Annotated in this window: 46 protein-coding genes, 8 pseudogenes and 2 riboswitches (1 of these 56 running past the window's edge); of the genes and pseudogenes, 39 read left to right on the top strand and 15 right to left on the bottom strand. The window is 42.4% G+C overall.

All coding sequences use genetic code 11. From position 1 onward, the window contains the following. Nucleotides 1–92: 92 nt before the first annotated feature. The 17 genes and pseudogenes from DWX91_RS04760 (at nt 93) to DWX91_RS04685 (ending at nt 15,557) form a co-directional block, all read left to right on the top strand. The gene (locus tag DWX91_RS04760; RefSeq protein WP_412693827.1) at nt 93–1,046 is read left to right on the top strand and encodes a DNA methyltransferase; all 954 of its coding nucleotides are present in this window, start codon (nt 93–95) and stop codon (nt 1,044–1,046) included. Next, nucleotides 1,046–3,847: a DEAD/DEAH box helicase gene (locus DWX91_RS04755; RefSeq protein ID WP_118538413.1), complete on the top strand. Its 2,802-nt coding sequence runs from the start codon at nt 1,046–1,048 to the stop codon at nt 3,845–3,847. Before DWX91_RS04760 ends, DWX91_RS04755 begins: the two co-directional genes overlap by 1 nt. 251 nt (nt 3,848–4,098) lie before the next feature. Further along, the gene (locus DWX91_RS04750; RefSeq protein WP_118538411.1) at nt 4,099–4,509 is read left to right on the top strand and encodes a hypothetical protein; all 411 of its coding nucleotides are present in this window, start codon (nt 4,099–4,101) and stop codon (nt 4,507–4,509) included. 389 nt (nt 4,510–4,898) lie between these two features. Beyond that, on the top strand, nt 4,899–5,486 hold the full coding sequence (locus DWX91_RS04745) for a hypothetical protein (protein ID WP_118538409.1): 588 nt from the start codon (nt 4,899–4,901) through the stop codon (nt 5,484–5,486). Between the two features lie 161 nt (nt 5,487–5,647). Then, nucleotides 5,648–5,842, top strand: coding sequence for a hypothetical protein (locus DWX91_RS16395; protein WP_147354385.1), 195 nt, complete (start codon nt 5,648–5,650; stop codon nt 5,840–5,842). A 12-nt stretch (nt 5,843–5,854) separates the two neighbouring features. After that, entirely contained in the window at nt 5,855–7,042 is a 1,188-nt protein-coding gene (locus DWX91_RS04740) for a relaxase/mobilization nuclease domain-containing protein (RefSeq protein WP_182435053.1), read from the top strand. A gap of 22 nt (nt 7,043–7,064) precedes the next feature. Beyond that, a complete protein-coding gene (locus tag DWX91_RS04735; RefSeq protein WP_118538405.1) occupies nt 7,065–7,571 on the top strand; it encodes a hypothetical protein in 507 nt (168 codons plus the stop codon). A 181-nt stretch (nt 7,572–7,752) separates the two neighbouring features. Beyond that, the gene (locus DWX91_RS04725) at nt 7,753–8,325 is read left to right on the top strand and encodes a recombinase family protein (RefSeq protein WP_118538401.1); all 573 of its coding nucleotides are present in this window, start codon (nt 7,753–7,755) and stop codon (nt 8,323–8,325) included. Between the two features lie 134 nt (nt 8,326–8,459). Continuing rightward, complete coding sequence (locus DWX91_RS04720; protein ID WP_118538399.1) at nt 8,460–10,166, top strand: recombinase family protein; 1,707 nt, start codon at nt 8,460–8,462, stop codon at nt 10,164–10,166. Nucleotides 10,167–10,318: 152 nt separating this feature from the next. Next, nucleotides 10,319–10,828 (top strand): hypothetical protein, encoded by a 510-nt coding sequence (locus tag DWX91_RS04715; RefSeq protein WP_118538397.1) that lies wholly within the window; start codon nt 10,319–10,321, stop codon nt 10,826–10,828. A 523-nt stretch (nt 10,829–11,351) separates the two neighbouring features. Continuing rightward, nucleotides 11,352–11,615, top strand: a pseudogene (locus DWX91_RS04710) (penicillin-binding transpeptidase domain-containing protein); the annotation flags it as partial. Then, nucleotides 11,563–11,700 (top strand): hypothetical protein, encoded by a 138-nt coding sequence (locus tag DWX91_RS17170; RefSeq protein ID WP_243098967.1) that lies wholly within the window; start codon nt 11,563–11,565, stop codon nt 11,698–11,700. The pseudogene DWX91_RS04710 and the gene DWX91_RS17170, both read left to right, overlap by 53 nt. Nucleotides 11,701–11,703: 3 nt before the next feature. Then, on the top strand, nt 11,704–12,051 hold the full coding sequence (locus DWX91_RS17165) for a DUF6070 family protein (protein WP_412693828.1): 348 nt from the start codon (nt 11,704–11,706) through the stop codon (nt 12,049–12,051). Continuing rightward, a complete protein-coding gene (locus DWX91_RS04700) occupies nt 12,035–13,321 on the top strand; it encodes a DUF6070 family protein (RefSeq protein ID WP_412693826.1) in 1,287 nt (428 codons plus the stop codon). The genes DWX91_RS17165 and DWX91_RS04700 overlap by 17 nt, the downstream gene beginning before the upstream one ends. A 59-nt stretch (nt 13,322–13,380) precedes the next feature. Continuing rightward, a complete protein-coding gene (locus DWX91_RS04695) occupies nt 13,381–13,821 on the top strand; it encodes a hypothetical protein (RefSeq protein ID WP_118538395.1) in 441 nt (146 codons plus the stop codon). A gap of 16 nt (nt 13,822–13,837) precedes the next feature. After that, nucleotides 13,838–15,064, top strand: coding sequence for a hypothetical protein (locus tag DWX91_RS04690; RefSeq protein ID WP_118297735.1), 1,227 nt, complete (start codon nt 13,838–13,840; stop codon nt 15,062–15,064). Nucleotides 15,065–15,116: 52 nt separating this feature from the next. Beyond that, nucleotides 15,117–15,557, top strand: a complete 441-nt coding sequence (locus tag DWX91_RS04685; RefSeq protein WP_107001154.1) for a hypothetical protein — start codon at nt 15,117–15,119, stop codon at nt 15,555–15,557. Between the two features lie 96 nt (nt 15,558–15,653). Here the strand turns inward: DWX91_RS04685 and DWX91_RS04680 are convergent, their stop codons facing one another. From DWX91_RS04680 to DWX91_RS04670, 3 genes are all read right to left on the bottom strand, one after another. Beyond that, nucleotides 15,654–17,450 carry a BlaR1 family beta-lactam sensor/signal transducer gene (locus DWX91_RS04680; RefSeq protein ID WP_118492190.1) on the bottom strand — a complete coding sequence of 599 codons (1,797 nt, stop codon included), beginning with the start codon at nt 17,448–17,450 and terminating at the stop codon, nt 15,654–15,656. Between the two features lies 1 nt (nt 17,451). Then, nucleotides 17,452–17,838, bottom strand: coding sequence for a BlaI/MecI/CopY family transcriptional regulator (locus DWX91_RS04675; RefSeq protein ID WP_107001152.1), 387 nt, complete (start codon nt 17,836–17,838; stop codon nt 17,452–17,454). Nucleotides 17,839–18,029: 191 nt separating this feature from the next. Beyond that, nucleotides 18,030–18,260: a hypothetical protein gene (locus tag DWX91_RS04670; protein ID WP_333549109.1), complete on the bottom strand. Its 231-nt coding sequence runs from the start codon at nt 18,258–18,260 to the stop codon at nt 18,030–18,032. A 58-nt stretch (nt 18,261–18,318) separates the two neighbouring features. Between DWX91_RS04670 and DWX91_RS04665 the strand changes: the two are divergent. After that, nucleotides 18,319–18,663 (top strand): annotated as a pseudogene (locus DWX91_RS04665) (terminase TerL endonuclease subunit); the annotation flags it as partial. Between the two features lie 7 nt (nt 18,664–18,670). Here DWX91_RS04665 and DWX91_RS04660 read toward each other — a convergent pair. Beyond that, on the bottom strand, nt 18,671–19,123 hold the full coding sequence (locus tag DWX91_RS04660) for a type III toxin-antitoxin system ToxN/AbiQ family toxin (protein WP_243033971.1): 453 nt from the start codon (nt 19,121–19,123) through the stop codon (nt 18,671–18,673). 450 nt (nt 19,124–19,573) lie between these two features. On the opposite strand from DWX91_RS04660, the pseudogene DWX91_RS04655 reads away from it, so the two are divergent. The 8 genes and pseudogenes from DWX91_RS04655 to DWX91_RS04620 form a co-directional block, all read left to right on the top strand. Next, a pseudogene (locus tag DWX91_RS04655) lies at nt 19,574–19,942 on the top strand (PcfB family protein); the annotation flags it as partial. Nucleotides 19,943–20,503: 561 nt separating this feature from the next. Then, a riboswitch (cyclic di-GMP riboswitch) is annotated at nt 20,504–20,594 on the top strand. Nucleotides 20,595–20,826: 232 nt separating this feature from the next. Further along, the gene (locus tag DWX91_RS04650) at nt 20,827–24,033 is read left to right on the top strand and encodes a response regulator (RefSeq protein ID WP_118538393.1); all 3,207 of its coding nucleotides are present in this window, start codon (nt 20,827–20,829) and stop codon (nt 24,031–24,033) included. Between the two features lie 153 nt (nt 24,034–24,186). Then, complete coding sequence (locus tag DWX91_RS04645; RefSeq protein ID WP_118538391.1) at nt 24,187–25,221, top strand: hybrid sensor histidine kinase/response regulator; 1,035 nt, start codon at nt 24,187–24,189, stop codon at nt 25,219–25,221. A 16-nt stretch (nt 25,222–25,237) separates the two neighbouring features. Beyond that, nucleotides 25,238–25,393, top strand: a pseudogene (locus DWX91_RS17155) (23S rRNA (uracil(1939)-C(5))-methyltransferase RlmD); the annotation flags it as partial. 20 nt (nt 25,394–25,413) lie between these two features. Next, nucleotides 25,414–26,102: pseudogene (locus tag DWX91_RS04635) on the top strand (response regulator transcription factor). Further along, nucleotides 26,078–27,343, top strand: a complete 1,266-nt coding sequence (locus tag DWX91_RS04630) for a sensor histidine kinase (protein ID WP_118538387.1) — start codon at nt 26,078–26,080, stop codon at nt 27,341–27,343. Before DWX91_RS04635 ends, DWX91_RS04630 begins: the two are co-directional and overlap by 25 nt. Nucleotides 27,344–27,456: 113 nt before the next feature. After that, nucleotides 27,457–28,131, top strand: a complete 675-nt coding sequence (locus DWX91_RS04625) for an ABC transporter ATP-binding protein (protein WP_006426335.1) — start codon at nt 27,457–27,459, stop codon at nt 28,129–28,131. Continuing rightward, a pseudogene (locus DWX91_RS04620) lies at nt 28,128–30,571 on the top strand (ABC transporter permease). The gene DWX91_RS04625 and the pseudogene DWX91_RS04620 overlap by 4 nt, the downstream one beginning before the upstream one ends. A gap of 301 nt (nt 30,572–30,872) precedes the next feature. Here DWX91_RS04620 and DWX91_RS04615 read toward each other — a convergent pair. The 4 genes from DWX91_RS04615 to DWX91_RS04600 form a co-directional block, all read right to left on the bottom strand. Next, the gene (locus tag DWX91_RS04615) at nt 30,873–31,316 is read right to left on the bottom strand and encodes a GNAT family N-acetyltransferase (RefSeq protein WP_118492283.1); all 444 of its coding nucleotides are present in this window, start codon (nt 31,314–31,316) and stop codon (nt 30,873–30,875) included. Nucleotides 31,317–31,395: 79 nt separating this feature from the next. Next, nucleotides 31,396–31,932 carry a TIGR00730 family Rossman fold protein gene (locus DWX91_RS04610; RefSeq protein ID WP_107001131.1) on the bottom strand — a complete coding sequence of 179 codons (537 nt, stop codon included), beginning with the start codon at nt 31,930–31,932 and terminating at the stop codon, nt 31,396–31,398. Nucleotides 31,933–31,966: 34 nt separating this feature from the next. After that, nucleotides 31,967–32,248, bottom strand: a complete 282-nt coding sequence (locus DWX91_RS04605; RefSeq protein WP_118492284.1) for a type II toxin-antitoxin system YafQ family toxin — start codon at nt 32,246–32,248, stop codon at nt 31,967–31,969. Further along, complete coding sequence (locus DWX91_RS04600) at nt 32,245–32,517, bottom strand: type II toxin-antitoxin system RelB/DinJ family antitoxin (RefSeq protein WP_118492286.1); 273 nt, start codon at nt 32,515–32,517, stop codon at nt 32,245–32,247. Before DWX91_RS04600 ends, DWX91_RS04605 begins: the two co-directional genes overlap by 4 nt. Before the next feature lie 135 nt (nt 32,518–32,652). On the opposite strand from DWX91_RS04600, the pseudogene DWX91_RS17150 reads away from it, so the two are divergent. Further along, nucleotides 32,653–32,785: pseudogene (locus tag DWX91_RS17150) on the top strand (cell filamentation protein Fic); the annotation flags it as partial. Nucleotides 32,786–33,001: 216 nt separating this feature from the next. Here DWX91_RS17150 and DWX91_RS04585 read toward each other — a convergent pair. Then, nucleotides 33,002–34,924, bottom strand: a complete 1,923-nt coding sequence (locus DWX91_RS04585) for an ATP-binding protein (RefSeq protein ID WP_118492287.1) — start codon at nt 34,922–34,924, stop codon at nt 33,002–33,004. Between the two features lie 585 nt (nt 34,925–35,509). Between DWX91_RS04585 and DWX91_RS04580 the strand changes: the two genes are divergently transcribed. The 6 genes from DWX91_RS04580 (at nt 35,510) to DWX91_RS04560 (ending at nt 43,591) form a co-directional block, all read left to right on the top strand. Further along, nucleotides 35,510–35,842 carry a helix-turn-helix domain-containing protein gene (locus tag DWX91_RS04580; protein WP_181986209.1) on the top strand — a complete coding sequence of 111 codons (333 nt, stop codon included), beginning with the start codon at nt 35,510–35,512 and terminating at the stop codon, nt 35,840–35,842. Between the two features lie 134 nt (nt 35,843–35,976). Next, nucleotides 35,977–36,052, top strand: a riboswitch (cyclic di-GMP riboswitch). Between the two features lie 100 nt (nt 36,053–36,152). Next, entirely contained in the window at nt 36,153–37,997 is a 1,845-nt protein-coding gene (locus tag DWX91_RS04575) for an ABC transporter substrate-binding protein (protein WP_118471916.1), read from the top strand. Nucleotides 37,998–38,143: 146 nt separating this feature from the next. Continuing rightward, nucleotides 38,144–40,309 carry an ATP-binding protein gene (locus tag DWX91_RS04570; RefSeq protein ID WP_243033982.1) on the top strand — a complete coding sequence of 722 codons (2,166 nt, stop codon included), beginning with the start codon at nt 38,144–38,146 and terminating at the stop codon, nt 40,307–40,309. 49 nt (nt 40,310–40,358) lie between these two features. After that, the gene (locus tag DWX91_RS17145; protein WP_243098966.1) at nt 40,359–41,675 is read left to right on the top strand and encodes a transporter substrate-binding domain-containing protein; all 1,317 of its coding nucleotides are present in this window, start codon (nt 40,359–40,361) and stop codon (nt 41,673–41,675) included. A gap of 20 nt (nt 41,676–41,695) precedes the next feature. Beyond that, nucleotides 41,696–43,186 (top strand): ATP-binding protein, encoded by a 1,491-nt coding sequence (locus DWX91_RS17140; RefSeq protein ID WP_243098965.1) that lies wholly within the window; start codon nt 41,696–41,698, stop codon nt 43,184–43,186. Between the two features lie 51 nt (nt 43,187–43,237). After that, nucleotides 43,238–43,591 (top strand): Hpt domain-containing protein, encoded by a 354-nt coding sequence (locus DWX91_RS04560; RefSeq protein ID WP_107001123.1) that lies wholly within the window; start codon nt 43,238–43,240, stop codon nt 43,589–43,591. A 50-nt stretch (nt 43,592–43,641) separates the two neighbouring features. Here the strand turns inward: DWX91_RS04560 and DWX91_RS04555 are convergent, their stop codons facing one another. From DWX91_RS04555 to DWX91_RS04525, 6 genes are all read right to left on the bottom strand, one after another. Beyond that, nucleotides 43,642–43,932 (bottom strand): ABC transporter ATP-binding protein, encoded by a 291-nt coding sequence (locus tag DWX91_RS04555; RefSeq protein ID WP_107001122.1) that lies wholly within the window; start codon nt 43,930–43,932, stop codon nt 43,642–43,644. Nucleotides 43,933–44,108: 176 nt separating this feature from the next. Beyond that, entirely contained in the window at nt 44,109–44,483 is a 375-nt protein-coding gene (locus DWX91_RS04550; RefSeq protein WP_107001121.1) for a desulfoferrodoxin family protein, read from the bottom strand. Between the two features lie 21 nt (nt 44,484–44,504). Further along, nucleotides 44,505–45,047 (bottom strand): rubrerythrin, encoded by a 543-nt coding sequence (gene rbr / locus DWX91_RS04545; RefSeq protein WP_107001120.1) that lies wholly within the window; start codon nt 45,045–45,047, stop codon nt 44,505–44,507. A 72-nt stretch (nt 45,048–45,119) separates the two neighbouring features. Then, entirely contained in the window at nt 45,120–45,359 is a 240-nt protein-coding gene (locus DWX91_RS04540) for a Crp/Fnr family transcriptional regulator (protein WP_242995740.1), read from the bottom strand. Nucleotides 45,360–45,445: 86 nt separating this feature from the next. Continuing rightward, nucleotides 45,446–46,225, bottom strand: coding sequence for a DUF134 domain-containing protein (locus DWX91_RS04535; RefSeq protein ID WP_107001119.1), 780 nt, complete (start codon nt 46,223–46,225; stop codon nt 45,446–45,448). Between the two features lie 241 nt (nt 46,226–46,466). Continuing rightward, a complete protein-coding gene (locus DWX91_RS04525; RefSeq protein WP_107001117.1) occupies nt 46,467–47,366 on the bottom strand; it encodes a helix-turn-helix domain-containing protein in 900 nt (299 codons plus the stop codon). Between the two features lie 117 nt (nt 47,367–47,483). Between DWX91_RS04525 and DWX91_RS04520 the strand changes: the two are divergent. The 6 genes and pseudogenes from DWX91_RS04520 to DWX91_RS04500 all read left to right on the top strand — a co-directional run. Then, a pseudogene (locus DWX91_RS04520) lies at nt 47,484–48,661 on the top strand (MFS transporter). A 248-nt stretch (nt 48,662–48,909) separates the two neighbouring features. Next, a complete protein-coding gene (locus DWX91_RS04515) occupies nt 48,910–50,862 on the top strand; it encodes an oleate hydratase (RefSeq protein ID WP_107001294.1) in 1,953 nt (650 codons plus the stop codon). A gap of 301 nt (nt 50,863–51,163) precedes the next feature. After that, nucleotides 51,164–52,126, top strand: coding sequence for a hypothetical protein (locus DWX91_RS17135; protein ID WP_233430245.1), 963 nt, complete (start codon nt 51,164–51,166; stop codon nt 52,124–52,126). A gap of 217 nt (nt 52,127–52,343) precedes the next feature. Beyond that, nucleotides 52,344–54,281 carry a cation-translocating P-type ATPase gene (locus tag DWX91_RS04505; RefSeq protein WP_243033983.1) on the top strand — a complete coding sequence of 646 codons (1,938 nt, stop codon included), beginning with the start codon at nt 52,344–52,346 and terminating at the stop codon, nt 54,279–54,281. Then, complete coding sequence (locus DWX91_RS17130; protein WP_243033984.1) at nt 54,236–54,958, top strand: cation transporting ATPase C-terminal domain-containing protein; 723 nt, start codon at nt 54,236–54,238, stop codon at nt 54,956–54,958. The genes DWX91_RS04505 and DWX91_RS17130 overlap by 46 nt, the downstream gene beginning before the upstream one ends. A 283-nt stretch (nt 54,959–55,241) precedes the next feature. Then, on the top strand, nt 55,242–57,671 hold the 5' portion of the coding sequence (locus DWX91_RS04500; protein WP_233430244.1) for a transglycosylase domain-containing protein. 147 nt of this gene lie beyond the right edge of the window; the window shows 2,430 of its 2,577 coding nt (coding positions 1–2,430); it begins with the start codon at nt 55,242–55,244; its stop codon lies off the right edge, out of view.

Here is a 57,671-nt window from a genome sequence, read left to right as displayed (position 1 = left end):
TTTGTGTAAGATTGGCAGTCCATTATTAAGTTTTTTATTATGTTCCCTTTGTACACCGTTGCAATGCTCAGCAAAAGTATATTTTTAAATATTTGAGCACAACTTACAGAAAAAAAGTAGAAGACGGAAGATGGGCTATTAGAGGAGTGCGTGATGATGGAAGTAAGATAGTTGTCGAGACATCTGGAAAGATTAATAGAGTCACTACTGTATGGGAAGATAAGACATATGATGCAGGAGCATATGGGACAAGTTTGCTAAAAGATACTATTGGCGATGAACGATTTTCTTTTCCTAAGTCATTGTATTCTGTTAATGATTCTTTAAAATATTTTGTTCAAGAAAAGAAAAATGCTTTGATTGTAGATTTCTTTGCTGGTTCAGGAACAACTCTTCATGCAGTGAATTTGCTCAATGCAGAAGATGGCGGTCATCGTCGTTGTATTTGTGTTACAAATAATGAGGTTTCAGAAGCAGAGGAAAAGAAATTTGTTGCAGATGGTCTTCGTCCTTCTGACCCTGATTGGGAAAAATATGGAATTGCCAATTATGTTACATGGCCTCGAACTGTGTGCAGTATTGAAGGTCATGATGTAAATGGCAAACCGTTAGAAGGTGACTACGGTAAGCCGTCAAAGGATATTGATTTAGGTTATTCATTGCCTAAAGCTGATGGATTCAAAGCGAATGCCGTGTTCTGCGAGTTGACATACGAGTCAGCATGGCCTATTCGTTTGGATAATGCATTCAATGCTATTGCACCGATTTTATGGATGCAGGCAGGCTGTCAGGGTCCGATTATTCGTAAGATTGGTAAGAGTTATTTGACAACAGATTATTATGGTGTGCTTTTTGATTATGGACAGGCATCTAAATTCTGTGAAAAGGTAAAGAATACACCGACTATTAAGACTGTGTTTGTAGTAACTGATGACCAGAGACGTTACTCTAATATGTGCAAACGTCTTCCGGGAATTGAAGTACATAGATTGTACGAAACTTTCCTCAGAACATTTGAAATTTGTGGCGAAGGAGGACTGGACTAATGAAGTATGGTTTAATTGATTTTCAGAAAGATGCAGTAACTGAGCTTTTAAAAAAGATAGAATCTATGCGTCGTAGTTACGACGCAGATGGTTCTTTATCTGCCGTATCGTTGACTGCACCAACTGGTGCAGGTAAGACTGTTATCTCAGCTGCTGTTGCAGAAGGCTTGTTTTATGGTAATGATACATATGCTGGCGATGATAGAGCAGCAATTTTGTGGTTGTCAGATAGTCCTAGCTTGAATGAACAGACAATGAAAAGATTTGATGCAGCAACAGATTTATTGAATGGGGCTGTGTCGATGGAAGCAATCAGTGCAGATTTTGCAAAAAATCATGCAAAACTGTCACCGGGGCATATTTATTTTTTGAATAGGCAGTTACTTGGCAAGGGAAAGAAGCTGACAAATGAAGCTGAAGGTGGACGTTCGTTCTATGATGTACTGAATGCGACTATTGAAGATGATGACATTCATTTGTTCCTGTTTATTGATGAAGCTCACAGAGGTCTTGGTACAGGAAATGATAAAGGTACAAGTGATAATGCCAATAAAACTATTTATAGAATTATTATTGATGGACAGGATGGAATCAATAAGCCAATGCCTTGCGTAGTAGGAATCTCTGCTACACCTGAACGATTTAATAATGCAATGGCTGGTCGTAAGAACAGGGATATGAAGGCATCTGTTGATGTACCTGTATCTGCCGTAAAAGATTCGGGTCTTATTAAAGATATGATTGAGCTTCGTACACCTAAGAAAGCAGCTGATACAAAGCATCAGGATTTAACGCAGGCATGTGTGAAACTGGCTTCTGCATCAAAATTATGGAAGGATTATTGTGAAGAAAATAAAATCCCTACTGTAATTCCACTGATGGTAGTACAAGTTGAAGATAAAGTGAGTGTTGATACATTAACTTCTCTCTGTTCTCAGATTCATAAAACATTACCTTGGCTGGATATTTCAGATTGCTTTGCAAATGTATTTGGTGAACATGATGACATTGTTACTCCGGCTGGAAAGATTCCGTATGTAAAACCAGAGGAAGTTGCTGAACGCACAGAAATTAGAGTGCTTTTTGCAAAGGATGCAGTATCTACTGGTTGGGATTGTCCTCGTGCAGAGGTTATTTATTCCAGAAGAAAACGAACTGACCCAACATACATTGCTCAGTTGATTGGTCGTATGGTTCGTACACCATTAGCAAGACGTGTTACAAATGTAGAAGAATTGAACACAGTAGCATGTTATCTTCCAGAATATGATGCTGTGACTGTTGAGAGTGTTGTTGAACACTTGAAAGAAGACAATGTAGCGGTTGATGCAAATAAGATTATTAAAAATCCGGCAGATGTAGGATTTTTTGGAGAAACCAAGAAGAAAATTGAAAAGAAATTAGCTCAAAAGCAGAGTGAAAATGAAGTGAAGCAACCTGATGATGTCAAGCATGAAAATGTAACTGCTGCTAGTGCAGATAGAGTAGGCGAATCAGGCGGTTATACATATGGAGAATCGACAGAAGATTCATTGTCAGGAACAGAATTTGCTGTTAATACAGACGATGAATTTGCGGTTAACATTGATGATATTGTTGAAACTGAGGAAGAATTGACGGAAGCTCTTGAAAGAATTCCGAAGGTTGACAGTGATGCAATTAAAGCAAGTTTTGAAGAAATTATCACCAGACAGGTGCGTCATGATAAAACAAACCATTTCTTAGACTTATGGGACTGTATTGACGTAGTTATGTCTGATATTGATGTGGAGTCTGATTTGGATTCAAAAATTCAGGAAGAATTTTATAACAATATCGAAGGTGAAATTCATAAACATCCGGCAGAATTTAAGCGTTCGTTGAGTGAAATTAAAAGTACAACCGTGAGCGTAAAAAGGGTTGACCCACTTACAGGAGAAGCGTTTGAGGATAGGGAAGAACTGGTTGAGAATGATGCAGATAGATTGGTAACATATTATAAACATACAGTAAGTGTGTTTTCTGGTGCATCTGATTTGATTAAATATTGTATCAACAAGCGTAAAAATGAAGAATTTGATTCTGATGCAAATGCGATTAGTCGTATTGCTGCTGTTGGATATTGTATGGAAATTATTCAGGCAATGGAAGAGTGGGCAGAGAAAAAGACAGATGAATTGTTGAGTATTTATGCTCCGCAGAGATATGCTGTATCAGAAGAAAATAAAGCAAAATGGGATAGAATTGAGGGTAATACAAAACCGTATATTGAACGTAATTTAAATGTTCAGGCAAGTATTACACGTCAGAACAAAGATTATAAGGCATATCCAAAACATATTATTAGTGACGATGAAGGTTGGGCATATTTGAAGCTGAATGACCTTGAAGAAAAAGTGGTACAAACAGAATTATCACGTACATTAAATGTAGCATGGTATAGGAATCAGTCAAGAAATCTTAATGCATCTCTTGCAATTCCTTACAAGTTAAATGATGTATGGGAAAATATGTATCCTGATTTTATTTTCTTTCAGAAGACTGGCGATGGAAAAATTATTCGTTCGATTGTAGACCCTCATGGTGATTGGTTAGGAGATAGCGTTGCAAAGCTGAAAGGCTATGTAATGTATTTGAAAGACCATCCTGATATGTTTGGTTCTGTACTCGCTGTTGCAGATGAAAAAGGCGGTGTTTATCGTTATCTTGATTTGATGACAAAACAGGTGCAGGATGAGATTGAAAACTTTACTGGAAGCTCTGCAAAGGAATTATTTATGGGTGCACTGGGCAGAAATTATACGGTTGTATCTGATAAATAAATCTGTTATATTTACATTGAACAATTAAATAAAAAAGTTCACGAGAGAATGTCCGATATGAAAAAATATCTACGCAGTACGGTGTAGAAAACCGAATTGTTTACGGACGCACAGCTTCTGGCAGAAGCGTATTCTGAAATAAAAATACGTGAGAGACGTAGCGGTGAACAGATGATGGAACTTATTGTTTCTTGATTCTGTTCACCGTTTTTTATTACAAATTTTTTGATAGAAAGTAGAGGTTACAGTATATGAGTAATTTAAAAAATGTTCGTGCAGAACTTGAAAAAATGAAGAAGGAAATGGCTGCGAAAGAAGCCGAACTCAAGCGTGAAGAAGTACGCCCGGTCATTGAACTCATCAACAACGAGTTGTTGAACAGCGAAGATGTACAGGAAAAAATGTCAGCGTACAGCAAGGACGAAGCACGTGTGATTGCGAAGCACATTGTGAAGAACATTGATGCCATCATCAGTGAATCACAGGGTGAAATCAATGAGCTGAGAGCAAAGAAAAAGGAACGTGCTGAAAAGAGAAAAGCTGCGAAGCTTGATAGAGAACTGGAAAAGATGGCTGCGGAAGATGACTATGAAGATGGCGGCATGTACGGAGTGAACCAGTTCGAGGAAGAAGACCCATACGAAACAGGACAGCTGCAGTAATGCATGTGAACAGCTGTGAAAGCTGTCTGCTGTTTTGTTCGTTCTGGGGCTGAAAATAAGAGTGAGCAGGATGCGAACGAAGCATGAAGGGGTCAAGGGGAAACGAAGTTTCCCTTGCAAGTAAGTGAGCGTAAGCGAACGGTAGGGTTTTTCGGCTCCGCCGACAAACCCTATACTTGCCATAGTTAACAACTATGGTTAGAAAACCATGGACACAGACCATAGGGGACAAACCCTATGTGGATGTGAACATGGGCGAAAATACAGTGATGGGGACAAACCCTATATAGTAAAATAGCAGGTATTTGAGCAAGTAGGTGAACATTGGTGCAGAAAAGCCGGATTCGGCTTTGCAAACCGATGTGAACGAAGAAAGGAGATGACTGTGAATGTCAAATGCAAATGATATGAATGGTGCAGTTGATTTTTGGGCGGAGTTCAAGAAAAAGAAAGAGGAAGAAGCACGACAAAGAGAACAGGCAGCTCGTGAATTAGAAATGCCATTTGATGTACAGCAGGATGAAATTGATAATTTACCGGAGCCTGAACCAGACGATGACTTTATGGAATCCGAAGTGGTACAGGAACCGACAGGAGATGATGAAAAAGAAATCATCTCGGATGGCAGTACAGAAGAAAGCGAAGATGACATCGACGAAGAGGAGCTAATCAGGCTTGTAAAGATTTCAGCACGAATCAATGAGAAAGTTGATGAAGTGATGAAGGACATGGCAAAGGAATTTGATGTACCATTCTCTCAGGTAGTGAGACTTGCGATTGATGGACATCTTGAAAAATATCTGGGAACCGTGAGATACATCGACGGTGACCAGGGCGAGTACATGAAGCGTGCAACAGCACTGATTGCAAACGAGCTGCAGGGTATCAAGACAGCATTGAACAGGCTGAGAGTGAATGTGAACCAGATTGCAAAATGGAATAACATTGACAGGCGTATCAGTCTGCTGGAGAAGTAGCTGCAGACTGCGAATCCATCAGAACAGAGATACATCAATATGCGACTGCAGGAGATGCACAGAGCACAGGCGGCGTGTAACTGGAGCTATTTCACATTGTTCAGTGTTGAGAAATACATGGAACAGTTAGACAGTGCATCGGAAAGGATTGGCAAGGAATTATGGCGTACACAAGAGTAACAAGGACTGTGAACGGTGCTGGTGCTCTTGCGTATGCATACGGAAAAGGCAAGGGGCACAATGACAATCAGCATCGTAATGATATGATTGCAAACGTGAACATCCTGCCGGGCGTACCGACGGAAATCCAGATGCAGAAGTATTGGAACCGAGCGAGAGCGAATTATAAGACATAGGTGATTCGTGTTGTGCAGTCATTCAGTATCAATGAACTGAATCCAGACGAACCAGCAGACATTCTGACTGCGAACATGATTGGTCAGGAGTTTGCACAGAGATATTATCCAGACCGACAGGCTGTCGTGTTTACACAGACCGATGGCAAATCTCATCTGGTACACAATCATATTATTATCAGTGATACGGACATGACATCGAGCAGGGGCTGTGATAAACAGCAGTATTATCAGCCGACACTTGCACAGTGGACAAACGAGATTGCAGGTCAGTATTTCGAGCTGGACTCTGGCAACGCAAAGACGATGGACAAGACGACACAGACCGAACGTGCGAAGCGTGCACTTGGTGAATATGTATGGAAAGATGATTTGAAATCACGTATCACAGAAGCTATGAACGAGAGCGAAAGCGAAGAGGACTGGATTAGGAATCTGCCAGCACATGGCGTGAACATTGAAGTACACGACAGCAGGAAGCGTGGAAAATATTACACGTATGAACTGATGGATACAGATGGATTCGGTGATAAGAAGATTCCTCAGAATCTGAAATCACGTTCTTACAAGCTTGGAACATTGTACGATGCAGAGCATGTACAGGAATATTTTTCTGAGAAGGAACTGGAACACAGGCATCATGGAAATCGCAGTGAAGACGATGAACATACGACGGTACAGGAAGATAAAACGAATGTGACTTTACCGGTACATGAAGATGTGACACCAGGACAGCGTGCAGCGATGCTGCCGGATGCAGATGAAGAAGACGAAGATGAATATGATAGTAAATCGGATGTAAAAAGACCTGGAGGTGTTCGGAAGCATTCGGAAGATGTCGGAAGTGTTCGGAAGAGACCGGGAAGCGGACGTGTGGAGATTGCTGTTCCTGATGATATTGAACATGTGACACATTTTAAACCTGATAGGGATGTGATACCGCCACGCGGGTCATATAATGATGTAGATGAACGTGATAATATTGATGATGTTGTTCTGGACAAGTCTGAAGATAAGAGCAGTGATATTCTGGCAATGCGATTACAGCAGAAAGCAGAACGAGACAGAAAACGCAATAAAGCAAAGTCTGGTGTAGTAGAGATTCGTAAGGATATGAAATCTGTGAAGGGATTGTCAACAGAATCTGTCATGGAGCGTATCAGAGGCGTTCAGAATGAAAAAGAGGATAGAAGTTTGTAGGAAAGGATAAGTGTGAAATACTATGACTGATGAAGAAAGAGCTGCATTGAAGAAGCGGATACAGGAAAGAGCAGTACAAAAAGATGAACTTGTTGAGAATAATACAGTGCCTGTTGTTAAGCAGGAACCTGATGAACATAAATTAAATGTTATGGGGTTGTTAGGTTTTGCATGTGCTGCGTGTGGTGTTGTTACGGGATTTGTATTTTCGTTGATTGGTGGCATCGTTATTAACATTGTAGCATTGATTTTGAGCATCGTGGGATATTATCAGGAGAAGAATGATAAACATGTAAAGTATGATGGAATGATGTTAGTTTATTTGGCGATTATCATTTCATCAGTAAGTATTTGGTGTGGTAGTATGTATGCAGTACATGTACACTATGAACAGCGTAAGGCTGCTGTTGAGTATCAAAATCAAGTAGACCAGTATTATGATGATTTGAAAAATTTACCACGAGATGAATTCATGAAAAAATACTGGGATTTTGATTATGATGAATATATAAAGAATAAGCATAAATAAAAATGTTGGCATCTGATTTTTCAGGTGCCTTTTTTTGTGTAAAAATAGGGCTTACCTTAAATTTATTTGTGAGAAATATTGACTTTTTTGGTGTCATATGTAAAATTAAAGTTATAAACGATAATTATTTTACAAAGAGTAATATAAATACTCTTTATTTTTACATAAAAGGGATGATTTTATGAGAATTGCATATGTTTGTGTGAGTTCTGCTGACCAGAACGAGGCGAGACAGATTGAAGCTCTGAAAAGATACGATATAGAGAAATGGTTTACAGAAAAAGTGTCCGGGAAAGATATGAACAGACCTGAGTTGCAGAATATGCTGGAGTTTGCACGTGAAGGCGATACAGTGTATGTAGAGGATTTCAGCCGTCTGGCACGCAGTACAAAGGATTTGCTTGAGCTTGCGGAACAGTTCAAAGCGAAGAAGATTGAGCTTGTGTCCATGAAAGAGAATCTTGATACAGCTACACCTACAGGGAAGCTGATGCTGACCATGATTGCTGCAATCAACGAATTCGAGCGTGCGAATATCCTGGAACGACAGAGAGAAGGTATTGAGCTTGCGAAGCAGCGTGGTGTGTACAAGGGACGCAGAGCAATTGAGGTTGAAGATTTTGGTAAGTATTACGAAAAGTATTTGAGAAGAGTCTATACGAAAAGGGAGCTTGCCGAAGAGCTTGGTATCTCAAGACCGACGCTGGATAGATTGATTGCTGAATATTTAGATAAATACGGTGATACAAAATAAAGTGAAGTCACTCCTGTAAAGGGAGTGATTTTTATATATTCCGCAATCATGTAGATAAATGTTGAAAGAAATGTATCATTGATATATAGTAGAAGCACGATATTGAAAAAGATTTTGAGAAAGTGGGTAGGGAAATGGCAAAGAAACAAAGATGTTATATCTACACACGTGTTTCAACGGAATTACAGATTGACGGATATAGCCTTGAAGCTCAGAAAGAGCGATTACGAAGCGAAGCAAAGCATAGAAAGATGCAAGTCTGCGGTGAGTATAGTGATGAAGGTAAGAGCGGTAAGAACATTGCCGGAAGACCTGAGTTCAAGAAGATGTTGAGTGACATTAAATCTGGCAAGGATGATGTTGATTATGTGCTTGTCTTCAAGCTATCGAGATTTGGTCGTAATGCTGCTGACACACTTAATTCATTACAGTTCATGGAAGACTATGGAGTGAATCTGTTGTGTGTCGAAGACGGTATTGACAGTGCAGGTGCAGCTGGTAAGTTGATTATTTCTGTGCTTGCATCTGTAGCAGAAATCGAGAGAAGTAATATCAGCGAGCAGACAATGGCTGGAAGACAGCAGAAAGCTCGTGATGGTTTATGGAACGGTGGTTTTGCACCATACGGCTATAAACTTGTGGCAGTTGAAGGTCAGAAATCAAAGATGCTTGTAATAAATGAAGACGAAGCTAAATTGATAAAGCTGATTTATGAAAAGTATCTGTCTGGTATGGGTGTCAATGCTGTTGCAAAATGGCTCAATGATAACGGATATAGAAAGACTGTTCGTCAGAATGGAACAGTGCCATTGATTTCAGACCATTTTGTGAAAGGAGTGCTGGATAATCCCGTATATGCTGGAAAAATTGCGTATGGACGTAGAAGAAATGAAAAAGTGGCTGGTACACGTAATGAGTTTCATGTAGTTAAGCAGGATAAGGACAGCTACAAGCTGTATCCGGGTAAACATGAACCTATCATAGACGAAGAAACATGGTACAAAGTACAGGTTAAGCGAATGAAGAATGCTTTCAAGCGTGAGAAGACACACAGCTTACTGCATGAACATATTCTGTCAGGAATTATCAAATGTCCGGTCTGCAGTGCTCCGATGTATGGCGTTGTAAATCGTAAGAAAAAGAAAGGCTCTGACGAATTCTATACAGATATGTGGTACTATATCTGTAAAAATCGAAAGATGGTGTCTGGTCATCCTTGTGATTATAAAAAGCATATTCGACAGGATGAAATCAATGCAGAGGTCATACAGATGATAAAATATGTCTTTGGCGGTGAAAACAGCATGAAAGACAATGTATTAAACAAAGTTGGTACAGATGATTCATTGCAAGAATTGGAAGCAGAGAAGACACGATTAGCTGATGAGCGTGCAAAGCTGAATACAAAGAAAGCAAAGCAGTTGCGCAGAATCAATGAGCTGGATATTGATGATGATTTGTATGACGATTTGATGAAATCTTATAGAGCATATCTTGGCGAAATCAATGACCAGCTTGCAACAATCGAAAATCTCCTGTATCAGAACGAGTTGGCAATAGAGAATGCTCAGGGAGAGAATCTTTCGACGGAAGTCTATAAGAGACTGATAGATGCAACAATCGAAAATATTGACAATGTATCAGATGCAGACAAGAAGATACTTATGAATGCATTGCTTGAGAAAGTAGAAATTTTCAAGGAGAAGCAGGCGGATGGTCGTTGGGTGAAATCAGTACAGTTCAAAATACCATTGAACATTGACGGAAAGCTCGTAGATATAATGTTTTTCGATGATGATGAAGATACAGAAAATTCCCTACCCAATGAGAAACGCGTTTAGACAGTCTGCCTTCTGTCGAAAAAAGCCAAATAAATCAAAGGATTTCGCCATTTTGGGAATAAAATAGATGTGTGTTTCTGTTTCCGTAGAGTGATGATATAACTGGAGGTTTACCCCAGGGGATAGGCTTTGGAGAACGGGAAGTATACATTTTGGCGAAAGGATACATTTGGGCAAAAGTGATTTTGTTAAAGGAGCGTATGATGAAGGAAGTTAAACAGTTCGCAACCCAATTTCGAAGAGCGATTGATTTGGCTTTGGAAGCAGGGGAGTTTGATAATGACAGCATATATCGCAGATTTCCACGTGCTTGCTGCGGAGATACGAGTGATTTGTTAGCTCAGTATTTATTGGATAAAGGTATCAAAACAGATTATGTCTGTGGAACATATTGGGGTAAACCGGATGGAAACGGACAATCTCATGCGTGGCTGATGGTAGACAAACATATTATTATAGATATCACAGGTGACCAATTTAGTGGAAAGTCTACTTTTCTTAATTATGACAAATCAGTTTATGTAGGTGAGGGAGATGATTTCCATAGGCTCTTTGAGGTTGAAGATAGAGATGTTCATGAGCATCGTGGGTTGAGTGCTTTGGGTGGGTTTTGTGAACCGAGGCTGTGGGATTTATATAGAAAAATCTTAAAATACATTTAGTCAACCACTTTTTATGGGGATAAAACCATTACCCCACTTTGAACACCTATTGCATACTTTCGCTATGCAGTATAAAATCAAAGTTCAGGGGAATATTGAAACCGTTCGTCTGCTTTCAAAGAAACCTTGATTTTCTGCGGTTTGTAGGATATTAAGGGGAGAAAATGAATGTGTTTTTTCAGACTCTGCTGAATAATAGGCTTTTGCTAAAAGGTATCACTTTTGCGAAAATGTATGATACCTTCCGGCAGAAGCCTTTTTATATAAAGATAACTTGACTTCTAAATCTTACTGATGTAATATTTACACAAGTGCAGCAGGAGTTCGAACGATATTTTTTTGTTGTGAAATCTTACATATGTAATAAAAAAGGGAGGAGGAATGTATAGTACGATATATTCATAAAAGAGGAATTTTTTCACTCCAAAATCTTACAAATGTAATATTTTGGAGATATAGTGTACATTGAAAATAGAATATGACCATATCAGCAAAGCAAAATGAATGGAGGTCAATATGAAGAAATGATTCTAATGGAACTGGATATGCAGCCCATCGGGATGACATTCTTTTAGCAGGAAAAACAGGTACGGCAGAAATCAAGGCATCGAAGGATGATGCTTCGGGTACGGAATTAGGATGGTTTGCAATTTTTACAGCAGAAGATACGGTAGAACGTCCTATATTGATTATCAGCATGGTAGAAGATGTAAAAGGAAGAGGAGGAAGTGGATATGTTGTTAAGAAAGACCGCCTGGTTCTGGAAGAGTGGTTTAGTAGTAATTAGTTTTTTACTGATGCATAGTGTTTCGGGGTGCAGCGATGCACCCCCGGAAGAAGATACAGTTTCGGAAACAGTAATTGATATTTAGGCTATTCCAGAAGAACCTCAGGAGAATGCAGAAGAAATTATAAACATCTGTATAGATCTTTATAAGAAGGCAGCAGAAGAAAACCAGATAGCTGATTTGGAAACGATTCGCAGTATTGTAAATTGCCTTGGAGAAAATGGATATCCGGCTGTTGACAGCAGAAATCAAGTTAACATGACTGAGGCAGAGCAGGTACTGGAATTTTGCGAAAAGGTGGATGCACAGGAAGAAGCAGAAATAACGATTCTTGAAGTCAGTTATTTTGGCGGATTTGTAAAATACGATTTGCACTCAAAAGACGGAAGGGTGGATGTGGTCAGAAGCTATTACAAGTATGAAAAGAAAGGATGATATTATGGCATTAAAAAGAAAAAGCATTCTACTGATCATGGTATTTCTGATTGGGTGTTTCGTGTGTGCCTGTGGAAAAGAAGATAGCGTTGTGGGTGAATCTCTTGTGGAAGATACGGAAGAAGTATCTTCCACGGAGGAAACAAAAAGTGCCGAGGAAGAGGCTGCAGAACAATGGGAAAAGGGCTACGACCTTCCAGTAGATGAACAGGAAAGGGAAGAAGCTGAGACTGACTGTAAAAAGCTGATGGAACATTATCTTGATATTTATGAAACTGCAGATAAAGGGATAGCATCCAATGTTGTTTTGGATGATCAAACGGTTCTTGAAATGCAGAAGAAGGTAAAGGACGCAGGATATCCAATTGCTACGATGGTAACGTATTCTAACATGGGGAATTATGAAAGTGTCGATAGTTTTCTTAAAGAATGTATGGAAGGGCAAAGCGGTTCTGTAGTAATTTATGAAATCCACAACGATGGTGGACTGGGCAGAATGAAATTCATTTTTGATGGAACGGATATGTATGTTGTAAGTACAAGAGGAATCTGGAATGCTGACAACGAGCCGGGAATTTCGTACATTTCATATACGAGACTCAAGGAATGGAAATACACGGAAAAAGGATGGTTCTGTTATGAGTTGTGTGTTCCGGAGCCACCGGAAGTCAGTGAAATTGTGGATGGAAGCTGCCTGATTAGAATAAAACCTATGACAGAGGAACAGCGTGAAATGTCTGAACATTGTGTTCGAGGTCTTGGATATCAGGGAAATAACCTTTTGTGTTCAAACTGGAATATAGAAAATCTGAATGAGTTGGATTATAACGGGATGTTTGAATATCTGTATGGAATGAAATATGGAGAAAAATTTAATTCCGAAGATTATCCAAATGGTATCCCAAAAGAAGAATTCGAAAGTCTGATTATGGAATATCTTCCGATAACAGCAGAGCAGATACGGGATTACGCAGTATTTGATGAGGAAAACCAGACCTATTATTGGGTGCGACTTGGATGCTTTAATTATGCGCCTACTTTCTTTGGGACATCTCTGCCAGAGGTTGTCGACATCAAAGAAAATGAGGATGGGACGGTTACGTTAACGGTGGAGGCAGTTTGCGACATGGTCATTTGCGATGATGCAGTCATTACCCATGAACTTACGGTAAGATTTGCAGAGGATGGCAGTTTTCAGTATTTGGGGAATGAAATCCTAAATGACGGAATTATGCAGATACCCGATTACCAATACCGGATTAAAGAATGATTTGATGATAATGGTGTTCTATGATAATCTTACACGTGTAAGAAAAGAAAGGAGGACACATGAAAAAATTAAAATTAGTTGGAATATTGGTAGCAGTTGTATTGATAGGCGGAGTAATATCCATTTCATTCATAAATAATAACATTGCCTATAAAGTGGAAAAGGAATTATGTGAAACACCACTGCCAGAGAAAACGGAACTGATAGAGTCAATATCACGGACAGGGAAGCTGACAGGTAACGGAAACGGGATGCAATATTTTGGTGCGATTCTAATTCAGAGCGAGTTGTCCTTGAAAGAACTGGATGATTACTATTCGGATCACAGAAGCAATGAATGGGAGTATCTTGTGGAAATTCAGGAAGGACAGTCTATTGATGTGATTGACAACGAAACTCTGAATTTTGGGAAAGAAATAAATGACGCCGGATATTACATTGTATATTCATGGGAAAGCGAAAATTCTCTATTGAAAGAACTGGATATACGAGGACATTAAAAAGGGGGCTATATCAATGAAAAAATTTATGCTATGTATTATGGGCTCGCTCATTGCACTGTTTGTAGTATTTTGGTGTTGCATTTCGTATACGGTAAATTACAAGAAGATAACTTGCGATACATCCGTTTCACCAGATAAAAAATATGAAGTGATACTTCAAGCTGTTGGAGAACCGGAATGGCCTTTTGGTTCAGCAAGTGGACGGTTAGTCCTTAAAGAAGGCGAAGATAAGATATCGCAAACAGATTTTGAATTGCACAATGACGGTGCAAGCATCAGTAGCAGCTGTTGGAAGGTTACCTGGCATGAGGATTATGTAGAAATAATTCTATCAGGTGAAGAGCAATTTGATGAACAAGTCATTTTATATTTCGATGGTACGAAAGAAATACAGCAATTGACAGATGTAGCAGATATTGAAGTAGAATATCCATCAGGAGAGAGATTAGATGAAAGCCGGGTTATAACTGAACAATCCTTTGATGTAGAATTGAATGATTGGGGTGAAGTACAGTTTGTATCTTATCTGCCGACTTATGAAACGCTCTGGGAAGATGTTTCATTTGTGCTGGCAAAAGACAATCAAATTATATATTATTTTCCGGAGTGTTATGAAAATAATAGTACAGAGAATGATAGTGTAGGAATGTTTGATAGTGTTGAAGCGGTTGGATTTCAGGATATAGATGGAGATGGTGCAAAGGATGTGATTGTCATCATAAACTATGTTACAGGAGCAGGACCGCAGGGAATGATGCCACGAAAGACCATTAGAATATTCAGTTCACAGGATAATGGTTTTGTCATTCAACATGATTTAATGGATGAATTAATGGAAAATATGAAAGAGGATGATATTTCTATTCCTGCGATCTGTGATTATGTGACATTAATGGAAACAAATGAAATATATGATGGATATCGTACTATATATCAACAATACTTCGCAGACGAAGGATGTGATTTTATGATATCATACGGTGCGAATGGAAATTCTAGAGTTATCTTAAATGAGAATGAGGAAATAATAGAATATCTTGTATATGACAGACTTTCGGAGAATGAAAAATGCGAATTATATGTTTTATACAGAAGTAAGAAAAACACAGATGGTTCATGGTATATCTCAGAGGCGGAGATCCTTGATATATTTGCATATAGTATGTCTACAAAAGATGTGGTCAGTAGTGGTAAAACATCATGGTCAGCGACTGGAAGTGAAGAGCATGAAATAAATTAAGATAAGCTTTTGATTTTAATTCGATTATCTACATGTGGAGTGAGGTGTTTTTATGAGAAAGTTTGTTAGAACGTATTCTCCATTTTTAGTGTATTTTGTATGTGTGGCTTTGGCTTATTTTCTTTGCTTTTATTTATTTCCCAAATATAATGCTGCCTTAGCCTATTTGGGCTTTTTAATTATATATACATATATTGATATTGGGGTTTTTATTTTAGGTTTTTTTATGGGAAAAATCATTGTCAAACGCAGCATTGACATTAGCTTTTTGCTGTGTCTAATATATGCATTAATTTCTTTCGGGTTGATGCTCTTGATAGGTTCTCTGAAATACGTTTTTTATGATTATATGTATAGTAACTTTACGTTTACATTTTCAATCTTCATTGAATCATTAGGTGATAGAGATAGTTTGTTTGTTTCAATTGGGACATTTATATCTTTTTTTATTGGAGAAATTATAGAATACATCAATGATAAATCTAATTCTTGACGTATAGAACTGGATAATTGAAACGCTTTTATGCATAAAGTGAAAATAAAAAAATCGGGCAAAGGATTATACGACTATGACCTTTACCCGATTTCTTTATTTCCAGATATTCATGTCGGACAAGATAGACATGGTTATTTCAGTTGCGTTGCCTCCGGTAGCATCGCTGTCTGCACCAATGTTGGTAGCAAAAAAGTATGTATTATCTGCAGTTTCTACAAAACCAACAAACCATCCATTCACATCCTGACCATCCACACGGCCGGTTCCGGTCTTTCCGTAGAATGTTCCGGCATCGGAAGCGGAAAGGCAGATGGCATCTTTTACCGCATTGATGTTTTCAGGGGCAAAGCCGAAGCTGTTATTCTGCAGCCTGGTTAAAAGTTCGACCTGTTCTACTGGCGAAATCTCCAAGGATGATTCCATCCAATAGGTGGAGAAATCTCCACTCATATTTTCATTTCCATACCCAATTTCTTGAATATAGCTGTAAATGTTAGAGGCTCCAAGCTGTTCATCCACGGATTGGAAATACCAGTTAACAGAGGAGTTCATTGCAGACTGTAAGGTCTGATTTGCATTCCATGCTTCAAATGGATAGGTTTCTCCACTCCATGCTATCAAGGAGTCATCTGGTGTAATGATGCCCTCTTCCAATCCGAACAAGGCATCATATATTTTGTAGGTGGAGTTTGGTGCAACTCGCAGGGTAGCATGCTCCATGTCGTGTATACTCCATGCATCATTTTCCAAATCATATAAAACAAAACTGCCTTCATATTTGCCAAAGTATGTAGAAAGGTCTACATAGGATATATTTTCTGATGAAGAATCCCATTGATAGTGGCTTCCATCTGCTGCGTATGTAGAAATAAAAGGTGCGAATCCAAGTAGAAGGACAGCAGTCAACATGAATGCAGTTGTACCTTTTATTCTCTTCATAAATGTCGGCTTCTCATAAGAGGCAATGTTAATAATTCTCCGTTTCATCTGCTCCATGTTTCCACCAAGGCCGGCAGAAAACGGAAAAGGAGTAAGCGAAACCTTCTCTGCAAAGTTAATCAATGTATTGCCATAATCTTCGTAAGCATCCTCTTCAAGCATTTTCAAAACGGAAGTGTCACAGGCAACCTCTCTGTCATTACGCATTTCTTTCAATGCATACCAGACAAGAGGATTGAACCAATATACCACTCCGGCAAGGTTCATCAGATAACTGGCAATAGCATCTTTGTGCTTATAGTGCTGCAGTTCGTGTAACAGCATGTACCGCATATCGGATTCGTTGTAATCAGAGATCAGATGAATCGGCAGATAAATACACGGTTTCAAAAGTCCCACAATAATCGGGGATTTCAAAAATGCGGTGCTGTAGACAGGAATATCTCTGTGAATCCCCATCTCTTCTAAGCAGTGATGATACAGTCTGCGGACTTCCTTGTTCTGAAGGGGAAGTGCAGATTTCTCCAAGTTGCGTAAACGGAGAGAGGATTTGATTACCAATATAATCATTGCAAAAATGCCTACAATCCATATCCCTAACAATATGTATCCGGAAATGGATGGTGTCTCGCTATTTACAGAAAGGGTAAAGTCATTCATCCAATTTACATTTCCGGTTGGATCGGCCCCAATGGTTTCTCCCATAGCAGTTCCAGTATTGGAAGATGGAGAGCTTCTCAGGCTGCCGAGCCACGAGAAAATTTGAGGAAATCCGATTAAACGGAACGGTATAAAGGGAAATGTCAGCAACCCAAGAAGCAGGAACCACAGATTATACTGCATACGGCTGGAAAGGTTGTCTTTGAATATCCGCTTGGCTATCAAAAGAATTCCGATGATACCGCTGATAAATACATTGCATATTAAAAAGCGTATCATAAAATCAGCCACGTTAATTGCCTCCTTTTTTTGACCTCTTTGAAAGAAGGGAGCGGAGGGTATCTATTTCTGTTTCAGACAGTCTGTCATTTTCTATATAGGCAGACAGCATGGCAGTGATATCTCCGTCATAGTATCGTTCCAGAAAAGAATTGCTTTCCTGGCCGATGTATTCGCTTTCCTTCACGACTGGGGTGTAAACAAACACTCGGCTCTGTTTTTCATAAGTCAGAGCGCCTTTGGTCACAAGGCGTTTGATTAAAGTCTGTATCGTTTTCGGACTCCAGCTTGTGGTCTGTAATAATTTATCTGTTATTTCATTTGTACTGATCGGCGCATGTTTCCATACGATTTTCATAACTTCAAATTCAGCTTCAGAAATCTGTGGTAAATCGCTCATTTCAAATCCCTCCTTAAATCTTACGGATGTAATAAATATATTATAGACGCTATTTATGTGGTTGTCAATTTCAGAAAAAACAGATTGACTTGAAATCTTACTCTTGTAATAATTAAAACATTACAAGAGTAAGATTTAGAGATGACTACAAAAAGAAAAGAACCAGAATCACAACGGATTAGCTGGTTCCTTTACTCGTTTGAATTACCTCTTTTATGTATAAGTGCTAAGAGGTATTCAATTGCTGGAAGAATCTCGGCTGCCTCTTGCTCATCACATTCCTGTAGCATCAATAACAGTTTTTGTTTTTTCAACCCGTCCGTAGCAGTGTCAGGGTGAAAAATATGGTCTGCAGGAATGTGTAAATAAGCGATGATCTGGCACAATACTTCGAACTTGGGATTACCACGGTCGTTTTCAATATTTAGTATTGTACGCTCATCACAACCTATTTGTTCAGCTAATGCTGCTTGAGATAGATTCTATCCCGTGATTTATGGGGCATCCGATGAGGATGACTGGACGAGCGAAGCCACATGGTATAAAGCCAATCCTTCCCTTGGAGAAACTATCGATATTGAAAAGGTTCGAAATGCCTATATCAGTGCAAGGGAAAATGTTGCAGAAGAGAATATCTTCCGGCAGCTTCGATTAAACCAATGGGTAAAACAGTCCACACGTTGGATGCAGATGGATAAATGGGATGCCTGTGCGTTTCCCGTAAATGAGGAGGAACTTATCGGAAGAACTTGCTATGGCGGTTTAGACCTTTCAAGTACATCAGATATCACGGCATTTGTACTTGTGTTTCCACCGAGAAATGATGAAGAGTTTATGTATCGGAATAAGAACTGCATTTTTCTTCCAACATTTTGAAGTCACAGCATCTTGCAGCAAGGGAAGAATCGGGCTTGGCAATGCATTTCTGATATAATTTCATGGCTTTATTTTGCAGAGTGTCCTGAACATTGTCGATTAAAGCTTTTTCTTTCTGGAGAAGGTAGACATAGTCTGTTTTTTCTTTTTCGTTGCTGAAAGAACGGAAGCTTTCTACCTGATTATATTTTAACTGTGTAAGACAGTTATCAGGAACCGGAATCATATTATTGATATTTAATACCGCATAAAGATATCCGGTGGATTCATCCTGGAGTTTGTGGAAATCCAGACTGTTGGACATCTTCTGATGTTTTGGTTTTGCAGAGGAAATAGGGACATAGTAGTGGAAATCTCCGATAGTAAGAAGAATTCCCACATGGAGTTTCAAACGTTCCCCATATTCCACATATCCGACACGGGAATCAAACTGTGTCAGGTAATGGATGTATTTTTTATCGACAACGTACTAATCCATAAAGCCTCCTGAAAAGTAAAAAAGTGGGTGGATTACTCCACCCACTGCTGTTAACCGATTGTTTTATTGGACAATCTAACCGCTTTTAAACGAGCATTTTAACTGGACGCTCTAACCGCTACACAGATATTTCTATCTGTGTTTTTATTATATGCAATTTACAGCAAAAAATCAATGCCTGTAATTGCTAAATTTTTATGAACTTTTTTCGATTTCTACAGGATTGATTTTATCACAGACAGGTACAAAAAGAAAGAGAGGGATCACTGATAAATCCACAGAAGTTCAGAATTTGAACTTCAAGAAGTCTAAGAATTTGATTAATTTCTGTTTGTAAATTTGAAATAGAACATAGACATAACAGCGTAAGGGCAGTTATAGACCGCAAGTGTTTTACAGAAGGCAATGAAGATGTATCTGGAGCATCAGAAGCATAAGAAGCCTTCCCATGGGAAAATCCCGGTAAAGAAGCTGGTCGGTCAGGGAGAGGGTGCAAAGTCCATTGAGGTTACGGATAGCAATATAAAATCCTTTGAGCGTGTCGCAAGGAAATACAATGTCGATTTCGCAGTAAAGAGGGATAAGACCACGGAACAACCCAAGTATCTTGTATTTTTCAAGGGCAGGGATGCCGATGTGATTGCACAGGCGTTCAAGGAATTTGTAAAAGTTAATGAGAAAAAGCAACAGCGTCCGTCATTACGGCAGAAACTGAAAGGACTTCAGAAGATGATCGCACAGAACAAGAACAGTCTTTGGAACTGTATATGCAGTGCAATGCCAGACTGTGGAGACAGGGACAGAGGGAAACAGTAATGATTTATCATATCATCAACAAAGGAACATAAGAAGCCGGAAGAAGCTGGGAACGGATCAGGAGAAGACTGGAAAATATACGGGTGCTGGCTGTTTTACTATTGTTGCTGAGGCTGATGGTGTTGGAGCATCAAAGAGGGGGCTGCTGAAAGCATATGAGAAAGAGCGGAATGGGTGGAGCTCGCTGGATTTTGTGACAAGAATATAATGGGTGAGTGATGAGGCTTTGCATTGCGAGTTGGTTCGTGGTGTGAAGCCTCTTTTGGGATCTAACATTTATTATCGAACAATAGGTTATGTTTAGTTAATGGAGAGAATAGCACTATAAATGATGAATGAGTTTCATATGAAAAAAATGTTAGGTTTTTAGGATTCATCGATTTAGATTTTTTATAAAGAGAAGTTCAAAAACAGAAGTAAAATATGTGTAGATTTTTCAAAAAAAAATTATTGACGTGCGGAAAACCGCGTGGTATGTTTTTTTGAAGAAAGAGATTATTTTAAAGGCAAACCTATTGAAAGGCAGGGTCGCAAAGCCAGAAGGGACTAAAGTCAGAAAGCTTGACCATGTCAGCCGGTTGTCACTGTTTCCATATCATCATAATATATGGAAAAGATGTTTGAACAGAAGAGATTCCGATACCTTTTATACTATATAGATGTGTGATTTAAAAAAATATAGTAGGGACACTGGCAGATCTTGGCAAGTGTCCTTTTTGTATGCAAAAATGGGTAACAAAACTAGCAGGGACAGGTTTTCTGTATACAGATAAAAGCAGGATGAAGAAGGCATAAGACGGAGAGAGGACTTTTATAAAATGAAAAATTATGAAGACAAAATATATTCCTTAGGTGAGACTGTAACGGGACAGACACAGGCTATGTTACAGGTCATACAGAAAACACTGGAAAATAATGGCGGGGTAGGTATAATGACAGGATCTTATGACCAAAACCTGTCTATTTTGTCTGTGGATAATCTGCTGTTGCATAGTACAGGATATACATTCGATACTTTCATGGAACAGACGAAAGGTTCATTGAGAAACTTCTTTTATGACGCGGAAGATATACTGGAGCGAGACCGCTTTTTGCAGCTTCACGGAACAGGGGAAGCACAAATCATTGCAGCAAACGGTACAGTGAATAATGTACGGCTTTGTAAAGAGGACGCGACAGATGAGGCGGGCAGACAGATCTGGGTAATGTCCGTACAGGTCAACTGGGATCATGTAAATTTGGCACTGCTCAATGAGGCTATCTATTCCGGCTTCTGGTATTTTGACTGTGACGAAAACAGTGAGATTGTGAATGCAAACTGGAGTCATGAATTCCGAAAAATGCTTGGCTATCATGATACTCTGGACTTTCCGAATAAACTGGAATCCTGGTCAGATCTTCTGCACCCACAGGATAAAGAAAGAGTAATGGTGCAGCTTCAGGCGGTAATTAAGGATAAGACGAACCAGATAAAATACCAGGTAGAGTATCGTATGAGAATGAAGGATAATCAATACCAGTGGTTTCGGGCATCGGCGGAAGTAATACGCCGTCTGGATGGTTCTGCCAGCAGGATTGCCGGGATTTTTATTAACATTGATGGGGAGAAAAAAGAAATCATGCAGGCACAAAAATCTGCTGCTTTCCACCGGGCTTTTACGAAAGCAGATTTGTGCGAGTATTATGTGAATCTGGAAGCGAATACTTTTGATACCTTTAAGGTTGAACCGTCCCTGATGACCGTCTTTGAACAGAGTTATACATGGGATGAATTGATTCGGCATTTTGTGGATTCCTATGTTGTGGAGACAGATAAGAAGGCGGTATCCTCTTTTTACGACCGTGGTTATATTGCAGAAAGGCTGAAGGGTCTGGAAACCGAATTGGCTTTAGAGTGCCGTATCAATCTGAATGGAGAAGAACGATGGGTCCGCAATGTGGTCATACGTGGCGAAATAGAGGATTCAGAATATGCCATGATTTTTCTGCGTGATATCACAGAGGCAAAGGTAGAGAGCGCACGGCATCTGCAGATGGCAACGGATAATGCTTCCATGGAGCAGTTGATTCAGAGTATTGTGCGTCTGGTTGACCGCTTTGTTGTCTGTGATCTGGAAAATGACAGATATGAATTCTACAATCTGAATGGACAGATGATATATAAACCTCTGGGATTTTATCATGATTTTCAGATGCAGGTTCTTGAAAAATATAAGACACTGGAACCATTAGAAGCTATAGATATCCTGATAGACCCGGATAATATTCGGAAGAAACTGAAAAGTGAAAATGATATTTATAAGTTTGAGTATTGTAGCCTGGATGAAAAGACTTATAAAATCGCTTCTTATATTCCCTTGGAATGGAAGAATGGAAAGCTGGAAAAAGTATTGCTGACATCCATGGATGTGACACAGGAGAAGAAAGCAGAGATTGAATCCCGTCAGGCACTGAAAGAGGCTTACCGGTCCGCAGAAAATGCAAATCGTGCGAAAACAGAATTCCTTTCCAATATGTCCCATGATATCCGGACACCAATGAATGCGATTGTGGGTCTGACGGCAATCGCAGGAGCAAATGTTGAGAGCAAGGACAGAGTCATTGAATGCCTCGGCAAGATCACAGAATCAAGCCGCCATCTGCTGGGGCTGATCAATGAAGTATTGGATATGGCACGTATTGAAAGTGGAAAAATGACACTAGCACAGGAAGATTTCAATCTGTCAGAGCTGGTAGATAATCTTATTACACTTACGAAACCGGTGCTTGATGAACATAAACATAATTTTGATATACACATCAATCATATTGAACATGAGGCTGTCTGTGGTGACAGCTTGAGGATTCAGCAGGTATTTGTGAATCTGATGAGTAATGCGATCAAGTATACACCGGATGGTGGAAATATTACTTTTTCGATAGAGGAAAAACCCAATGGATTTTCAGAACTTGGATGCTATGAATTTACGATTGAGGATAATGGAATCGGTATGTCACCGGAATTCCAGAAAATCATGTTTGATCCGTTCAGCCGTGCAGATGACCACCGGACAACCAGAGTTCAGGGAACCGGTCTTGGAATGGCAATCAGCAGAAATATTGTGAACCTGATGAATGGCACTATTAAAGTGGACAGTACCTTGCACAAGGGAACTAAAATCACAGTAACAATTTATCTGGAGCTTCAGGAAAAAGAAAAAGAACAGGACAAAAATCTGATGAATCTGCCGGTTCTGGTAGTGGATGATGATAAGACATGCTGTGAAAGTACAGTTGCCACACTGAAAGAAATCGGTATTACAGGTGAATGGGTTCTTTCTGGCAAGGAAGCTGTTGAACGTTGTTATGCACGTCATGAGCTAAAAAATGATTATTTTGCTGTTATCCTGGACTGGAAGATGCCGGAGATGGATGGTATAGAAACTGCCAGACAGATCCGGAAACGGATAGGAAAAGAGATCACCATCATTGTATTGACATCCTATGAATTCAGCGAAATTGAAGAAAAAGCAAAGGCTGTAGGTGTAGATGCTTTTATTGCAAAACCGCTGTTCCGTTCCCGACTGACGGCTACACTGCGGCAGTTTACTTCAGGCAGAAAAGAAAATACAGCGAGAAATTATCTGGAGAAACTGTCCGAAGCAGATTATACAGGAAAAAGGATTCTGCTGGTTGAGGATAATGAGTTGAACAGAGAAATTGGTGTTGAAATTTTGCAGATGACAGGGGCAGAAGTGGAAACAGCAGAAAATGGGAAAATCGCAGTTGAAAAAGTGGAAGCTTCTCCGGAAGGATTGTATGATCTTGTTTTTATGGATATCCAAATGCCTGTCATGAATGGTTATGAGGCAACTGCAGCAATCAGGAGTCTTCCGGGTGAAAAGGGAAAACTGCCTATTGTTGCCATGACTGCCAATGCTTTTGCAGAAGATGTACAGCTGGCCAAAAATACAGGCATGAATGGGCATATCGCGAAACCGCTGGATATGAATAAGCTGAATGATGTTCTGGAAAACTGGCTGTAATTGTCTTCCTGGATGTATGGGAAAAGCAGCTAGGAAACATAGAGAGGGTTTTGTTATGACAGAAACTAAATATATATTTTCGAAGCAACCGCAGTCCATGGCAGTTTTGGTTTTTATAACCGTGCTGCGGAAGCAGCAAAGCGGGAAGCCGAAATGAAAACAAGGTTTCTGGCAACGATGAGTCATGATATACGTACACCACTGAACGGTATTATCGGTATGGTAAATATGGAAAATCAGTACGCAGATGATTCACAGATACAGCAGAAGATCAGAGAAAAGGTAATGGAATCCCTGAAATATCTGGTGTCTCTGGTAAATGATGTGCTGGATATGAATAAACTACAGAGCGGAGATTTGAAGGACCAGCAGCTTTTGTTTGATCTGACAATGGTACTACGGGAATTGAACCAGATTTATGATGAGCGGGCTGCCAAGAAAGGCATCCGGTATGAGATTGACTGGAAAAATGGTACATACAGTCACAGCGCTCTGGTTGGAAATCCGGTATATCTTGGCAGGATCCTGTCGAATATTATGGATAATGCTATAAAATTCAGTCAGGCGGGTAGTGTGATTACGGTCTGGGTTGAGGAAGAAACTCTGGATGATGGCAGAGCAATTTTCACTTTCTACTGTAAAGACCAGGGTGTGGGTATGAGTGAAGATTTTATTGCACATGCTTTTGATATGTTCTCCCAGGAAAGCAAGACAAGCAGATCCAGGTATGAAGGCACCGGACTGGGGCTTGCAATTACGAAGCAGCTCGTGGACAGAATGGATGGAAGTATTGAACTGAAGAGCAAAGCAGGTGTCGGGACAACAGTTATTGTAAAAATTTCGTTCAAAATTGGCACACAGGATAAAAACAGTAATTTATCAGATAAGCAAGTAAGCCTTGATGATTATTCGGTAGAAGGCATGCGGGCATTGGTTGTGGAAGACAATGAGTTGAACATGGAAATTTCCAGATGTATACTGGAAGACAGCGGTATGGAAGTTACATGTGCAGTAGACGGGCAGGAAGCAGTCGAAATCTTCGAGAAATCTGCACCGGATTATTTTGGGGTAATTTATATGGATGTTATGATGCCGAGGATGAATGGTCTGGATGCGGAAAAAATGATTGTTGCCTTAAAACAATGCATGGCAGATAATAGCGATGTAAAACTGCACGAAGATTTGTAGGAATAAAAAGACAGAGCATCTGTATATTTCACAGGTAAAGAGAAAATGCGGAATTGAGGTTGGAAAGAATTATAATTTATCTAAAAATGAAGATAGTAGGCAGCCACAGTGTCCAGAAGATAAAGAGAGTGCAATTGTGGAGGCATTGAAGCATTTTAAGATGAATAGTTAATAAAGAGAGGTGCATATGCTATGCCAGGTATACTCGTGTTGAAGATGATGAAAATTTAAATCGTGGAATTACATTTTCACTGAAAAAATCCGGATATGAGGTTTTTTCAGCAGAATCAGTGAAAAAAGCGAAAAGAATTGCAAGTGATAATAATGTGGATGTTACCATTTGTGATGTGAATCTTCCGGATGGGAATGGACTGGAATTTGTAAGGTGGATGAGATGCAATTATAAATCATACATTATTTGTCTTACAGCGCTAGATCAGGAGATGGATCAGGTCATGGGATATGAAGCAGGGGCAGATGATTATATTACAAAACCGTTTAGTCTTTCGGTACTTCTTTTGAAAATAGAAGCACATTTCCGCCGCAGACAGGAGAAAACGGAAGCCGGAAAGATGATTTCGGGAGATATCGTATTTATCGCAGGAGAAATGAAAGTCCTGATAAAGAGTCGTGAAATCAGTCTGACAAAAACGGAGTTGAAAATGCTGACTTTTTTTCTTCAGAATCCGAAACAGATTCTTTCAAAAACACAAATATTGGAAAATGTGTTTGATCTGGAAGGGGATTTTGTGGATGAAAATACAATCGCTGTCAATATCAGAAGACTCCGTGAGAAAATCGAAGACAATCCGGCTGCACCGGTCTATATAAAGAATATCAGAGGTCTTGGGTATATATGGAATCAGGAGGTAAGGCTGTGACAAAGAGATATCGCAAGAAGATTACAGTAGTGCTCTCCTTGGTATTACCTGTCATATTATTGTTTGCAATATTAAATTGCTTTACCACGTATGTGTTTTATGAAGATTATAAATATAAAATGAATCTTATGACAGAGATTGCTGCAAAGGAAGAATTTTCCGGGCTGGATGCTGTTTCAAAATTGCTTAAGGATAAGGATATTGAAACTAACGAACAGGGAAGGCGATTATTGGAGCAATATGGATACTGGGGGAATAAAGGAAATGCATTTTATTCGCAATTGCGGCATCAGGTTATGGTGACCGGTGCTGTAAGCACTGTGATATGCGTGCTTCTTTTGACTTTTTTACTTTATTGGAAGAAAAAAGAAGATGCGTGTCATCAGAAAATTTTAGACCAGTTGGAAGAAATTCTGATCAGATTCCGTGAAAATAAATTTGATGATTTACTGAAAACGGAAAATCATGCAGAACTGGAAAAATTGAATGACCAGCTTGAAGCAATCGGACATCATATTCAGTTGATAAAGGAAGAAGCAAGGGCAGAAAAGGAGAACACGAAAGAAATGGTTTCTGATATTTCTCACCAGTTAAAGACACCGGTTGCAGCTTTGGATACATGTTTTAGTGTGCTGATGCAGAATGATTTAAGTGCCACAGAACAGGAGGAGTTTTGTATCCGTTGTCGGAGTGCTCTGGATGGACTGGAGACATTATTGCAGTCGCTTCTTGAAATATCCAAGATGGAAACTGGACTGATTCAGATTAATAAGAAAAAACTTCCGCTTATGGATACTGTCATATCTGCTGTGAACCGCACTTATCCTAAAGCGGATGAGAAAGAAATTGAATTCGTTTTTGACTATGAAAAAGAGCTGGAAACATGCACGATTATGCAGGATAAAAGGTGGCTTGGTGAAGCTGTGATCAACGTTCTGGATAATGCGGTCAAGTACAGTCCGTGTGGTTCAAAAATATTTATCCGGTTACAAAAAAGAAACGATCTTGTAAGAATGGAAATTGAGGATCAGGGAATTGGTATTCCGCAGAATGAGTATCACAAAATTTTTCAACGATTTTACAGAGGAAGTTCCAAGGAGGTCATGGAAAAGAGTGGTACAGGAATCGGACTTTTTCTATCGAGAGAAATTATCGAAAAACACGCAGGTACGATTACGGTAACCTCCGGAAAAAAGAAAAAAGGAAGCACGTTTGTGATTCAATTACCACATGTTGGTTAAATTTTAAGTGAGCAGAAATCTTACAATTCTGTAAGACGTCTGCTCGTTTTTTGAAAGTGAAATGAAAGATTGCCCTGATACAATTTGGATGTAGGATGAAAAGGAGGCAACACATGAGTGTGATATTAGAAACCAAACAGCTTTGTAAGTTTTATGGCGCAGGTGAGAATCAGGTCAAAGCGGTCAATCAGGTGGACATTCAGATTGAGCAGGGAGAATTTGTCGCAATTGTTGGAAAGTCAGGTTCTGGTAAAAGTACATTACTTCATATGCTTGGAGGGCTAGACACCCCGACAAAAGGCAGTGTTACTTTAGCAGGGAAAGATTTATACAGGATGAAGGAAGATGCCCTTGCTGTTTTCCGCAGAAGAAAAATCGGATTTGTTTTTCAGGCATTTAATCTGGTTTCATCTGTTAATGTCTGGGAAAATATCGTACTGCCACTGGGGCTGGATGGAAGAAAAGTGGATGAAGCGTATGTAAATGATATTATTGCAACTCTGGGGATTGAAAACCGGATTTATAATCTGCCAAATCAGTTATCCGGAGGACAGCAGCAGAGAGTAGCAATTGCAAGGGCACTGGTGAATCGTCCGGAAATTATATTTGCAGATGAGCCGACAGGAAATCTTGATTCTAAGACCAGTGATGAGGTAATCGCTCTGCTTAAGATGACAGCAAAAAAATATGGACAGACAATTGTAATGATTACCCATGATGACGAAATTGCACAGGTCGCTGACCGTATTCTGGTGATTGAGGACGGACAGGTGGTGGATTTCAGATGAAGACAATAAGCAGGATTGCATATAGCAATGACAAAAGGAACAGGACAAGAAGTATACTGATCATGATGGCAATCTGTCTGACCACGATGCTGCTTGTTATCATCAGTACTGTGGGAAATGGGGTAATTCATTTACAGAAAAGTCAGGCGGCAGGCTCATATGGAAGCAATTATGGTCTGTTTGTTTCCGCAGACGGATCGCAGTTAAAAGAAGTAAACCGCCGTGCGGAAATAGATGCTACAGGCACTATGTGCACCGAAGGTATCATAAAAGGCAATGAAAAAGGCGGGTTTGTCTGCATGGATGAGACTGTAAAAAAAATGCTTCCCTATAATAAAGAATATGAGTTAAAGGAAGGAAAGTATCCGGAAAAAATGCAGGAAATTGCCGCAGGAAGAGCATTTTTCCGTGCAATGGGGTATGGTGATGTAAAAGTCGGGGATACGGTGACATTGGATTACCGCGCAGGGATGCAGTCAGAATATAAGCCGGAAGAATTTGTTGTCAGTGGAATCCTATATGATCGGGATGAGTATACCATCGAGGCATCTTATGTTGCTTTCGGGTCACAGGAGTTTTATGATGAGCACGTCGCAGAGAATGACAGACAGTATAATATTTATTTTACTTTAAATGATTCTGCAAATGTATCTATGAATAATATTGATTCGGTTATAAAGCAGATTGCAGCAGCCTGTGGGATCGAAGAAAAAAACGTTATAGTCAATGATCTCTATTTGCAATGGGTCTTGCAGCCGAGTTATGAAATGATTGTGGTTTGTGGAACCCTGATCCTCGGAATCGTGCTGTTTTCCGTTGTGGTCATTTATAATATCTTCCAGGTCGGGATCGTCCACAAGGTTCAGGAGTACGGAAAAATCAAGGCACTGGGTGCAACCAGAAAGCAGATGAAGCAGTTGATCTTTCGTGAGGGCATTCTTCTGGCGGTTCCTTCGATACCGCTGGGGCTGTTGTTTGGCTTTCTGATTGCAAAATGCGGTTTTAACTGGCTGGTAGAACAGGGGAACCTTGTATCAACCGGAACTGGCTCTATGGGAGTTCAAAATCAGCAGGTGCCTCTGTTTTCCCTGCCTGTTATGTTTCTCTGTATTTTCGTATCATTTCTTACCGTTGCTTTGGCACTGCGTAAACCAATGAAAATTGTTTCACGGATTTCACCTATCGAAGCAACACGGTATTTAGAAAATACAGAAACACAAAAAAAAGGAAAACGAAATGGCAGAAAAAATGTCACCGTGTTTTCTATGGCAATGGCAAATGTAACGGGTAATCCCAAAAGAACTATTGGTACTATCCTCACAATGGGTTTTTCTTGCGTATTGTTTGTGATTATCTCTAATTATGTGGGAAATATTGACACGGAGCATGAAGCACGTCTTTCCGTTAATCATGGACAATTTGAACTGCAGCTTGACTATTCTGCTGAGTATGATGAAAGATATCCGGAGAATAATCTGGATACGATTCTGACGGATAATCCATTGAATGATTCGCTGATTGAAGAAATCAAAAGCATTCCGGGAGTGACAGATGTCATGACGAGAGAGATAGTCTCTGTAAATCTGAACGGAACAAGATTTCCGGCTGATATTGTGAGTAAAAATGATTTTGATTTTATGCGCCAGGACGGGGATATTGGCTCTATGGACTATGATCAGGCGGTAAAGAATGGTGAAATTTTCTTTGGTTGGTCGATGTGGATGGAACAAGATGGATATGCTCCGGGTGAATCCATTGCATTTGACTTTGAGAATGGAAGTGGAACCTATACCTATCAGGGAAAGATTGCAGGATCTTTTGTAAGCGCGGACACTTATCTTGTCATTCCGGAAGGTGTATATCGTTCCATGAATCCGAGAGGAACAGCCTATGGCTATCTGTGGGTGGACTGTGATAAAAAAGATGTGGCATCTGTAGAACAAAGTCTGAATACTTTGATTTCTAATACTTCGCATATAAAAATAGATACCTATCATGCACAGTTACAATCTGCCGAATTTGCAAGCAGCATGATGAAGCTTGGCTGTTATCTGTTTATGGCTATTGTAGGACTCATCGGGTTTATGAATATGGCGAATACCATGATCATGAATATTACGACAAAAAAGCAGGAATATGGTATATTACAGGCTGTGGGTATGACAAATAAACAATTAAATTTATGTCTGCAGTTACAGGGACTGATTTTTACGGTTGGCACCATATGTGTAGCACTTGTCGTTGGTCTGCCACTTGGTACGTGCTCTTTGCCTATGCAAAGCATAATGTGATATTTGGAATGAATGTCTATCATGTTCCAATTACACCAATTCTTGCTATGATTTTGCTGGTCAGCCTTTTGCAGATTGTGCTTTCCTGCGTTTTAAGCAGTAATCTGAAAAAGGAAACGTTGGTTGAAAGAATAAGGTATCAGGGATAGCAAGTAACCAGGCTGTCACTCGGACAATGAGTGACAGCTTGGTTTGCGAGTATACGTCAAAAGATTCTGTGCCCTTGTATTTTCCCTTATCAGAGTTCGTAAACTTATATGGGAATATATAACACAAGGGAAAAAATAAGGGAAAGCTCACCTGTGACAAATCCAGTGTTTTCAAGGGTTTGCGGAGAATTTAATAAGAAAATATAACAGTTATTAAATCTCTTAAAACAGGTGAAATCTCAATCGGAATTTGATGAGGTGATAATATGAGCAAAAGTAAGAAGTTGACAAATACTGGAAGTTATAAACATCTTTGCAAATATATCATATCTATCAACTGTACACCGCCCTCATAAATTGGGTGGTCATAATTGTCAGTAAAGAAATGGGGAATCTTGTGAGAACGAACAAACCCACATTTTTCATAAAATGGTATCGTCAATGGACTGTCACCTGTTCCAACTTGCAAAACAGAATATTCATCTGCATATTTACTGGCAAGAAAATCAATTAGTGCTTTGCCATAGCCCTTTCTCTGATTTTCCGGATCGACTGCGATATTCTTGATTTCAAGTATTCCATTACCTTCATCGGTAACAACACATTCTGCTTTTTCATCATTGTCTTCAAGCACATACATAGTACCTTTTTCAAGATAGCGCTCAACCATGCTCTCCTGTTCATCAGCTAATAACAATAATGATATAAATTGCTTTTTATTTTCGTTCACTTCTCGGATTTTCATATCCATTACTCCGTCAAATTGGAATTGATCGTGCTCTGTCTTTCGCTAATGCAACTCCATTTTACTGTGCAAACATAAGTTATGCCCGTCTCAAGATTCGCTTTATATCATCCAGATTTTCAACAAAAAAGATTCCCTCCTGTCGCTCGTTAGAAGATAATCCTTTTTCAATCATATGATTTAGAAGTGCTTTCAAATCATCGTAGTAACCGTTCAGGTTGTAGAGAATGCAGGGTGCCTCCAGATGTTTCAAAGACACCTTCGACATTACCTCTGCAATTTCCTCCAATGTTCCCGTGCCGCCCGGGAAGGCAATAAAGGCTTCTCCTAACTCAATCATTTTGTTTTTTCTCTCAGACATATCCTTAGTCACAATCAGTTTTGTCAGTCCATCATGTTGAAACTCATTTTCAATAAAAAAATTCGGCTCAACACCCGTAACATCACCGCCTGCCTTCAATACACTGTCTGCCAATGCTCCCATTAAACCACCTTTAGAACCACCGTAAACAAGTGCATTTCCACTGTTTCCAATCCATGCCCCCAATTCCTCAACTGCTTTTCGTAAGCATGGGTCATTTCCTTCATTTGCCCCAAGATAAACTGTTATATTCATTAAAAATTTCCTCCTACAACTTCCGATTTTGGGATTATTTCTTAAACAGCTCAGAATGTGAACCAAGGCGATAAAGCATCAAAAGAAGAACTTCTCCACGAATCTCATAAATAAGCAGCCGGTCTGGTTCGATGTGACATTCACGCGTGCCTTTATAATTGCCTGTAAGATCATGATCTCTGTATTTTGCTTCCAGCATACCGCCATTCGCCAGAATATCGATTACCTCAAACAGCTTATCAAGATTTTTATTTTGCTTTTTGGCAAGCTTCAAATCCTTTTTAAATTGATTTGTAAACTGAATGTCGTATTTCATACATCGAGAGCTGCCTTAAGCGCATCCATACTGGAATAACGCGGAGTAGAAGGATCCTTCATCATTTTTCTGCCTTCCTCAATGGCAGCGGCTGTGGTAGCATTCGGTACTTCCAGTTTTAATTCAAAAGGAATACCATGCTCACGGATAGCGGTTCTCAGGAATATATTTACAGCAGTTGTCATATTCAGACCAAGCTCATTGAAGATTTCCTCCGCCTGATCCTTGATTGCCTTGTCTGTACGAATATTTAAATTAGTTGTTGCCATACAGAACACCTCCATTCAAGTATAGTATATGCAGAAATTCGTGTGATGTCAACACAATGTCATTATACAAGCTGTGAATTTTCTGTTAAAATGCATCGAAGTCCTTCTGCGTAGCAATCTGCGAATAGACTTTGTATCAAGAAGATTTATGCTGATTCAGAGCTTGAAGAAGATTCAACTATTCGGAATTTCCGAATAGTTCAAACGAGGTTCTCGTCAGGTCACACGCGATACCAAACACTATAACCTTCAAATGATCATTGCCGTAGTATGATATCGGATAAGTTGCCGGAGGATATTCAAAAGATGTACGATCACGCACATAAAGAATAAAGAAATGCCGCATATTTGCCCTTTAGAGACAAATATACGGCATTATTAGTATTCAAATGGAATGAAGGTTTAGTTTGTGGGTATAGAAAAAGCACCGTCCAAATAAACCTTGAACGATGCTCTGATAGTTAGCGGATTGTTGCTCAATCTTCTATCTCTTTATATTTTGTTTTATTGCAGTGGTCACTGCATCTATATTGAATGGCTTTGAAATGTGTCCGTTCATTCCAGAATCCAAGGATGCCTGTACATCTTCCTTGAAAGCATTTGCAGATTGTGCGATGATTGGAATTTTCGCAGCGTCTGGGCGCTCCTTGCTCATTGCACGAATTGCCCTTGCCGCCTGATGCCCATTCATTTTAGGCATCAGGACATCCATTAGAATCACATCATATGTGTCTGCTGGATTGTTGGCAAAACAAGCAACTGCGTCCTGTCCGTCTACTGCACGAGTTACATGCATACCTGCTTCTTCGAGCAGCGTGATTGCCAATTCCGCATTCAGCTCATTATCTTCTGCGAGAAGAACCTTTACTCCATTAAGGCTGACATCCTGTATCAGATTCAGCTCAGGTATCTGTTTTGGGTCTGCAAGTTCCATAGGAATTTCTACTGTAAAAGACGAACCACACCCTTTCTTGCTGTGAACCGTAATTGTACCGCCCATCAGTTCTACATATTGCTTGGAAATTGCCATTCCAAGCCCCGTTCCGGCATAATGTGTTCGTGCGCCGTTATCCTCCTGTGAAAAGGGTTCAAACAGCCTTTTCTGAAATTCTTCACTCATACCAATGCCATTGTCTTTTACCGCATAACTGCTTACAATATGCCGTTCGTCTATGCCCGGTTTGATACTAATTTCAAAAGTAATCGTTCCGCCATCTTTTGTAAACTTGACCGAATTGCTCAGAAGATTCGTCAATATCTCACGAATTTTTGTTGCATCCGTCAGAACATAAAGTTCTTTGGGGATGTTGCGATGTATCTCAAATGTTAAATCACGATTCAGTAGGAGTCCATCCACGATAGCAATCACATTATCTATTAGGACAGGCAAATTCTCCGGCTCAGGTGAGAAGCTTACCTTTCCGTTCTCGATACGGCTAAGATCCAGTACATTATTCAATAAAAACAGCAGATGCTCTGAACTTATTTTTACCTTTTGCAGACTATCGTGAATTTCAGATACATTTGTCTGGTTCAGTGCAATGTCCGTAAATCCGATAATAGCATTCATAGGTGATCGAATATCATGTGACATGTTAAGTAAGAAGGATGATTTTGCTCTGTTTGCGGTCTCTGCTTTTTCCGCAGCCTCGCGCAACAAAATCGTCTGTTCAATTTCATCTTCTCTTTTTCTTTTGTAGCCGATAAAGCAGACAGCACAAAGCAAAAACAGCACACATCCTGCCATAGCTCCAACATAAACGGATGCTCTTCTTGTTCGCTCTACAAGCCCATTCACAGACTGCATATCCATTTCAATGCATAAAGCACCAACTATTTCATCCGAATCGCCTGTTATAGGATAACAGGCTGTGAAAATAGGACCCCATGTCGTATCAACAATGTTCTGCGAATACACCGTTTCTCCTGAAAGAGCCTTGTTAATATACGGAATCATTTCATCCTCAATATAGTCTCCCGGATGTCTGACATCTCCTGCGTTGGGATCCAGACCGTCCACCACATAGATCAGCCTGTTTTCTTCATTTCGGGTGGCGGTGTATAAATATCTGGTTGAATTCAGCGTTCGAATTTCATTTAGAAACGAGGAAACCTTGTGATACATTTCTGTATTTTCATCAGATTGATGGCGGAGCGTGGCAAATTCTTCTCTTCCGATTTTTTTATTTGCCAATTTATGGATTGCATCTGCATTTTCTATATCACGTTTGAGTTCCGTTTCAAGGGCGATATCTGTATACGATTTTTGCAGAATATATGTATATGCTGATGCCAACAATGTGATTGAAAGCGTCAAAATTGCAAATAAACCTATGGAAAACTTGGTAAATCTCTGCTTTAACTCTTGGATGTCTTTGACTGACTTCTTGTCTGCTTGTGTTTTCATTCAATTTGACTCCACTTTTTATTTCATAGAAATATGTGGAAGGGGCTGATGTAAATACCGCATCTGCAGAGCGTGCATTTTTCCATCAGCTGATTCGCTTTTCAGATTTATCCTTTAATTGTTTCCTTATCCGTTCGGATGTTCAGATTTGTTGCTGACATACGCACAACCTCCACATGGCTTACAGTATACTCACATACTCGTGCCACGTCAATATAGTGTCATTATATGAGCTGTGAACTTTCTGTGAAAAGGCATCCATGTCAGATTGCGTAGCCATCTGCGAATAGCCTTTATATTCATCAGAAGGGTGATCCCTCTGGGATGGGGATTTATCCGTGGATATGCGGCTTTGCGGTATGAGAAGGCTTATTTTTTTGTTTGGGGTTTCAAACTTTTATGTGACAAACATAACTGTCTGTGTTATTATAAAAATGATATAAGCGAAAATGACTTTTGCGGAAACGAAAGTATCTTTATATTTTTTTATCCGTATACTTCCCATGATGGGGATAAATACTTGCAAAGTTGATTACTAATATTTTTTCATTATTACAGGTACAATAAGAACATGTAATAGCGGAAATGAGGTATAGTTACTTGCAGGTAGAGAAGTATATTGCGGATAAAATAACATCTTTATGTGAAAAGCGTGATATCAGTAAATACAGATTATCGCAGCTGTCGGGAATTTCCCAGTCGTCACTGGGAAGGATCATGGCGCAGGAAAACCTGCCGTCGCTGATCACACTTGAAAAAATATGTGCAGCTTTGGGCGTGACATTATCGCAGTTTTTTCAGGAAGGTAATTCAGAGAATCTGACAGAAAAACAGAAAGAAGTTCTAGGGATATGGAACGATCTGAATGCAAATGAGCAGGAAACAGTAATGTCAATGCTTCGTGGACTTCGGAAGTAGAAGAACAGTTCGAGTATATATATCGACTGTTCTTTTTTTGTTTTCAGGCGTTAAAACGGTAATGTTTTTCTTGTGTACAGTAGAGCGCTATAGTATAATAAAACCAGTTTTTTGCATAAGTTTAAAAGCTATAATAAGGAAATCGGCAAACCAGATGAAAGTCTGGGACGCAAAACTACAGGGCCTGTAAAATGGCAGCCAGTTGCATAAAATGAGGTGCACTGTCTGTCTGACAGTGCTTTTTTGTGGTGTTATTTCATAGACGTAACAATAATGACTTTATATAGGAAAGAATGAGGAAAATGAAAGTATGAAAAAGGCAAAACGTTGTCTGATAGCGGTGGTGTCAGGTGTACTTGCAGCAGCTGCTGTCTTGTCTGGATGTGGACAGTCAAAGAAAGAAGTATCTAAAAATGATGATCATCTTACCGTTTATCTGTGGGAAAATCGTTTGATGAAAAATATTGCACCCTATATCCATGAACAGTTTCCTGATCAGGATATCGAATTTATTATTGGTAACAATGATACCGATTTATACAGTTATTTTAAAGAACATGATGAATTACCGGATATCATAACAGTACGTCGATTTTCTGGAACAGATGCACAGGACTTACAGCCTTATCTTATGGATTTTGCTTCTTATGATGTTGTTTCTAAGTATTATTCCTATGCGGTGCAATATTATAAGAATGAGGAGGATGAAATCCAGTGGCTGCCAATCTGTGGTATTCCGCAGACGATCATTGCCAACAAAACACTGTTTGATCAGTATGGCATAAAGATTCCAGAAAATTATGAGGAATATGTACAGGCCTGTCAGCAGTTTTATGATAATGGCATAAAACCGTATTCCATGGATCTTGGTGAAGACTGGTCTAATAATGAAATCATCCAGGCAGCGGCAATCGGTGAGTTTACAAGCCTGGATGGTATTGAATGGCGAAACGGTGCAGAGACTGCAGCGGATGAAGTAAAGTTTGATGATACATTATGGAAACGTATTTTTTCAGAAACCAGTCAGTTTCTTAAGGACTCGCATTTTGGCAAAGAAGATATCAATATTGACATCAATACAGGAACCCAGATGTTTGTCGAGGGAAAATCAGCAATGTTTCATGGACATCCGACGGTTATGCAGCAGCTGCAGAAACAGATGGATGCGGAGCTGATCCGTATTCCTTACTTTTCACAGACATCGGATGAATCCTATGTGTATATGACTCCGTCATTAAACATTGCATTTAACAAAAACCTGGAAAAAGACCGGGAGAAACTGGATACTGCACTGGATGTGCTGGATTGTATGATTTCAGAAGAGGGGCAAAAGCTGATTGCGGATGGAAGCGGTGTTATTTCATTGAATACAGATGTTCCAACCATGATGCAGGATGTACCTGGACTGGAAGAGGAAATTAAAAATAATGCTGTTTATATCCGATATTCCGCTCAAAAATCATTTGATGCAAGTCTTGAGGCTGTTCACGGATTACTGTCAGGGGAAATGGATGAAACACAGGCTTATGATACTTTGCGCAGTGTAATGAATCGTAAAGTTCCGGAAGAAAAAGCAACGGTGAATTTTGAAAATGAATATTCCATTTCACTGAACGATAGAAATGGCCGTGATTCAGCATCTTCCATTTTAACTACGATCAGAGAAGAAAATGATGCACAGCTGGCTCTGGCACCATATTATTATTTCACTTCTTCTATGTATAAAGGAGAATGCACCAATAGCCGGGTTGGCATGATGACAGCAAAGAGTTCAGATACAGCATTATATTTTACAAAAATTAGTGGTAAACAGGTTTGTGAACTCGTGGAAAATTATTTCGCCGATGCGGATGAGAATTTTTATGTAACCAATAAATACGAATTACCAATTGCATCCGGTATGAAAATTATCGTCAATCAAGCGGAAAGTGGATTTTCATTAAAGGACTTGACAGTTAATGATAAGAAAATAGACAAAGAAAAGGAATACTCGATTCTTCTTACAGACACCACAATGTCTGTTTTGAAAAAAATAAATCCGAAATGTGAGATTGAGCAGCTTAAAGATACAACATTATCAAGTGCATGGATCGAAGCAATGTCAAAAGGACAGCAGCCGTCAGCACCGGAAGATTATATAGAGGTTGAACAGTAAAAGTGGAGATAGAACAAACGGTAAATAAAAGAAAAAAAATAACAAGGCTGTTGCTTATACTACTTATTATTCTTTTAAGCGTAGTTTGTATAAAGTATCTTATAAGTAAGTCTAGCAAGTATATCAGTGAAAATGGAAAAAGCAGTATGGGAGCTGTTGTTGAGCAGATGCAGCAGACCTATGATCTTCAAGTGAGTGGGTACTACAGCCAGCTGCAGTTGGTTAAGGAATTTTTACTTCATGAGAGGGAGCTGTCTCTTGAAACGGATATGAACAAAAGTTTCTTTGAAGCATGGGAAAAAGAATCGGAAAGTACACTTATATTCCTTCGGGAAAATGGTCAGGCAATATCAGCAGGTGGAACAAAAATGCGGATTGATATGCCAAGTAAATTTCTGCTGGACTTAAAGAATGGATACAATATTGGAAAACTGGTGCGTGTTGATTATGATCAGAAGAAAAAAGACGGTTATCTGGTTGCGATTCCATGTCAGGAATATACTATCAATGGGGAAACTTATACGGCAATTGGAAGCGTGTATGATCATTCGAAACTGGATTCCATGTTAAAACTGAAAGGTTATGACGGGAAAGCATATTTGTTCATTCTGGATAATGACGGAAATATTACGTATACGAACCAGAGTGGTGATAAATACCTGCGTAATTATTCCCTGTTAAAACATTTAAAAGGAGAACAGGCTATTACAGAAGAAGAGGCTGATTTGTTCAAAAAGAAGTTTAATAACAGAGAATCCGGAGTTGCACTTTTGGGAAAACAGAACCCCTATTATCTGGGGTATTGCCCGATAGAAAGCAACAACACCATTTTGGTATGTATTGTGGAAAGGGGAGTTGTTGACAATGTGCTGAGGGATTACCAGAAAACGGTGTTGTTTACAACAATACTCATGGCAGGTTATATATTTTTACTTTTTGCCGGATTATTCTACAGTATTTCCAGACTTAGTCTTGCAGATCAAAAAGCAGAATATGAAAAAAGAAATAATGAACTTCATTTACAAACAATGAAGGAAATGGAAGTAGTCAATCAAAAACTGAAAAAGGCAAAGAACGTTGCAACAGAGGCTTTGCAGACAGCTGAAAATGCAAATAAGGCGAAAACGGATTTCCTGTCTAATATGTCACATGATATTCGTACACCTATGAATGCAATCATTGGTATCACATCTTTGATCAGACATGATGCAGGTAATAAAGCAAAAGTTATAGAGTATGCAGAAAAAATAGACATTTCATCACAGCACCTGTTAGGAATTATCAATGATGTTCTGGATATGAGCAAGATTGAGGCAGGAAAAACAGTCTTCAAGTATTCTGACTTTTCTATTCTGGATCTTGTACAGGAACTTGACACTATATTTCATACTCAAATATATGAAAAGCAGCAGACCCTTACAATCATAAAAGAAAATATTCAGCATGAGTGGGTGAATGCGGATCAGGTTCACCTGATGCAGATTTTCAGCAACCTGCTTTCCAATGCAGTGAAGTATACCCAGGAAGGTGGGGAAATTCAGTTCTTTGTAGAAGAATGTGAGACAAAGTCATCTGTCTATGCAAAGTACCGTTTCTTAGTTAGCGATAATGGTATGGGAATGTCGGCAGATTTCAAGGATACAATTTTTGATGCGTTTACCCGTGCGGAAAGTTCCCTTACAAATAAAATACAGGGAACCGGACTTGGAATGGCGATTACTAAGAATCTGGTTGAGGCAATGGGAGGTACCATTGATGTGGAGAGTGAACCAGGACAGGGAAGCTGTTTTGAGGTTCTCTTGGATCTGAAAATTGCAGAGGATAGAACGGTTGCTCTGGCGGCACAAGAAGAAACAGATGAGCAGGATGGAAATATTCTGCAGGGAATGAAATTCCTGTGTGCAGAGGATAATGAGTTGAACGCGGAGATCCTGATAGAACTGTTAAAAATTGAAGGTGCGGAATGTACCATTTGTGAAAATGGCGAAGAGATTTTGGAAGCATTTGAACAGTCTGCTCCAGGTGATTATGACATGATTCTGATGGATGTGCAGATGCCTGTTATGAATGGTTATGATGCAACGAAGGCAATCCGCAGAAGCTCCCATGAAGCGGCAAAGAAGATTCCAATTATTGCAATGTCTGCCAATGCGTTCTCGGAGGACGTTCAGCATTCTCTGGCAGCCGGTATGAATGCACATATTTCAAAACCGGTTGAGATGAAGGTGCTGGAAAAGACGATCAGAAGCATAAAATCTGGTGGGGGGGGGGTACCGAACCGCAGGTCACTGAACAGTGACAAATGGATTTGATGCGACAGTGCAATTTTATTAAACCAGAAGGTTGACAAGGAGATTTAATATGATTTCGAGAGCAAAGAAATATGTGGCAGTGTTACTGTTTTTTGTATGCGTGTGTATGCTGTTTTCTCCCCAGACTGCATATGCAGCCGAGGGCAGTTCACAGCATGAAACTGTCAAAGTCGGTTTCTTTGCCATGGATGGTTATCATGTGATGGATGAAGAAGGCAACCGCAGTGGGTATGGCTATGATTTTCTTCGGCTGATGGCCCGTTATTGGGATGTGGATTACGAATATGTCGGATATGATAAGAGCTGGGATGATATGCAGCAGATGCTTGAAGATGGCGAGATTGATATGGTAACATCTGCCCGCAAAACACCGGACAGAGAAGAAAAGTTTGATTTTTCACGTCCAATCGGAACCAATTATGGGATGCTGACCGTCCGCAGTGACAACAGCACGATTGTGGACGGCAATTACAGCACTTACAACGGTATGCGTGTGGCGCTTTTGAACGGAAACACCCGGAATGAAGAGTTTGCGGATTTTGCAGACAACAAAGGATTTACATATGTTCCATCTTATTTTGATACGACCACAGAAATGGATGAAGCCCTTCAGAGCGAAAAAGTTGATGCGATTGTTACCAGTTCTCTGAGAAAAACAAACAATGAGCGAATCGTGGAGAAATTTGGCAGCAGCGATTTCTATGTCATTGTTAAAAAGGGCAATACAGAATTGCTGAATGAGATCAATTATGCGATCGATCAGATGAATGCGGTTGAGGGTGACTGGAAAACGACGCTTTACAATAAAAATTATGAAAGCATCGAAACTAAGAATCTGGAATATACGGAGAAAGAAAAAAGTATTATTTCACAGTATTCCAAGGACAACCCGCTTCATGTTCTGTGTGATCCGACCCGTTATCCATATTCTTATAATGAAAATGGTGAGATGAAGGGTATTATCCCGGATTACTTCCGGAAAATTGCAGACTATGCCGGGATTTCCTATGAGTTTCTTACACCTGTCACCAGAGATGAGTATATTGCTTATCAGAAAAATAAGGAAACCACAGATATGAGCATCGATGCACGCCTGGAAACAGATAACTATGCTGAGACGAAAAAATGGGGGATTACTGCACCTTTCATTACGATGCAGCTGGCAAGGGTGACACGGCGTGACTTTGATGGGAAAATTAATGTTGTTACTACTGTTGACCAGACAGTATCAAATTCAATTGAAGATGCAATGGCACCCGGTGCAGAAAAACTGATGTGCAGTACCCGACAGGAAATGATGGAAGCTGTCCGTAAGGGTAAAGCAGATGCTGCCTCGTCTACTATTACATGGCACAGGCGTTTGTGAACAGTGACACTACAGGCACCATGACATATACTCTGCTGGAACAGCCTACATTCACCTACCGCATGGTAATTTCATCAACTGAGAACCATGCGCTGGCTGGTATTCTGACGAAAGCAATGTATGCCATGCCCCAAAATCTTGTTGAAGATCTTGCAGCACAGTATACCACATACAAAGCAACAGAGCTGACATTTGTTGACTGGATCCGTCTGCATCCTGTTGTTACTGTTTTGGCTCTTCTTATTTTTGGAGGGCTGCTGACTACTATGGCTGTGATAATGGTGCGTCTCAGTGCAAGAAAAAAAGCTCAGAAGACGGCTCAGGAGAAAGCTGAGGAAATGGCGGAATTGGCAGAGCATGCACAGGCTGCAACCAAGGCAAAAACAGCATTTCTGTCACATATGTCCCATGATATGAGGACACCGATGAATGCAATCATAGGATTTACCGGTATTGCAATGAAAAACAATCCGTCAGACGAGGTGAAAAATTGTCTGGAAAAGATTGACGAAAGCTCAGAGCATTTACTGTCGCTGCTCAATGATGTATTAGATCTGACCCGCATCGAAAGTGGAAAAGTGAAATACAATCCGGTACCGGCGGATGTGAAAAACATTACAGATTCTGCATTGGATATTACAAAAGGCTTTCTTACGAACAGGGATATCAACTTTAAGATTCAGCGTGAAGGAGCAAAGATTCCAAATGTACTTGCGGATCCTGCACGCCTGCGTGATGTGCTGGTCAATATTCTGAGCAATGCCGTAAAATACACTCCGGATGGAGGGACGATTACATTTGAAGCCCGGTGTCTGGAAAAGGGCGGGGATGGATATATAAATATGCGTTACCGTATTTCGGATACTGGTATTGGCATGAGTGAGGAATTTACAAAAGAAGTTTTTGAGGAATTTGCACAGGAAGATTCCGATGTGAGAACGCAGTACCATGGAGTTGGACTGGGGATGGCTATCGTAAAGAAGTATGTAGATATGATGGGTGGAACCATTTCCGTGCAGAGTAAAAAGCATGAGGGAACCACATTTACTGTGGATATTCCTTTGGAAATTACAGATAAGGAATGTAGTAAGTCAGACACAGGTATTTCTGAAAAGGTGAATCTTACAGGTGTGAATGTCCTTCTTGCAGAGGATAATGAACTGAATGCAGAGATTGCTGCCGTGCAGTTGGAAGAGTTCGGGATGAATGTAGAAAGAGTTGTGGATGGAAAGAATGCTGTTGAGATTTTCAGAAATCATCCGGAAGGCACATTTGATGTAATCCTGATGGATATCATGATGCCTGAAATGAATGGTTATGAAGCAGCAAAAGCAATCAGGGCAATGAATGACAGACCGGATGGAAAAAACATTCCTATTATAGCAATGACAGCTAATTCATTTGCAGAAGATGTTCAGGCATCACTGGATGCAGGAATGAACGCACATTTGTCAAAGCCGATTGTGATTGATGAAGTTATAAAAACGATTTTAAGGTATGTATATAATTGATTCGCAGAGGTTCATGAATTAGTGGAATACAATTGACAGGAGGACTAAAATATGACAATGCAAGAGTGTTACGAAGCTATTGGAGGAAACTATGAAGCTGTCTTGGGACGCCTTCACAGCGAAGCACTGATTCGGAGATTTGCATTAAAGTTCCTTGAAGATCAGAGTTATATACAGTTAAAACAGGCATTGGAAAATAAAAATTATGAAGATGCTTTTCGCGGTGCACACACACTGAAAGGGGTGTGTCAGAATCTTTCTTTTGACCGTCTGTATGAGGTTAGTCATGAGTTGACAGAACTTTTGAGAGATAGAACCGGAGAGCAGCCGGGGATACCGGAAGCAATGGAAAAAGTAACAGAAGTATATGAGATGACAATTGAAGAAATAAAGAAGGGGCTGTAGTATTAAGTAATGCGACATGACTTTCTGCCTTGAATCAAGTGCTTGGAACATCATAAAAATGAGTGGATAAAGGAAACAAAATGTCGATTCACCAATAATTGGCCAAAGCGAACGTGGGAAAACTCCACCGCTCCCAGCGCATGACCGATTCGCTTCGGTGCTTCCGGCTCTGCTTCCATCTCCGGCTCATCCAGCAGCTCATATACCCGCTCCATGGAGGCCAGCGCCGATTGCAGAGAGTTTGTCATATAGGAAAGCTCTGTGATCGGTTCGCTGGACATGTTCATGTACTGGAAAAAGGCCTGGAACGTGCCGGGGGTCAGGCTGCCTTTTATAAGCATCCCACCGCCGAGGATCGCAATCCATGTGTCTGCCCTCCACGGCAATGTTGATCTTGTCGGCGGTGATGGTAGGGATCAGCAAAGCGCCTGCCGCATTCGCCAGCGTGACAAGTAGGATGAATACACACTTGCCGCGATAGGGGTTGAGAAATAGCAACAGATTTTTGAAAGATGAATCACGCTTTCCACAGACTATGGAGGTTGCAATAAGCGTAGACCGCTTCGACTTCATCGCCCTCGCAGAGAGCGAAGCAGACCTCCGGCTTTTCGCCGGGATGCAGTTCCTTGCGCTGATTGCCTTGCTTGGTCTGGAGAGATACCCATTCGATGTAGTGCTCCGGCAGCATAGGATGCTCCAAGGAGCCGACCTTGACATGGACGATGCCGTTTTCTACCGTCCAGACGGGAACATGCTTCTCCACGGCGGCGTCGGTGGTGCCGGGAACGATCTCGCTCATCGGCTCGCCGCAGCAGATGACGGGAACGCCCGTGTCCTTGACCTTGGCAATGATGTTACCGCAATGCTTGCAAATGTAAAACTTCTGCTCCATGATGATTCTCCTTTTCTTTCTTTAATAATTTTCCGCGTGGATCTCAAAATAGCTCTGGGGATGATTGCAGGCAGGGCAGACTTCCGGCGCTTTCTCACCGATCACAATGTGGCCGCAGTTGCGGCACTCCCATACCTTGACCTCACTCTTTGCAAAGACCTCCGCCATCTCCACATTGTGCAGCAGGGCACGGTAGCGCTCCTCATGGTGCTTTTCAATAGCGGCAACCAGACGGAAGCGCTGCGCCAGTTCATGAAAGCCTTCTTCATCGGCGGTTTTGGCAAAGCCGTCGTACATATCCGTCCACTCGTAGTTCTCGCCCTCAGCGGCAGAGAGAAGATTTTCAGAGGTATCGCCAATGCCGTTCAGTTCTTTGAACCACAGCTTAGCATGTTCCTTTTCGTTGTCAGCGGTTTTAAGGAACAACGCCGCGATCTGCTCATAGCCTTCCTTCTTGGCCTTGGATGCAAAATAGGTGTACTTGTTGCGTGCCTCGGACTCACCGGCAAAGGCAGCCATCAGATTTTTTTCGGTTTGAGTACCTGCGTATTTCGTTTCTTTCATGATCGATTCTCCTTTCGGTTTTCTGCTTTCATTATATTAGAATTATGATTTCACTCTGTGACAAAGTCACATCTATTTCAAACGATTTAGTCTGTTCTTATCCCGCAACGTGATCGCGCCTCGTCTTAGTTCTACGAGCCCGTCCTCCGAGAAGCTTTTGAGCATCCGCGCCACCGCCTCCCGCGCCGAGCTGATGTGCTGGGCGATCTGCTCATGGGTCATGCGTATCGTGTCGGAGTCAGTACGTTCCGCTTCGGCAAGGAGAAACTCTGCCAGCCGCCGATCCAATCCCTTGAACATGATCTGCTGCATCGCCCACATCACATCAGAAAAGCGTTTCCATTTCGTGTTCGGTCAAGGATGACCAGAACGGAAGCTGTGTCAGTGTTCGTTCCATATCAATGGCAGCTATGCTTGCCGCAGCCGTGGTTACCGCAGGTGTGACCTTTCTCGCCGTGCTCATGGTCATGGTGATCACAATGAACATTGGGGTCATAGCCCAGATTTCCGCTGAGCAATGCGCTCACCGCTGCATCAGCGTCCCCGCTGACACCGCCGTAGAGCTTGATGCCCGCTTCGGCCAGAGCTGCCTGGGCACCGCCGCCGATGCCCCCGCAAATCAAAGTGTCCACGCCGTTCTGCATCAGGAAGCCTGCCAGTGCGCCGTGACCGCTGCCGTTGGTATCAACAACTTCCGCATGAGTGATTTTGCCGTCTGTAGCTTCATAAAGCTTGAACTGTTCGGTATGGCCGAAATGCTGAAAAATTTGACCGTTTTCATAGGTAACTGCAATTTTCATAATGGAATCTCCTTTGCATTTTTTGTTGGATTTTTCTGTGTTGGCTCTCTGCATCCGGCACCAACGGCCGCAGTGGGCTGCCTCCTGCCCTCCGCAGATGCGGTAGTTTCCTCCGGTGATGTGCAGCGGTTTTCCGTGGACAAGACACGCTGCGATCTTGCGCCGTGCGACTTCGTAAATCTCCTGCACGGTAGAGCGTGAAATGTCCATTTGCACGGCACACTGTTCGTGGGTTTGCTGCTCCAAGTCAACCAGACGAATGACCTCGTATTCGTCCAGCGTCAGCAGGATCGGCTCGGTATTCTCGCACCCATTGGGGCAGAAGGTATCAACTTGTGGTGCGCCACAAATCCGACGGCACCGTGACGGTCTTGGCATGGACGCGTTCCTCCTTTTGTTTTCGGTATATACCGATTATAACACCTCGCACAGAAAAATCAATACAGATTTTTTAAAAGCCGCTGTAATGCTTATCAGAATCTCAAATATAAATATGGAAATCGACATTTTTGGTGCAGAGGATATTCAAATCTCCAAGCTGTGTGTCGGATGCATGAGTTTCGGCAAGGCATTGACCAGAATCCCGCGGATGGCAGCCGGAAATGCAGCGCCGTCCCAATCAGCGGCTTTTCTGTTTCCGGTATTCCGTTGGGGTTAATTGGTAGCGTTTTTTGAATAATCTGCAAAAATAGTCAACGTTATGAAAACCTGTCTCAGAAGAAATGAGACTGACTTTTTTCTCGGTTTTTGAAAGCAACTGACCGGCCTGTTTTAAACGGTAGTTAATGAGATAGTTAACCGGCGTTATATGTAAATATTTCCGAAACAGATTCAAAGCGGTACTTTTACTGACCATTGCCTGTTCTGCAATGTCATCCAATGAGATACTCCGTGAGTAATTTAGATGGATAAATTGCAGCATGAGCTGTAACCGGGCTTGAGAAGCGGTTGAATGATCCTTGTGTTCTTCCTGATATGAAATGTCTGTGTTTTCAAATATTTCCAGCCAGAGATTCTGAAGGAGAGAACTGGTAAGGAGTTCTTTGGATAAAACGGAATCCTGTGCAGAAATAATTTGCCGCATGATAGATAAAACCTTTGCTTGCCAGCATACTTTTTTATGAAATACGAGAAATGGCAATGAGGAAGAAATGATCGGCAGAATATATTTCTGATAAATCAGGCTGTCGCAAGGGGCAATAAAAGAAGGCATAAATACAAAATTGGGAATGAGGGCTTTTGAGGGAGAATAAAGGCGATGGAGTACCTTTGTATTAATGAATATGCCATTTCCTTCGGTTAAATGAAATTGGTCTTCTCCAATCCACAAAGTAACGGTTCCGGATTCAATATAAATAAACTCCAATTCAGTATGCCAGTGCCATTCGATACAGTTGAAATCAAAAACGGACAGATCTTCATAGTAAAACTGGAAAGGATAGAGAGTGCTTCCGTGCTGAGCTGTCTCCATCAAATCTTCACCTGTAATGATTTTGGTATAGGTTGTATTTATATTCATAGAAACCCCACTCTTTGAAACATACTTTACGATATTATACAATAAATTTCGGAAATAAATCAATGAAAATAAAGATGTTATGTTATATAATTCAATAAAAAACGAGGAGTGATGACCATGCCAAATTACCGGAAAACAAAAATAGCCTGTTATATGGGATTTATTACACAGGCAATTGCAGCTAATTTTGCCCCATTGTTATTTTTGAAATTTCATAATGATTATCAGATTGCACTTGGAAAAATCGCGTTGATTTCTACCTGCTTTTTCCTTACACAGTTGTTGGTAGACCTGTTTTGTGCAAAGTTTGTGGACAAAATAGGGTATCGCATCTGTATTGTTACTTCTGAGGTATGTTCCGCAGCAGGATTGGTTGGTCTGGCTTTTTTGCCGGAGCTTTTGCCGGAACCGCTTGTTGGAATTATCCTGAGTGTGATTGTATATGCAGTCGGAAGTGGTCTGATTGAAGTGCTTTGCAGCCCGATCGTGGAGGCGTGTCCATTTGATAACAAAGAGGCAACGATGAGTCTGCTTCACTCTTTTTATTGTTGGGGAGCAGTGGGAACGATTGTGATCTCTACACTGTTTTTTGCGGTGTTTGGCATGGACAGCTGGAAATGGCTGGCTGTCTTATGGGCGCTTGTTCCGGCCATAAATATCTATAATTTTGCAACCTGTCCGATCGAGCATTTGGTAGATGAGGGGGAAGGAATGGGAATAAAAGAACTGTTTCGAAAACCTCTTTTCTGGCTTTCCATATGCTTGATGATTTGCTCCGGTGCATCAGAACTGGCTATGGCACAATGGGCATCTGCTTATGCGGAGCTGCTCTGGGGCTGTCAAAGACAGTTGGTGACCTGGCCGGTCCCTGCATGTTTGCTGTTACAATGGGGATCAGTCGTATAATTTTCGGAAAATATGGTGATAAAATGGATCTGATGAAATTTATGATCGGATCTGGAATTTTATGTGTGATATGCTACCTGCTTGTTTCTGTATCGTTGAATCCGATATCAGGTTTGATTGGATGTATTATCTGTGGCTTTTCTGTTGGGATTATGTGGCCCGGCACAATCAGTATTTCATCAGAAAGATTTCCGGCAGGTGGAACGGCTATGTTTGCTTTGCTTGCTATGGCGGGGGACCTGGGTGGAAGCATAGGTCCGGGGATTGTTGGACGTGTTACACAAAGTGCAGGAGACAATATTCGTGCAGGTATGGGAGTTGGGCTATTGTTCCCGGTTATTTTATTAATCGTGCTTTTTATTTTTGCAAGGCAAAAAAATAATAAATGAAAGCTTTTTTACAATCAATTCAAAGCCAAGAAGTATAAAGCCAAAGCTCATGAAAAGTCAGTACAAAAGGTAGTAAGAAAATGGAATGACCAAAGGCAAGCGGGAAGTGCCAGAAGATGATGCCCTTGACTTTTCTCCAAAAAAGTTTTACTATCAAACTACTGTTAGATAGTATTAAAAACTAGATATCGGGGTAATGTAAAAAAGAAGTGGTTTGAAAGTTGAAGAAAGGCAGGGGCGATCAGGACATGAATAAGAAAGCATGGAAAGCGGGTGCGGTATCGGCACTGGCAGTTGGAGCGGGGCTGGCGGCAGCGGCGTCGAAGCGGAAAAAGGCAGGAAAAGTGGTTAAGTCGGCTTCGGATTACCGGAATACGGAACGCGGCAGCCAGGAGAAAAACAGCAAGGGAATTTATTATTCGAAGGGAAATTATGAGGCATTTGCGCGCCCGGAGAAACCGGCGGGAATCGAGGGCAAATCGGCTTATATCGTCGGAAGTGGATTGGCTTCTCTGGCGGCGGCGTGTTTTCTTGTGAGAGACGCACAGATGCCGGGAGAAAATATCCATATTCTGGAGGCGATGGAGGTAGCAGGCGGTGCATGTGACGGTATTCAGGATCCGACCCGTGGATATGTGATGCGCGGCGGCCGCGAGATGGAGGATCATTTTGAGTGCTTGTGGGATCTGTTCCGCAGCATCCCGTCCCTGGAGGTGCCGGGGGCATCAGTTCTCGATGAATATTACTGGCTGAATAAACATGATCCGAACTACTCGCTCTGCCGTGCGACGGTCAACCGAGGCGAGGATGCACACACGGACGGCAAATTCCGCTTGAGCCAGAAAGGCAGCATGGAGATCATGAAGCTGTTCTTCACGAAGGATGAGGATCTGTATGACAAATCCATTGAGGATGTGTTTGATAATGAGGTGTTTGATTCGGATTTCTGGCTGTACTGGAGAACAATGTTTGCGTTTGAAAATTGGCACAGTGCATTAGAGATGAAACGCTATTTTCAGCGTTTTATCCACCACATTGGCGGACTTCCGGATTTCTCGGCACTTAAATTTACGCGTTACAACCAGTATGAGTCGCTGATTCTGCCGATGCAGAAATATCTGGAGACGGCAGGCGTCCAGATCCAGTTTGGCACCGAGGTTACGAATGTGCGGTTTGACATCCAGGGTGAGAAAAAGGTTGCGAAGGCGATCGAGTACGTGAAGGGCGGCGAGAAGAAGGAAATCGCGTTGACTGAGGATGATTTTGTCTTTATTACGAACGGAAGCTGTACTGAGGGAACGATCTACGGCGACCAGAATCAGGCACCGGTAGAAGGTGCGGAAGTGCGTACCAGCGGCTGCTGGAGTCTGTGGCGTCAGATTGCTGCGCAGGATCCGGCATTTGGACATCCGGAGAAATTCTGCTCGGATATCCAGAAGACGAACTGGGAGTCTGCGACGGTCACGACTTCGGATGAGACAATCATTTCCCAGATCCGCAAGATTTGCCGCAGGGATCCGAGAAGTGGACGCGTCGTAACAGGCGGTATCGTGAGCTGCCGTGATTCAAGCTGGCTGCTCAGCTGGACGATCAACCGTCAGGGACAGTTCAAAGCGCAGGATAAGGACGAGATCTGCGTCTGGGTATACAGTTTATTTACGGATGTACCGGGCGATTATGTGAAGAAGCCGATGCGCGCCTGCACGGGCAAGGAGATCACCGAAGAATGGCTGTACCATCTCGGAATCCCGGAGGATCAGATCGAGGAACTGGCTGAGAACCATGCGAACTGTACGCCGACGATGATGCCGTATATTACAGCATTCTTTATGCCGCGGCGTGCCGGAGACCGCCCGGACGTTATCCCGGATGGATGTGTCAATGCGGCATTTCTGGGGCAGTTTGCGGAGACCCCGCGTGATACTATTTTCACGACCGAGTATTCCGTCCGCACCGCGATGGAAGCGGTGTATGGCTTGTGCGGCGTAGACCGCGGCGTACCGGAGGTATGGGGAAGTGTCTACGATATCCGCGAGCTTCTGGACAGCACGGTCAAGCTGATGGATGGCAGATCGCCGCTGGAAATGAAGCTGCCGATGCCGCTTGAAGCACTCAAAAAGCCGGTTCTCCGGAAGATTGACAAGACGGTGGTTGGAAAGCTGCTGCGCGATCACGGCGTGCTGAAAGACTGGATGGTGTAAGAGACTGAGGAACGCAGGTGTTACTGGACACGTATGCATGAACAGTAACACGCAGGTAAATATGGCTGCGTTAGATAAAGGAAGACAGGCTGTCACAAACAGAAGGCCCCGGACGGAAATCGTTCGTTTGGCATTCGTGTGGCAGCCTTTTTTTGTGTAACAGGAAATTGTCGTGAGGCACATTCTTTTTCACTTGCCCGTTTTTCTCTGACATGATACAATAAAGATTGGCGTAAATGTAGAAAATTTGAGAAGAAAACGATTTTGAAAAGGATCGTTTGATAGATGTGAGGGAAAATAGATGGATTATTTACTTTGTATCCCGGCGCGGGAGACAAATACGAGAGAGAATTGTGAGAAAATACATAATGTTCTGGCGCGCATGTCCGATACCTACAAACTGCGGATTGTACCGGAACCGGTTAAGAATAAGCAGTTTCCATGTCCACCGTATTACAAGAAATACCGGATCTACAAGCCGGTAAAGGAACGCGATACGAACGGAGAGGCATATCTGGAAAAAGAAGAGGAAGAGATGCTCTTGAGTTCCTGCAAGACGGAGGAAGAGCAGGAACTGATGAAAAGCTGTATCTATGCGTACCAGTATTCGGCGGCGATCGTACTTAAAAGCTTCCGGGAGAAGGAAAAGAAAAATAAGATGCAGGTTCGACCTCTTTCGGAGCGGACACAGGCGCCAAGAGGCGTAAGTGGTCCGAATAGGGGAACACGTCTGGAAACACCGGAAAAAGCCGAAAAGCCGGAACAGGAGCGCAGCGCACAAGAACGTCCGTCTGGCAGTGACAGACCGGAACGATCGGAGAGAAGCTATCGGAACCGTACAGCGGATCGTGCTGCTGAGGGGAATACTGAGCGCACGCAGGGCAGAGAAAGAGCTTGCTCAGAGAGAGAGAGGGCAGCGCGTGTTTCGGGAGCCGAGAGAGCAGCGGACAGACGTAGCGGAAACCGCGCGGTGCCGGAAAATGAGAAACGGGAAGACCGCCCGGCTTCTGGAAGACGGGAGCGGTTTGAGCGCCGTCCACCGCGCAGAGGAGAACGACCAGAAGTGGAGAAAAATGAGGTCGTGAGAGATCCGGCGCAGGGCGAAATTCCGTTCCGCGCTTACATGGAGACAGGCAGCCTCCCGGCGTTCCGGGATACGGCAGCAACGGTGCCTGTACAGCCGATACAGCGGAAGAAAGAAGGTTATATGCCGATGGAGCGCAAACCGGCCGCGCAGACGCAGGAGCCGGAACCACAGGTGTAAGGTATGTGACCGAAACAGAACGATAAAATTAAATCATAGAATTTATAGAATGGCATCGAAACAATAAGAGTTCCGATGCCATTTGAGCATCAAACAGGACTATGCTTTCCATTTCTTTATTCCAACCATTCAGTTCTAATCCCCCCTATTTTCCGCATATGAATAAATGCAGTCTGTGAAAAGTACAGAACAGGGACAGAAAAAGGGGGAAATGCGCATGTATGAGAACCGGACGGTGGAAGAGGTGTGCAGGGAGTTTTCGGTCGATTTGCGGACAGGCTTATCGGCAGCGGAAGTGGAGGTGCGGCAGCGCCATTATGGGGAAAATGAGCTGCGGGAAGCACCACCGCGGAGTCTGATTGTGCGCATCGGGGCACAGCTTTGCGACTCCCTGATTTTTGTGTTGTTTGCGGCAGCCGGGATCTCCCTGCTTTTGGGCGAGTACGGCGATGCGGGGGTAATTCTGGCGGTTGTCGTATTAAATGCCACGGTGGGCGTGATTCAGGAGGGGAAGGCGGAGAAAGCGCTCGAATCCTTAAAACGGATGACGCAGCTGGAGGCGGTTGTGATCCGGGAAGGAAAAGAGCGGGAGATTGCCGCGCGGGAGCTGGTGCCGGGGGATCTGGTCGTGCTCGATGCCGGGCGGCAGGTTCCAGCCGACCTGCGTCTTACCGAGACAGCTGAAATGCGGGCAGAAGAATCAGCGCTGACCGGCGAATCGCGGGCGGTTGAGAAAAACAGCCATTTTTTAGCCGCCGGTGCGCTTCCGGTGGCAGAGCGTAAAAATGAGACATTTATGACTTCTTACGTGACGGCAGGGCGGGGAAAGGGAATTGTCATCGCCACCGGCATGAATACGGAGGTAGGGCGGATTGCTTCTCTGATCCGCGAGGCGCCGGAGGAGGAGACACCGTTGCAAAAAAGGCTGTCGGATCTGGGGAAACTATTGAGTATTCTTACGATCGGGCTGTGCGTTTTATTATTTGCCCTCGCCGTCTGGCAGAAGCGCGACGTGATGGAAATGCTGCTCACTGCGATTTCCCTGGCGGTAGCTGCCGTGCCGGAGGGGCTTCCGACGACGGTGACGATTGTGCTGGCGCTGGGAGTGACGAAAATGGCGCGGGCTGGCACGATCGTGCGCCGTCTTCCGTCCGTGGAAACACTGGGGGCAGTCAGCGTGGTCTGCTCAGATAAAACGGGGACGCTGACGAAAAATGAGATGACGGTGACGACATGTTATGTAAATCGACAGGAGTATACGGAACAGGAATTGGCGCGCTCTAAGGAAAGAGAAGTGGGAAAACGGCTTCTGGAGGTATTTGCGCTGTGCAGCGATGCCGGGGAGACGGTGGGGGATGCCACCGAGCGGGCGCTGTACGGATTTTGTGAAAATTGTGGTGTTTCTCCGGAGCATCTGCGTCGGAGATATCCGCGGAAAGGGGAGATTCCCTTTGATTCGGATCGGAAGAGAATGACGACGGTGCATGAGCAGGGAGAAAACTGGATTTCTTGTGTAAAAGGGGCGCCGGATGTGATTCTTAAAAGGTGTCGTTATGAGATGGAAGAGGACAAAATTGTGCCGCTGACCAGGGAGAGGCGGACAGAGATTGAGGCGGAGATCACGCGTATGTCCGCGCGTGCCCTGCGAGTACTCGCGGGGGCGTATAGGGAGCTTCAAACAGGAAAAATGCCGGATGGAAAGTGGGAGAAACAGGTGGGACAGCTGGAGCAGAACCTGGTATTTCTGGGTCTGGCAGGCATGATGGATCCGCCGAGGGAGGCAGCAGCCGGGGCAGTTGAGGCATTTCGCAGGGCATCTGTGCGGACGGTCATGATCACTGGAGATCATGCAGACACGGCGCTTGCGATCGCCAGGCAGCTGGGGATTGCCAAACGGCGGGAAGAATGCATGACGGGGGCGCAGCTGGAAACGCTGGATGAGGGAGCTCTGGAGGAACGAATCGGTTCTGTATCAGTCTTTGCACGGGTGTCGCCGGAACATAAAGTCCGGATTGTGCGGGCTTTAAAACGCGCCGGGTGCGTGACGGCGATGACCGGGGACGGCGTAAATGATGCGCCGGCGCTTAAATCAGCGATATCGGGATCGCGATGGGAAAAGGCGGAACCGATGTGGCGCGGCAGGCGGCGGATATGATTTTGACGGATGATAATTTTGCGACGATCGAGAGGGCAATTGAGGAAGGGCGCGGCATCTATGAAAATATACGAAAATCTATACTGTTTCTGCTTTCCTCCAATCTGGGGGAGATTTTAACCATGTTTGCCGCCGTTGCTATCGGAATACCGGCGCCGCTGGGAGCCGGGCACATCCTTTGGATCAATCTGATTACGGACTCGCTTCCGGCGCTGGCACTCGGCATGGATGGAAACGACCGGGAGAACTTGATGCGTCAGCCGCCGCGCCGGACGGGCGAGTCGCTGTTTGCCGGAGGCGGGTGGTTCTGCATGGTATTTTACGGGTCTCTGATTGCAGCAGTCACGCTGGGGGCATTTTTCAGCAGACAGGAGCTTTTGCGGGCACAGACGTATGCATTTACCGTTCTGGGGCTGTCGGAGCTCTTTCATGCGGTCGGCATGCGCTCGCTTACGGGCTCGGCATTTTCACGCAGTCTTGGGAAAAATCCGCTGATGCTTGCGGCAGTCCTTGTGGGGATTCTGATGCAGGTTGCGGTGACGGAGATTCCTTTTTTGATGAAACTCCTTCACACGGTGCGGCTGCGCCCGGCAGAGTGGCTGGCGCTTCTCCTGTTATCCGCCACGCCGCTGTTAGTGCATGAACTTCTAGCATTTCTTTTTCGGAAACGGCATTGATATAGCGAAAATGCAGTTTACAGATAGGCATTTTTGAAGCCACGGAAAAATCCGTTACTGGGCATGTGTGCGTGAACAGTAACACGCGGTAGGAGATTGGGCAGATTTCGAAAACAGGCTTGTTCTTTTGGACAAAAAAACTTATAATAAAATGGAGTCCAAGCTGATTTTGTCAGAAAAGTATAAAAAGTTGCTGTCCGCAGACTGGCATTATTGAAGCCTGAGGTGCCGCATGAAATTAGAATGGCAGCAATCATAGATACATAGGAAGATGAGGGAAGAGATGAGGGAGAAACAGACGAGAGAGGACGCCTCCGGCGTTCGAAAGAAACCGGCAGCTTCATCCGCACGATCTTCGGGCAGGCGGGGCACCGCAAAGAAAAGCGGGAAAATCGATGTCGGCAAGCGAAAGAAAGCGGGCAAAAATAACAGCTGGAGCGGTGGGCGGATCGTGTTCCATGCGATGGCAAGGATCTTTGGAACCATGTTCAAGACGCTTCTGGTGTGTCTGGTACTGCTGGTGATTGGCGGTGCCGGATTTGGAGCATATAAGCTGATTCCGCTCTATGAGGACTATAAAAGCCAGATAGAGGGAGTGGTGGAAAACAGTACGCTGGATACATTCCGTTTGCAGGAGGCAAGTTATATTTATGATTCCAACGGTAATGTGCTGGCGAAGCTGACGGGAGACGAGGATTCCAGTTATTTGAAGTATGACCAGATACCGCAGAATGCAGTCAACGCATTTGTGGCGATCGAGGATCGGACGTTCTGGGAAAATCCAGGCATTGATATAAAAGGTATTTTCCGTGTCGCAGTCAATTACTTTTTGACTGAGGGAGCAGAAAAGCACGGCGCGAGTACGATCACCCAGCAGTTAGCGAGAAACCGTTTTCTGACCCGCGAGGTGTCGATGGAGCGGAAGATCAAGGAGATGCTGATTTCCTTAGATCTGACGAAGAAATACACCAAAGAGCAGATTATGGAGTTCTATATCAATGATATCAGCTTCGCGAACACGTACTACGGGCTTCAGGCGGCTGCAAGAGGTTATTTTGGCAAGGATGCGGATGAACTGTCCTTGAGCCAGACGGCATATTTGTGTGCGATTCCGAACTCGCCGACGTATTACAACCCGTACCGTCATCCGGAAAATGCGCTGACACGCCGCGATAAGATTCTGGAAGATATGCTGAGTATGGGATTTATTACGGAGAAAGCGTGCAAAGAGGCAAAGGCGGAGGAGATCACGGTCAACCGCCAGAGAGTGCCGCTGCACAACTATGAGACGACGTATGCGATCGACTGTGCGATTCGCTATCTGATGCGCCGTGACGGCTTTGAATTCCAGTATGGATTCCGCAGCGACGAGGCTTACAAAGAGTACAATGCCAATTACAACGAGGTGTACAACCAGGAGCGCGATGCGCTCTACACGGGCGGCTATAACCTTTATACCTCGTTGGATCCGGACAAGCAGACGATCCTGCAGGATGCATTAGATGGAGTTTTGTCCTTTGATGGCAATACATCCGAAAACGGCGTTTACAAGCTGCAAGGCGCGTCCACCGTTATTGACAACAAGACGAACCGCGTCGTGGCGATTGTGGGTGGACGTAGTCAGGAGACGGATACCTACACATTAAACCGTGCGTTCCAGAGCCCGAGACAGCCGGGAAGTTCTATCAAACCGTTGATCGTGTATACACCGGCACTGGAAAATGGTTACACATCGGAAACAAAGATTCCGAATATCGATATTGACGCGGCGAAGCAGAAGGGCGTGGATGTGAAGTCCCTTTCCGGCGAGAGGCTGGAGCTTCGAAATGCGGTCGAGCGAAGTAAAAATGGTGTGGCATGGTATATCTATGATGATATCACACCGGATGTCGGCATGGCATATTTAACCCAGATGCGCTTCGCGAGCGTGCAGGCGGCGGACTATTATCCGGCGACCTCCCTGGGCGGCTTTACCACCGGTATGACGACCGAGGAGATGGCGGGCGCTTATGCAGCGCTGTCAGACCGGGGACAGTACCGCGAACCGACCTGTATTATCAAGATGATCAATAACCAGGGCGAAGATATTTTTGAAGATTATGAATCGGTTCAGGTTTACCAGGAGAGCAGCGCCGTGATGATGACCGATATTTTAAAGGGAGTTGTCACAAAAGGTACGGCGGCATCGATGGGGTGGAGCGGCAATATAGAGGCGGCCGGAAAGACCGGTACGACCAACGGCAGCCGTGACGGCTGGTTCTGCGGCATGACGCCATATTATACGATGACGGTCTGGGTTGGCTACGACCAGCAGAAGACACTTTCCAGCCTGTACGGCGGCACGTATCCGGCGAAGATCTGGAAAAATGCGATGGAAAAGATGGTAGAGGGGCTTCCGGCGGCGTCCTTTGATACCCCGGAGACGGACAATGGACGCGGAGAAGGAACCTATCTGGCAGGTCATCCGGATGCATTTGAAATCACAACCAGCGGATATACCGCGGCGAATTTCAGAAGGGATCATTTGCTCTCGGATGAGGCGGCGAAGCTTCTGGAGTCTGCAAAGAGCGGCGATTCCGGCCGCAGCAGCAAGGAGTTAAAAGAAGACGCCAGCGCCAAGATCGAGCAGATCAAGAGCGAATCCATCAAAGAGCGGATGCAGCGGATCCACAAGACGGGTACGGCAGGAAAACGGTATTCAGCCCCGGCGGTG

The organism is Clostridium sp. AF22-10, from assembly GCF_003478725.1.
Taxonomy (GTDB): Bacteria; Bacillota; Clostridia; order Lachnospirales; family Lachnospiraceae; genus Otoolea; species Otoolea fessa.
This window is presented reverse-complemented; position numbering and strand designations above follow the sequence as displayed.

Coding starts and splice junctions, on each gene's coding strand:
- DWX91_RS04540 (WP_242995740.1), bottom strand. CDS start 45,359: ATGCAGCAGATCATGTTCAAGGGATTGGATCGGCGGCTGGCAGAGTTT.
- DWX91_RS04535 (WP_107001119.1), bottom strand. CDS start 46,225: ATGCCAAGACCGTCACGGTGCCGTCGGATTTGTGGCGCACCACAAGTT.
- DWX91_RS17170 (WP_243098967.1), top strand. CDS start 11,563: ATGTTGTTAAGAAAGACCGCCTGGTTCTGGAAGAGTGGTTTAGTAGTA.
- DWX91_RS04605 (WP_118492284.1), bottom strand. CDS start 32,248: ATGAAATACGACATTCAGTTTACAAATCAATTTAAAAAGGATTTGAAG.
- DWX91_RS16395 (WP_147354385.1), top strand. CDS start 5,648: ATGGCGTACACAAGAGTAACAAGGACTGTGAACGGTGCTGGTGCTCTT.
- DWX91_RS04720 (WP_118538399.1), top strand. CDS start 8,460: ATGGCAAAGAAACAAAGATGTTATATCTACACACGTGTTTCAACGGAA.
- DWX91_RS04570 (WP_243033982.1), top strand. CDS start 38,144: ATGGGAGCTGTTGTTGAGCAGATGCAGCAGACCTATGATCTTCAAGTG.
- DWX91_RS17140 (WP_243098965.1), top strand. CDS start 41,696: ATGACATATACTCTGCTGGAACAGCCTACATTCACCTACCGCATGGTA.
- DWX91_RS17130 (WP_243033984.1), top strand. CDS start 54,236: ATGGGAAAAGGCGGAACCGATGTGGCGCGGCAGGCGGCGGATATGATT.
- DWX91_RS17135 (WP_233430245.1), top strand. CDS start 51,164: ATGGATTATTTACTTTGTATCCCGGCGCGGGAGACAAATACGAGAGAG.
- DWX91_RS17145 (WP_243098966.1), top strand. CDS start 40,359: ATGATTTCGAGAGCAAAGAAATATGTGGCAGTGTTACTGTTTTTTGTA.
- DWX91_RS04600 (WP_118492286.1), bottom strand. CDS start 32,517: ATGGCAACAACTAATTTAAATATTCGTACAGACAAGGCAATCAAGGAT.
- DWX91_RS04515 (WP_107001294.1), top strand. CDS start 48,910: ATGAATAAGAAAGCATGGAAAGCGGGTGCGGTATCGGCACTGGCAGTT.
- DWX91_RS04630 (WP_118538387.1), top strand. CDS start 26,078: ATGGAATCAGGAGGTAAGGCTGTGACAAAGAGATATCGCAAGAAGATT.
- DWX91_RS04615 (WP_118492283.1), bottom strand. CDS start 31,316: ATGAAAATCCGAGAAGTGAACGAAAATAAAAAGCAATTTATATCATTA.
- DWX91_RS04575 (WP_118471916.1), top strand. CDS start 36,153: ATGAAAAAGGCAAAACGTTGTCTGATAGCGGTGGTGTCAGGTGTACTT.
- DWX91_RS04685 (WP_107001154.1), top strand. CDS start 15,117: ATGAGAAAGTTTGTTAGAACGTATTCTCCATTTTTAGTGTATTTTGTA.
- DWX91_RS04735 (WP_118538405.1), top strand. CDS start 7,065: ATGACTGATGAAGAAAGAGCTGCATTGAAGAAGCGGATACAGGAAAGA.
- DWX91_RS04695 (WP_118538395.1), top strand. CDS start 13,381: ATGAAAAAATTAAAATTAGTTGGAATATTGGTAGCAGTTGTATTGATA.
- DWX91_RS04745 (WP_118538409.1), top strand. CDS start 4,899: ATGTCAAATGCAAATGATATGAATGGTGCAGTTGATTTTTGGGCGGAG.
- DWX91_RS04645 (WP_118538391.1), top strand. CDS start 24,187: ATGAAAACAAGGTTTCTGGCAACGATGAGTCATGATATACGTACACCA.
- DWX91_RS04560 (WP_107001123.1), top strand. CDS start 43,238: ATGACAATGCAAGAGTGTTACGAAGCTATTGGAGGAAACTATGAAGCT.
- DWX91_RS04725 (WP_118538401.1), top strand. CDS start 7,753: ATGAGAATTGCATATGTTTGTGTGAGTTCTGCTGACCAGAACGAGGCG.
- DWX91_RS04650 (WP_118538393.1), top strand. CDS start 20,827: ATGAAAAATTATGAAGACAAAATATATTCCTTAGGTGAGACTGTAACG.
- DWX91_RS04585 (WP_118492287.1), bottom strand. CDS start 34,924: ATGAAAACACAAGCAGACAAGAAGTCAGTCAAAGACATCCAAGAGTTA.
- DWX91_RS04690 (WP_118297735.1), top strand. CDS start 13,838: ATGAAAAAATTTATGCTATGTATTATGGGCTCGCTCATTGCACTGTTT.
- DWX91_RS04505 (WP_243033983.1), top strand. CDS start 52,344: ATGTATGAGAACCGGACGGTGGAAGAGGTGTGCAGGGAGTTTTCGGTC.
- DWX91_RS04580 (WP_181986209.1), top strand. CDS start 35,510: ATGAGGTATAGTTACTTGCAGGTAGAGAAGTATATTGCGGATAAAATA.
- DWX91_RS04550 (WP_107001121.1), bottom strand. CDS start 44,483: ATGGAGCAGAAGTTTTACATTTGCAAGCATTGCGGTAACATCATTGCC.
- DWX91_RS04610 (WP_107001131.1), bottom strand. CDS start 31,932: ATGAATATAACAGTTTATCTTGGGGCAAATGAAGGAAATGACCCATGC.
- DWX91_RS04555 (WP_107001122.1), bottom strand. CDS start 43,932: ATGCTTATAAAAGGCAGCCTGACCCCCGGCACGTTCCAGGCCTTTTTC.
- rbr (WP_107001120.1), bottom strand. CDS start 45,047: ATGAAAGAAACGAAATACGCAGGTACTCAAACCGAAAAAAATCTGATG.
- DWX91_RS04755 (WP_118538413.1), top strand. CDS start 1,046: ATGAAGTATGGTTTAATTGATTTTCAGAAAGATGCAGTAACTGAGCTT.
- DWX91_RS04750 (WP_118538411.1), top strand. CDS start 4,099: ATGAGTAATTTAAAAAATGTTCGTGCAGAACTTGAAAAAATGAAGAAG.
- DWX91_RS04700 (WP_412693826.1), top strand. CDS start 12,035: ATGAAAAGAAAGGATGATATTATGGCATTAAAAAGAAAAAGCATTCTA.
- DWX91_RS04675 (WP_107001152.1), bottom strand. CDS start 17,838: ATGAGCGATTTACCACAGATTTCTGAAGCTGAATTTGAAGTTATGAAA.
- DWX91_RS04525 (WP_107001117.1), bottom strand. CDS start 47,366: ATGAATATAAATACAACCTATACCAAAATCATTACAGGTGAAGATTTG.
- DWX91_RS04625 (WP_006426335.1), top strand. CDS start 27,457: ATGAGTGTGATATTAGAAACCAAACAGCTTTGTAAGTTTTATGGCGCA.